Annotated in this window: 48 protein-coding genes and 1 pseudogene (1 of these 49 only partly in view); 14 read left to right on the plus strand and 35 right to left on the minus strand. The window is 39.4% G+C overall.

The features are described 5' to 3' along the window. The 12 genes from MUN88_RS03890 to MUN88_RS03945 all read right to left on the minus strand — a co-directional run. On the minus strand, positions 1-880 hold the 5' end (the start) of the coding sequence (locus tag MUN88_RS03890) for a cache domain-containing sensor histidine kinase (protein ID WP_244721083.1). It extends 935 nt beyond the left edge of the window; only the first 880 of its 1,815 coding nucleotides appear in the window; the start codon lies at positions 878-880; its stop codon lies off the left edge, out of view. A 30-nt stretch (positions 881-910) separates the two neighbouring features. Beyond that, on the minus strand, positions 911-1,909 hold the full coding sequence (locus MUN88_RS03895; protein ID WP_244721086.1) for a substrate-binding domain-containing protein: 999 nt from the start codon (positions 1,907-1,909) through the stop codon (positions 911-913). 192 nt (positions 1,910-2,101) lie between these two features. Beyond that, the gene (locus MUN88_RS03900) at positions 2,102-2,929 is read right to left on the minus strand and encodes a putative RNA methyltransferase (RefSeq protein ID WP_244721089.1); all 828 of its coding nucleotides are present in this window, start codon (positions 2,927-2,929) and stop codon (positions 2,102-2,104) included. 555 nt (positions 2,930-3,484) lie between these two features. Beyond that, on the minus strand, positions 3,485-4,291 hold the full coding sequence (gene phnE, locus MUN88_RS03905) for a phosphonate ABC transporter, permease protein PhnE (protein ID WP_244721092.1): 807 nt from the start codon (positions 4,289-4,291) through the stop codon (positions 3,485-3,487). Between the two features lie 15 nt (positions 4,292-4,306). Further along, entirely contained in the window at positions 4,307-5,122 is an 816-nt protein-coding gene (gene phnE / locus MUN88_RS03910; RefSeq protein WP_244721095.1) for a phosphonate ABC transporter, permease protein PhnE, read from the minus strand. After that, positions 5,115-5,897 (minus strand): phosphonate ABC transporter ATP-binding protein, encoded by a 783-nt coding sequence (gene phnC, locus MUN88_RS03915; RefSeq protein WP_244721099.1) that lies wholly within the window; start codon positions 5,895-5,897, stop codon positions 5,115-5,117. The genes phnE (MUN88_RS03910) and phnC overlap by 8 nt, the downstream gene beginning before the upstream one ends. Before the next feature lie 297 nt (positions 5,898-6,194). Next, complete coding sequence (locus MUN88_RS03920; RefSeq protein WP_369809937.1) at positions 6,195-7,295, minus strand: phosphate/phosphite/phosphonate ABC transporter substrate-binding protein; 1,101 nt, start codon at positions 7,293-7,295, stop codon at positions 6,195-6,197. A gap of 998 nt (positions 7,296-8,293) precedes the next feature. After that, positions 8,294-9,937 (minus strand): type 1 glutamine amidotransferase family protein, encoded by a 1,644-nt coding sequence (locus tag MUN88_RS03925; RefSeq protein ID WP_244721101.1) that lies wholly within the window; start codon positions 9,935-9,937, stop codon positions 8,294-8,296. Between the two features lie 157 nt (positions 9,938-10,094). Then, complete coding sequence (locus MUN88_RS03930; RefSeq protein WP_244721104.1) at positions 10,095-11,078, minus strand: ring-cleaving dioxygenase; 984 nt, start codon at positions 11,076-11,078, stop codon at positions 10,095-10,097. Positions 11,079-11,270: 192 nt separating this feature from the next. Continuing rightward, the gene (gene nadE, locus MUN88_RS03935) at positions 11,271-12,098 is read right to left on the minus strand and encodes an NAD(+) synthase (RefSeq protein WP_244721111.1); all 828 of its coding nucleotides are present in this window, start codon (positions 12,096-12,098) and stop codon (positions 11,271-11,273) included. 15 nt (positions 12,099-12,113) lie between these two features. Next, a complete protein-coding gene (locus MUN88_RS03940) occupies positions 12,114-13,571 on the minus strand; it encodes a nicotinate phosphoribosyltransferase (protein WP_369809938.1) in 1,458 nt (485 codons plus the stop codon). Next, entirely contained in the window at positions 13,568-14,137 is a 570-nt protein-coding gene (locus MUN88_RS03945; protein WP_244721113.1) for a cysteine hydrolase family protein, read from the minus strand. The genes MUN88_RS03940 and MUN88_RS03945 overlap by 4 nt, the downstream gene beginning before the upstream one ends. 158 nt (positions 14,138-14,295) lie before the next feature. On the opposite strand from MUN88_RS03945, the gene MUN88_RS03950 reads away from it, so the two are divergent. Further along, positions 14,296-15,180: a TIGR01777 family oxidoreductase gene (locus MUN88_RS03950; protein ID WP_244721116.1), complete on the plus strand. Its 885-nt coding sequence runs from the start codon at positions 14,296-14,298 to the stop codon at positions 15,178-15,180. Positions 15,181-15,297: 117 nt separating this feature from the next. Here MUN88_RS03950 and MUN88_RS21625 read toward each other — a convergent pair whose 3' ends face one another. Both MUN88_RS21625 and MUN88_RS03955 read right to left on the minus strand, forming a co-directional pair. Then, on the minus strand, positions 15,298-15,423 hold the full coding sequence (locus tag MUN88_RS21625; RefSeq protein WP_256463976.1) for a hypothetical protein: 126 nt from the start codon (positions 15,421-15,423) through the stop codon (positions 15,298-15,300). A gap of 112 nt (positions 15,424-15,535) precedes the next feature. Then, a complete protein-coding gene (locus tag MUN88_RS03955; RefSeq protein WP_244721122.1) occupies positions 15,536-16,705 on the minus strand; it encodes a TraB/GumN family protein in 1,170 nt (389 codons plus the stop codon). 344 nt (positions 16,706-17,049) lie between these two features. On the opposite strand from MUN88_RS03955, the gene MUN88_RS03960 reads away from it, so the two are divergent. After that, positions 17,050-17,826, plus strand: coding sequence for a CAP domain-containing protein (locus tag MUN88_RS03960; protein ID WP_244721125.1), 777 nt, complete (start codon positions 17,050-17,052; stop codon positions 17,824-17,826). Positions 17,827-17,986: 160 nt separating this feature from the next. Here MUN88_RS03960 and MUN88_RS03965 read toward each other — a convergent pair whose 3' ends face one another. After that, on the minus strand, positions 17,987-18,841 hold the full coding sequence (locus tag MUN88_RS03965) for a MurR/RpiR family transcriptional regulator (RefSeq protein WP_244721128.1): 855 nt from the start codon (positions 18,839-18,841) through the stop codon (positions 17,987-17,989). 146 nt (positions 18,842-18,987) lie between these two features. Between MUN88_RS03965 and gnd the strand changes: the two genes are divergently transcribed. Both gnd and MUN88_RS03975 read left to right on the plus strand, forming a co-directional pair. Beyond that, the gene (gene gnd, locus MUN88_RS03970) at positions 18,988-19,884 is read left to right on the plus strand and encodes a phosphogluconate dehydrogenase (NAD(+)-dependent, decarboxylating) (RefSeq protein WP_244721130.1); all 897 of its coding nucleotides are present in this window, start codon (positions 18,988-18,990) and stop codon (positions 19,882-19,884) included. A gap of 24 nt (positions 19,885-19,908) precedes the next feature. After that, complete coding sequence (locus MUN88_RS03975; RefSeq protein WP_244721133.1) at positions 19,909-21,255, plus strand: GntP family permease; 1,347 nt, start codon at positions 19,909-19,911, stop codon at positions 21,253-21,255. 522 nt (positions 21,256-21,777) lie between these two features. On the opposite strand, the gene MUN88_RS03980 is transcribed toward MUN88_RS03975, so the two are convergent. The 4 genes from MUN88_RS03980 to MUN88_RS03995 all read right to left on the minus strand — a co-directional run bounded on the left by MUN88_RS03980 (position 21,778) and on the right by MUN88_RS03995 (position 27,788). Beyond that, positions 21,778-23,181 (minus strand): sugar porter family MFS transporter, encoded by a 1,404-nt coding sequence (locus MUN88_RS03980; protein WP_244721136.1) that lies wholly within the window; start codon positions 23,179-23,181, stop codon positions 21,778-21,780. 684 nt (positions 23,182-23,865) lie between these two features. Next, positions 23,866-25,392, minus strand: a complete 1,527-nt coding sequence (locus MUN88_RS03985) for a response regulator (protein WP_244721139.1) — start codon at positions 25,390-25,392, stop codon at positions 23,866-23,868. 1 nt (position 25,393) lies between these two features. After that, positions 25,394-26,812: a sensor histidine kinase gene (locus tag MUN88_RS03990; RefSeq protein ID WP_244721155.1), complete on the minus strand. Its 1,419-nt coding sequence runs from the start codon at positions 26,810-26,812 to the stop codon at positions 25,394-25,396. After that, positions 26,805-27,788: a sugar-binding protein gene (locus tag MUN88_RS03995; protein WP_244721158.1), complete on the minus strand. Its 984-nt coding sequence runs from the start codon at positions 27,786-27,788 to the stop codon at positions 26,805-26,807. The genes MUN88_RS03990 and MUN88_RS03995 overlap by 8 nt, the downstream gene beginning before the upstream one ends. A gap of 139 nt (positions 27,789-27,927) precedes the next feature. Between MUN88_RS03995 and MUN88_RS04000 the strand changes: the two genes are divergently transcribed. Together MUN88_RS04000 and MUN88_RS04005 are read left to right on the plus strand one after the other, a co-directional pair. Continuing rightward, entirely contained in the window at positions 27,928-28,254 is a 327-nt protein-coding gene (locus tag MUN88_RS04000) for a four-helix bundle copper-binding protein (protein ID WP_244721160.1), read from the plus strand. A 26-nt stretch (positions 28,255-28,280) separates the two neighbouring features. Next, positions 28,281-28,730, plus strand: coding sequence for a DUF2188 domain-containing protein (locus tag MUN88_RS04005; RefSeq protein WP_244721162.1), 450 nt, complete (start codon positions 28,281-28,283; stop codon positions 28,728-28,730). A gap of 251 nt (positions 28,731-28,981) precedes the next feature. Here MUN88_RS04005 and MUN88_RS04010 read toward each other — a convergent pair whose 3' ends face one another. After that, positions 28,982-29,788 (minus strand): polysaccharide deacetylase family protein, encoded by an 807-nt coding sequence (locus MUN88_RS04010; RefSeq protein WP_244721164.1) that lies wholly within the window; start codon positions 29,786-29,788, stop codon positions 28,982-28,984. Between the two features lie 170 nt (positions 29,789-29,958). Here MUN88_RS04010 and MUN88_RS04015 point away from each other — a divergent pair, with 170 nt between their 5' ends. Together MUN88_RS04015 and MUN88_RS04020 are read left to right on the plus strand one after the other, a co-directional pair. After that, complete coding sequence (locus MUN88_RS04015) at positions 29,959-31,299, plus strand: PepSY-associated TM helix domain-containing protein (RefSeq protein ID WP_244721166.1); 1,341 nt, start codon at positions 29,959-29,961, stop codon at positions 31,297-31,299. Positions 31,300-31,312: 13 nt separating this feature from the next. After that, positions 31,313-31,783, plus strand: coding sequence for a FixH family protein (locus MUN88_RS04020; protein ID WP_244721168.1), 471 nt, complete (start codon positions 31,313-31,315; stop codon positions 31,781-31,783). Positions 31,784-31,851: 68 nt separating this feature from the next. Here MUN88_RS04020 and MUN88_RS04025 read toward each other — a convergent pair whose 3' ends face one another. Continuing rightward, positions 31,852-33,294 (minus strand): glycoside hydrolase family 1 protein, encoded by a 1,443-nt coding sequence (locus MUN88_RS04025; protein ID WP_244721171.1) that lies wholly within the window; start codon positions 33,292-33,294, stop codon positions 31,852-31,854. Positions 33,295-33,869: 575 nt separating this feature from the next. Between MUN88_RS04025 and MUN88_RS04030 the strand changes: the two genes are divergently transcribed. Beyond that, complete coding sequence (locus tag MUN88_RS04030; protein WP_244721177.1) at positions 33,870-34,592, plus strand: MurR/RpiR family transcriptional regulator; 723 nt, start codon at positions 33,870-33,872, stop codon at positions 34,590-34,592. Here MUN88_RS04030 and MUN88_RS04035 read toward each other — a convergent pair. From MUN88_RS04035 to MUN88_RS04065, 7 genes are all read right to left on the minus strand, one after another. Then, on the minus strand, positions 34,589-35,071 hold the full coding sequence (locus MUN88_RS04035) for a metal-dependent hydrolase (protein ID WP_244721178.1): 483 nt from the start codon (positions 35,069-35,071) through the stop codon (positions 34,589-34,591). The genes MUN88_RS04030 and MUN88_RS04035 overlap by 4 nt on opposite strands. A gap of 512 nt (positions 35,072-35,583) precedes the next feature. Beyond that, complete coding sequence (floT, locus tag MUN88_RS04040) at positions 35,584-37,035, minus strand: flotillin lipid rafts scaffold protein FloT (RefSeq protein ID WP_244721179.1); 1,452 nt, start codon at positions 37,033-37,035, stop codon at positions 35,584-35,586. 16 nt (positions 37,036-37,051) lie between these two features. After that, complete coding sequence (locus MUN88_RS04045; RefSeq protein ID WP_244721180.1) at positions 37,052-37,606, minus strand: NfeD family membrane protein; 555 nt, start codon at positions 37,604-37,606, stop codon at positions 37,052-37,054. Positions 37,607-37,800: 194 nt separating this feature from the next. Then, positions 37,801-38,244, minus strand: a complete 444-nt coding sequence (locus MUN88_RS04050; protein WP_244721181.1) for a DUF1801 domain-containing protein — start codon at positions 38,242-38,244, stop codon at positions 37,801-37,803. A 334-nt stretch (positions 38,245-38,578) separates the two neighbouring features. After that, entirely contained in the window at positions 38,579-39,523 is a 945-nt protein-coding gene (locus tag MUN88_RS04055; RefSeq protein ID WP_244721182.1) for a formylglycine-generating enzyme family protein, read from the minus strand. A gap of 47 nt (positions 39,524-39,570) precedes the next feature. Next, positions 39,571-40,107, minus strand: coding sequence for a chromate transporter (locus tag MUN88_RS04060; RefSeq protein ID WP_244721183.1), 537 nt, complete (start codon positions 40,105-40,107; stop codon positions 39,571-39,573). 14 nt (positions 40,108-40,121) lie between these two features. Next, complete coding sequence (locus MUN88_RS04065) at positions 40,122-40,709, minus strand: chromate transporter (RefSeq protein WP_244721184.1); 588 nt, start codon at positions 40,707-40,709, stop codon at positions 40,122-40,124. Between the two features lie 149 nt (positions 40,710-40,858). Between MUN88_RS04065 and MUN88_RS04070 the strand changes: the two genes are divergently transcribed. From MUN88_RS04070 to MUN88_RS04085, 4 genes are all read left to right on the plus strand, one after another. Beyond that, on the plus strand, positions 40,859-41,818 hold the full coding sequence (locus MUN88_RS04070) for an ABC transporter ATP-binding protein (RefSeq protein ID WP_244721186.1): 960 nt from the start codon (positions 40,859-40,861) through the stop codon (positions 41,816-41,818). After that, positions 41,811-43,334: an osmoprotectant update ABC transporter permease/substrate-binding subunit OpuFB gene (gene opuFB, locus MUN88_RS04075; protein ID WP_244721188.1), complete on the plus strand. Its 1,524-nt coding sequence runs from the start codon at positions 41,811-41,813 to the stop codon at positions 43,332-43,334. Before MUN88_RS04070 ends, opuFB begins: the two co-directional genes overlap by 8 nt. A 391-nt stretch (positions 43,335-43,725) precedes the next feature. Further along, entirely contained in the window at positions 43,726-44,145 is a 420-nt protein-coding gene (locus tag MUN88_RS04080; RefSeq protein ID WP_244721190.1) for a VOC family protein, read from the plus strand. A gap of 15 nt (positions 44,146-44,160) precedes the next feature. Continuing rightward, positions 44,161-45,576: an amidase gene (locus MUN88_RS04085; RefSeq protein WP_244721193.1), complete on the plus strand. Its 1,416-nt coding sequence runs from the start codon at positions 44,161-44,163 to the stop codon at positions 45,574-45,576. Here the strand turns inward: MUN88_RS04085 and MUN88_RS04090 are convergent. The 5 genes from MUN88_RS04090 to MUN88_RS04110 all read right to left on the minus strand — a co-directional run bounded on the left by MUN88_RS04090 (position 45,569) and on the right by MUN88_RS04110 (position 49,938). After that, positions 45,569-46,450, minus strand: a complete 882-nt coding sequence (locus tag MUN88_RS04090; RefSeq protein WP_244721195.1) for a glycerophosphodiester phosphodiesterase family protein — start codon at positions 46,448-46,450, stop codon at positions 45,569-45,571. The genes MUN88_RS04085 and MUN88_RS04090 overlap by 8 nt on opposite strands. Before the next feature lie 694 nt (positions 46,451-47,144). Next, positions 47,145-47,711 carry an LOG family protein gene (locus tag MUN88_RS04095; protein WP_244721199.1) on the minus strand — a complete coding sequence of 189 codons (567 nt, stop codon included), beginning with the start codon at positions 47,709-47,711 and terminating at the stop codon, positions 47,145-47,147. Between the two features lie 39 nt (positions 47,712-47,750). Continuing rightward, on the minus strand, positions 47,751-48,215 hold the full coding sequence (locus MUN88_RS04100) for a hypothetical protein (RefSeq protein WP_244721202.1): 465 nt from the start codon (positions 48,213-48,215) through the stop codon (positions 47,751-47,753). 267 nt (positions 48,216-48,482) lie between these two features. After that, on the minus strand, positions 48,483-49,250 hold the full coding sequence (locus tag MUN88_RS04105; protein ID WP_244721205.1) for a sporulation protein: 768 nt from the start codon (positions 49,248-49,250) through the stop codon (positions 48,483-48,485). Between the two features lie 247 nt (positions 49,251-49,497). Then, complete coding sequence (locus MUN88_RS04110; RefSeq protein ID WP_244721208.1) at positions 49,498-49,938, minus strand: SgcJ/EcaC family oxidoreductase; 441 nt, start codon at positions 49,936-49,938, stop codon at positions 49,498-49,500. A 451-nt stretch (positions 49,939-50,389) separates the two neighbouring features. Between MUN88_RS04110 and MUN88_RS04115 the strand changes: the two genes are divergently transcribed. Then, the gene (locus tag MUN88_RS04115; protein ID WP_244724323.1) at positions 50,390-50,521 is read left to right on the plus strand and encodes a TraX family protein; all 132 of its coding nucleotides are present in this window, start codon (positions 50,390-50,392) and stop codon (positions 50,519-50,521) included. A 91-nt stretch (positions 50,522-50,612) separates the two neighbouring features. Here MUN88_RS04115 and MUN88_RS21775 read toward each other — a convergent pair. Next, positions 50,613-50,660 (minus strand): annotated as a pseudogene (locus tag MUN88_RS21775) (hypothetical protein); the annotation flags it as partial. Positions 50,661-51,003: 343 nt separating this feature from the next. Continuing rightward, a complete protein-coding gene (locus MUN88_RS04125) occupies positions 51,004-56,970 on the minus strand; it encodes a SpaA isopeptide-forming pilin-related protein (protein ID WP_244721212.1) in 5,967 nt (1,988 codons plus the stop codon). Positions 56,971-57,671 lie beyond the last annotated feature (701 nt).

A 57,671-nucleotide genomic window follows, 5' to 3' on the forward strand; every position in this document is an offset into this window, starting at 1 on the left:
CTTTTAACCCAAATACCGTCTCTTCTGCTGGAAAAACCGCCATCGTAATCCAATTAACGAAAGGGGAACGCTGATAAATAAATTGTGTTTTTTCTCCATCAACCATCTTGGAAAAATCACCTGATTGCGATTCCTCAATCCAATCCAACGGGACATCCGATACGATCGGCTGATTCGGTTGAAAAATATTCTGACCATTGTCGTCCATGACCATTAAATAACCACTTTTGCCTAATGTAACATCTTGCACCTCTTCCGCAATAACACGAAGCTTCAAATCAATTAACACCACACCGTAGAGCTCATCTGTGAAAGGATCGACCACTGCTCTTACCACAGTCACGACATCATCATTGGTATAATCGACGATCGAATGCAATCGTCTGCCGTCTGGTCGACCAATCACCTTGAAAATCCCATTGTTCTCTACCGCGGCTGTATACCAGGAAGTCTTCGTCAGATCCATAATGGATGGGGCATATAATTCATTACTGACATATTCACCAGCACTATTGACTACCATAATACCCGCTACTTCCGGTGATACAGTTGTAAACGTTCGCAAAAATCGTTGAATATCATAACGAGCGTCTGCCGAATCAACCGGTCTATCGGAACTGCCGATGAATCCTGCCACATCCTCATTATTGGCTATCATGTACGAGTAGCTTTGCAGATTACTAATATAGAACTCAAATGACTCGTTGACTTTATCAATTAATTGCAAGGTATTGTCCGTAACCTGCTCTTCCATAACCCTTTCAACCGTCCAGCTGATAAATAGTCCAAGACAAATAATTGGCAAAATACTAATTAACAAAAAATGTGAAATTAATTTATACCGTATAGGAAAATTATTGATTTGCGTCCACCGTTTCACAAGCACCCATCCATTTCTATGCTGCAGCCGTTATTCTGCCGGGTAATAATCACTAACATTTTCCTTCGTTACGACTGTGACACCTGTATCCATATATCGAGGCAGCTTCATTTCGCTCTGCACATCCCCGGCTAAGTCATGCTGAAGGTGAAATAAGAACTGTAACGACCAATAGCCCATCTCCCAAGTACCTTGTGCCATCGTAGCAGATATCACCCCTTCTTCAATCATATCGAGCGTGCCTTTATCGGTGTCAAAACTGATAATATGCATTTGACCTTTTTTGTCTTGATCCAATACAGCCTTGCCGACTCCAACACCTCCGTTCGCTTCCGACGCAAATATTCCTTGCAGTCCCGGATATTCCCGCATCAAATCTTCAGAAACCTCTTTCGATATCATTTGGTCACCACGCCCATCTTTCACCGCTACTACAGTCATATTGGGATATTCTTTCGCAATCGTATCCCGAAAACCTTGCGTGCGTTCCTGGTGATTTAACTGATTCGGATGCGTAATAATACCGACATCACCTTCTTCTTGCAATAATTCCGCCATTTTGTGAGCAGCCGTTACACCCGCATAATAATTATCCGTTCCTAAGAAAGCATAGGCTTTACTCTCCGGTGCATCGGCATCAAACATAACAACAGGAATGCCCGTCTCTACCGCCTGATCAATCACTGGATTCAATGCCTCGGGATCCATCGTAGAAACAGCAATTCCGGAAGGATTCTTGGCAATAACCTGCTCTAAAACCGTAATCTCTTCGTTTACGTCATATTGCGTCGCCCCTCGGTATTCCACGGAGACATTTAAAGCTTCCGCTGAATCTTCAAATCCTTTTAAGGCTCTCTTCCAATAATCTATTCCTGCCTGAAAAGTAACCATGACATATGTTTCATCCATAGTCCCGCGCAATTCATGCTCCGACCAATCATTGCTTGTTGTTTCACTCGTCTGATATTGATAAACATACAAGACAAATAAACCAATTAATATAATGTAAACAACGAGTAGTTTCTTCAAATTGTAACCCCTTTCAAATTTGCACAACTATATTCCTTCAACAGATTGTCTGTTGAAGGAATAGAACGAAATGAATCTGTTTTTCTGATTCGTTTGTACCAAAATTGTATAGGAAGTAACAGGAAGATTCAATCTTTTTTTGTGACATAGATAACAACTCTTGTACTAATATATGAGGACTCAGAGCCTGTATTACGCTTTAGCAATGATTATATCGAAATCAATGGTGATAGATTGATACGACTTTTTCATCTTTTTGCCCCACGTTAAAGGAGTCATGTTCCAAAGTGCTGTATGTAAATCGCTCGGTACTTCCCATGTATACTGAATCGTTTCTACTTGAATGTGATCAAACTGTTTTCGACAATTATTGATTACTTCAGTATTGGAGTAATGCTGACTATCCTGTTGCATCACTTGTTCCCTGATTTCTTTTAAATAATCAGCGCGTGGGATGACTTTTATTAACATGCCATTATCCGCTAATAACCGCTTAAATTCCTGATAATTTGCAGGCGACAAAATATTTAATATGATATCAAATTTGCCACCTTGAAAAGGACTTTGCGCTAAATCCGCTACGGCCCAAATCATGTCTGGATGATATTTAGCAGCAGTCAGAATACCGTCTTTGGCAATATCGATACCCACAGCCACTAGGTCGCGATCTGATCGTTGCTGAATTTGCTGTAGATGTGATCCTTCTCCACAACCAACATCCAACATATTCGTTGATTTATCAGCACCTGAAGTAAGAATGTTGACGATTTTTTGGTGAAGCAAGTCATACATTCCGCTCTGAATAACCTGATAACGCGCTTCAAAAAGCTGTTTGTCATAATCCTTCGGAGAGGCCTTCGAAAAGAAATTGACATAGCCTTTTTTCGCTAAGTCAAATTGGTGATTAGAGGTACAAATTACAGAGGTATCCTTTATCGTAACTGCTTCTTTACAAATCGGGCATTGAAAAAGAGATCGGTGCTTACCTATTAAATGTGCTGCTCGTTCGATTTTCTTCATAGTCGTACTCCATTTTTTCTTATATCGTATCTTGAATCCGAAGGAAATGCAAATGCAGATAGATATGGTTAGGTAAAGCGCTTTGTAACTTCGTTTACCCGATTGACGAAGCGAGTGTGTGCTGCTAATATCTTTTATGTTCAATATTAACTTACTACAGAGGTGAAAGAGCGTTTTAACTTCTTTCATCATTTATAAAAGCGTATAATAATGTTTATATAACCGAGGAAGCATACTTTGAAGTGATAACATTTTTGGAGCCTTACAGATACCGTTCAATATGCTACCTCTTACATCTATTGTAGAGTCCAAACATTAGCGCATGCCAACCACATAGACTCCCGTGCACCGCAGGACGCGTAGTGGTTGGCCGGAGCAGTCTCCCAGAACATTTACAATTTCAAAATCACCACTAAGCTCGTTAACATAATACGTATTATAAGAACCTAAACTTTTATTTTCTTAATCTTAAGTTAAAATTTTGCTTTCTTAACTTATGAAAAATACGTAATTGTGTATAAAGTCCCATCCTAATAAAGAGACGGGGTGGACCATTCAGCCTCTGACTAACTTATTTCGTGTATAATTAGAATACAGTTCCACAATTAATATCAACACAACCAATCCGATTAAAATCGAACCTACTTCATTCCAGCGATAGGCGTTCATCGCAAATATTAATGGCGCACCAATACCGCCCGCTGCTACTAAACCGAGAATCGATGCTTCACGAAGGTTCATATCAAAACGATAAATGATGACCGATAAAAATATCGCAAACAGCTGTGGTACGATACCGAAACGAATCTTTTCAAAGGTTGTACATCCAATCGACGTCATCGATTCAAAAATACTCGTATCCAAATCTTCGATCGCATCGACGAATAATTTAGCAAGCATTCCCACCGAAATCAAGCCGATTGTTAATACACCTGCAAAAGGACCAGGCCCTGTCACACGAATAAACATCAGCCCATATACTAACGAAGGTACCGTCCGGATGCCAATAAGCAGCAGTCTTGTTAAGTATGCTAATGGTTTTGGTACGACATTCGATGCAGACAAAAATGCTAACGGTATCGCTAGAATAGCTCCAATAATCGTACCTAAAAAGGCAATCGCGATTGTTTCCACTAATAAATATAATACTCCTTGCTTGGTGAAATTAATAAGTAAATCCAAATCCGGTGTGACAATCCCAGTCAAAATGCTCTGCGCAATTGACCAGCCGCTTTCCTCCATATTCTCGATATTCACTGCAGTTAAAGACCATAGAAATAATGCTACGATCATTCCTGTTATCACAAACAGGTACGTTTTATTTCTTGGTGCTGCATATAATTGCTTCTCAATCACATTCATGATAAGTCAGGCCTTTCATATCAACTTTTTCCTAAAATGCTCACTAATGGTTTCAATAAAAAATACGGTAATGGCTAACATCAATAACACCATACCTACACTGGCATAATCACGCCATCCCAGTCCTTCATCCAACAACAATCCGATACCTCCGGCTCCAACATACCCAAGAATGGCTGCATAACGGACATTCCCTTCGAAACAAAACATCGAAGTTGACAAAAAGTTCGGGAGTACTTGTGGGAATATCGCATAGCGAAAAGCCTGTATCCGATTCATTCCTATGGACTCCATCGCTTCAAATGCATTCATACTAGCATTTTCAATTTGTTCATATAGTAACTTTCCGACATAAGAAAGGGTGAATAAAAAGATTGCTACCGTCCCTGCTAACGTTCCTAAACCAAAAATAAAGGTTGCAATAAGCGCCGTCACTAGTGTAGGCATTGTTCGTAAAACACTAAGAACGAACCTGGCAATCATCACTACCATTTTGGATTCGACGATGTTGGAAGCAGCTAAGTAGGCTGCTGGTACCGCAACAAGCGAACCAATCACAGATCCAAGCAGTGACATCTTAATTGTATCCATCAGTGGCTTCCAAATATTCGGGAGGTATTCCCATTTCGGCGGAATCATAGCTACCACAATATCAAAGAATTTGTCTCCACTTTGAAGCAAAACTAAAAATTCAAATCCGGTAAATTTTACAGATAGATAGGTTGATACGATAACAATTAGTACAGTGAGAGGTGTACGTGACCGCTTCTCCATAATGATCTTCCCATTAGGCAGTATGATTTCTTTCGGTGGAAAAACTTTATCAAACATAAGCACCTTCCTCATACGCTTCCGTTGTCACATCTTCCTTTCCGCCTTTATAAATATAATCTAATATGTCGTCCGTCACTTCCTGAGAAGGACCATCATAAACAATTTGACCTTCCCTGACACCAATAATCCGATCCGCATATTCCAATGCCACTTCAACATGGTGAATATTCATAATTACCGATAGATCCATCTGTTGATTGATCCGCTTAAAATCGTCCATAACTTGCTGTGACGTAACAGGGTCTAATGAAGCAATCGGTTCATCAGCCAACATTATATAAGGATTTTGCGCTAACGTTCTGGCCAAGGCCACCCGCTGTTGCTGACCACCAGAAAGCTGATCAACTCGCACATATGCTTTATCCAGTATGCCTACTTGATCAAGTGCTGTTAACGCCTTTAATTTCAATTCTTTCGAAAATATTCCGGTCAGCTTTCTCCACAAGGGTAATTCCGGTACAAAGGATACCAGTACGTTTTTTAAAACTGTTGCTCGCGTAACCAAATTGAAGGATTGAAAAATCATTCCGATTCGCCGACGGAACTTGCGAATCTCTTTACCACGCAAATGACCAACTTCGATTCCATCGACAACGAGTGAGCCAGAGGTAATATCGTGCATGCGATTAATACAACGAATCAGCGTCGATTTTCCTGCACCAGATAAGCCAATGACCGCAACAAATTCCCCTTTATCAATCTTCAAATTAACATTCTGTAATGCTTTCACGCCTTTACCATATGTCTTATCTACATCGATAAATTCTATCATTTTCTATCGCCATCCTTGTTAGAAAAACTCGGCATTCGCCTCGTCTTATAGCGAGTGCCGTAGTTTTTCTTATACTTGGTACACTTTAAATTTTCACTACGTCGAGCTGCTTTATTGCTAAAATTTTGTGCTTTCTTAACGTGTAAAAAATGGAGCTGTCCAAAAAGGTCAACCAAATTGATGATTAATCAACCTGCCTCCTGCAAGTCATTCGCATTTTCTCATTGCTCATCATTGGCTTCATCCCTTTTTGAAACAACCCCATTTAAGCTTATTCCTGATAAGTTGTATTGCAGCTTAATTTAAAGACTGCACCATTTCCTGCGCTTCCCGTTCTTTATCATAATCAGCATCAGAAGCTTTTTGGTAACCCTCGTGGTTATATATAGAGATAACTTCTTTACCTTCTTCTGTTTCAGCAATATTTAGAAAGGCTTGCTGGATTGCTGTTTTTAAGTCCTCATCCATAATCTCAGAGTTTTTGCTTACACTGATCGTGTCGTTATAAATACCAGAAGTAACACCGATGACATTCGTTTCATCCCAGATGGTACCTTCACGATTAAAATCTGATTGCCATGTATCTGCATTATCACGGCGAGCATCTGCATAGGTTACCATCACATCAATGTCTTTTTGAGCTAAACGAGCAAAGGCACTACCATATGAATCCACCTTTACTTTGTTCGATAAATCAGTAATCGTTTTATCAAAATTATCCTTCAGCCATAGTGCTGGATAAATATATCCTGCAGGAGAAGAAGTAGACATCACCGCCCATGATGCACTGTCAATATCTTCAAAGGTTAATTCTTCACCACTGTTTACCTTCTCTGCTAATTCCTGACCTTTCTCCGACGGACCTGCAATCATTAATGCACGATAATAGGTAACCTGTTCATCACTTGCTTCTGTTGGTTTATTATCATTCCAGTCCTTCGCATTGTCAGAATCATTGGTTAAACCAGCACGTGTAGAAGTCAGAAGTACCTCTGCACCATCATCATAAAGGACATATGTACCACCAGGGATAAATCCAATATCAGTAGTGCCTGCAGATAATGCCTCTCCAACTGCTTCATAGCTTGTCCCAACTGATATCTCAACATTTCCAATATCATAGCCTAAGTTTGCCATTTCTTCTTTTAGCAATTCTTTTAACGGCTCTGTAGCTGTTGTAATTTCGTCCGGTTCACGTGAAGGTACAAAGCTGATAGACAATTCATCAATGGCTTTATTGCTTTCTTCTTCTGATGCCGAAGATTCATTCTCTGTTTCACTTGCTTCTGCTTCGTTTTCTGTTGAACCATCTGTATTTCCTTCTTCCGATTCTCCACAAGCAATTAACATTACTGCTAATAGTGCCATAACTAATAACAACCATAATTTTTTCAACATAGTTGTCCCCTTTCAAAATATATAAGATGTAGAACCTATCTCTGAGTCTAGAGCATTACTGTTAAGACAGAATGAAAATAATGTAAATTTTCTTTAACTTTTGGAGTAATACGCATAAAAATGGAGACGAAACATAGCAAAATTTGCGTATACTTAGAAAAAAACGAGGAAGCTCACCCGGTCCTAACTAACATAAATAATATACAACTACCTATAATATGGATTATGTTAACTAGCGTTGAAGTCATTTTGAAATGTTTAGTGTGCTGGCATACCGCTTCGTCCAACCACTTCGCGTCCTGCGGGGCACGGCTGAAGCTAACTTTGTGAAGAAGAACGCTTCACAAAGTGGATCTTCAGCACCTGCATGTCCCGCGGGAGTCTACGTGGTTGGCCTACGCTCATGTATAGCTCCACAATGAATGCGACAGGTAGGATATGGAGCACTATCTGCTTTCATTTGATGATATACACAATGCCTAGCACGACTGCTTTTAGCTGTTCCATACGTTGTAGCACTTCTTTAAGCGTAGGAAATATGCGGAGACTCCCGTGGGATCAGCGCGAGCTGAAGATCCACTTAGGAAAGAAAAGAAATTTCTTTCCTAAGTTAGCTGAAGTCGTGCCCCACAGGACGCGGAGCATATTTCCGGAGCTTTACTAAGCAGATGAAATCTATCAAAATTACCACAATGTCAGAAAGTTCTACTTAACATAATCCATATTATAAGAAGCCAACTTATATTCGGCATTATTATTTCTATGACTGTACTTATATACTCTCTTATCTTTATGAAAAAACGACAGGCAAGATACAAATATATATTGTTCCAGTTACATGAAGCAGAGTGTTCTTCTATGCGTTAGGTTTGCAATTCAATAGTTGCTTCGGAGTATATATTTATATAAAAGAAAGCCGAACACACACGAATATTTGTGGAAAAATCGTGTGTGTTCGGCTTTTGTTACTACATTACTGATTAAGCAAGTTCCATGCTTCATTCATTAGTTATCGTGAAATCATCCATATTGATACGTTCTCCACTTGCTCCACTGACTACAATTCGAAAGCGTACCGTGTTTGTCTCATTTACTTGTAGCGCTGACACAGCTAAAGAGCTGCTACTACTGTAAGGACCCGCTACATGTGTCCAAGACGAGCCACCATTAGTCGATTTCTCTAATGACCATGTTGCTCCACTATCATTGTTAAAATTAGCATGTGATAAGCTGATGCTTTCTGCACCACTTACATCGAAGTTCATCGTGATGGAACCATTGGATCGTATACGGGCTGACTGTGCGCCGTTTTTCTTATCCGTTGATAATTTCCCTAACAAAGCATTATCAAAAGTCCATGATCCAGATTCCAACGAAACAGTTCCCTCTGCATAAGCAGCCTTATTACCAGAATCAAAGTTTTCTGTTGCACCATCAATTGGATCTCCCGGGTCCGTCGGTTCATCGTTTTCCGTATATCCATAGGAACCTTCTTCAAAGGTAGAGCGATCCCACCACTTATATCCCGGATCTGGCATATCCCATGGCTCTGACTGTGGTTCTGTGGAAGAAACGGGATTTTCCATACTTAACAAGCTTGTGGCTTGGTCAAGATTAAAATTAGATAATTGGTTGAAAGATGTATAATTTTCCTGAGTTGCTAACCAATTAATTAGATTGACGAGTAAGATATGGTTATCCTGATCATAAAATCCATCATAAGTTGTTTTCGTCCCACCAGTTTCTTCGCGCTTATATTTTGGCGTGATATCTTCGACCGGTGACGAATCACCAATTACGGCTATTTTTCCTAAACTATGCTTTCCAATTGCTACATATGGTCCTTCTGCTGTCCCACCACCATTATAGACACCTTGATCAACTGCATGGGACCAGGCTGCATTGGTATCTTCTATATAGACAATCCCTTTCGCTTTGGCAGGATCGGTAATGGCCACAGTAGAACCGGCATGCATCGTCATTGTGCCAACATTACTAGTAATATCAAATGACTGAGAAGGAGACACTATCATATCGGATTCCACGTTGCCCAGTGCATTATATCGGATCCGCATGCCGAAGTTCTCACTGAGCCAGTCAGAACTAGTTACATTTTGCATGTAAAAGGAATTCTCTTCTTCCTGACTCATCCCCAATGAAGGATCAGACCAGGCACCACGTCGGTATCCGTTAAATACTTCAGAGGAATCCCATCTATTTTTGTTTCGGTCTGCATTATAATGATCTGCTATAAAAAATATACTTCCACCTTGATCGACGTAATCTACCATTGCTTCTTGTTCCTGACTGGAAAATGGAATATTGGCTTCAGGAATAACAAAAACATCGTAATTAACTAAATCAGATAGGTCAAATCTTCCCGCTTTTCGCAATTCCTTAACATCATACCCTTCAGAAGCAATTGCATCAGCAAAATCTGAGAAAGCACCATCAATTACCCAATCAGCAGCACCTGCTGTTTGTCCATGCGTATTATCAAACAAGACAGACATTCCATTGGCTGGCCCAACTGCATCAATCTCCGGAGCAGGATCAGATGGACCTTCCGCATCGACTACCGGTGAATACACAAAGAGCAAACAAAAAACAGCAATCAACAAATGAGACAATTTTTTTAGCATTATTTTTCCTCCCATTAAACAGATTAGCTTTCACGTCTAACCTATCAAATAGATATTATGTCTATATATGGGAGTTGTTAAATTATAGTAAAGTTTATAATGTGCCTATCTATTTTAAATAATGTAAAAAGGCTAAGCATCCAACTTAGCCTTTTGGTTATTCATATTCTTTTCGAATATCCTTACTGCTTCTCACCGTATCAATATGCCGAACCATACTTTCAATTTCATTCCTTTTTCCCTCGAGAAACGGTGGTAACGAAAGCTTTTCACCTAGGGTTTCGTAAGGTTCATCTCCCATGAAGCCCGGTCCGTCTGTTGCCAATTCAAATAAAATTTGCGGCGCAACTCTGGTATATAACGATTTAAAGAAAAATCGGTCGACATATCCGGATGTCTGGAAACCGAAACGACGGTAATGCTGATCCCATTCGTGTAATGTTTCAAGATCGTCGATACGAAATGCAGCATGATGCACTGTGCCATAGCCCTGTCTTGCCAAAGGTAATTCCTTATTCTCTTCCACTATTACTTGGGCACCGTTTCCACCTTCACCAACTTCGAACAAATGGAAGCTGCCATCTTTGGCGATTTCCTTAAACAATAGCACCTTCTCCATCACTTGGCGAAAATATTTATAATCCTGGATTCGGACGGAAATTGGCCCTAATCCCGTGATTGCATATTCCAATGGTATAGGACCCTCCTGCCATGGCATTCCAGAAGCAACTCCTTCATTATTCTGATCAGAAATTAATTGATATTGCTGATCGTCAAAATCGACAAACGATAGTATTTTTTTGCCGAATTGTTCCTGAATCCCATCGTGCTCCACTTCTAAACGATCAAATCGTTTCACCCAATAGTCGAGCGCTTCATCTGATGGCACTCGAAAGGCTGTACGATAAATTTCATTAGTACCATGTGTCCCTTTTGGAATTCCAGGGAAATCGAAAAACGTCATATCGGTTCCAGGACTGCCCTGATCGTCTGCAAAAAATAAGTGATACGTTTGAATATCATCTTGATTAACGGTTTTTTTCACTAGACGCATGCCTAATACATAGGTGAAGAATTTATAATTTTCTTCCGCACTGCTCGTGATAGCTGTTACGTGATGCATGCCTTTTACGCCATTCATCCGCTCATCTCCTTCATAAAGTAAAATATATTTTGAATTCGAGACAAATTGATAATACTGACTAAATTATCCCACAAAAAAGCAATGATCAAATACGAATCATTATTGTGGTAAATATATCAGACAAAGGTAGTGAACTTCAAACAAAAAGAGCTGCCCCGCTTTTCATACATCAGACAGCTCCTATTCACTTTACTTCCACCAATCATCGAAAACAGTGATTGGTTCTTCCCGTTTATGACGGGTTTTCAAATACCAATTTTCAATCGTCTTCGCATCCTGTTCTGCTACTTCTTTTCCTTCTAGATAATCGTCAATCGCATCATACGTAACACCAAGTGCTTCTTCGTCCGGCAATTGTGGTTTGTCTGTTTCTAAGTCTGCTGTTGGTATTTTTTGATATAAATGCTCTGGACAGCCTAACATCTTCAGAATAGCTTTTCCTTGTCTTTTGTTTAAGCGGTAAAGAGGCAAAATATCTGCCGCTCCATCTCCATATTTAGTAAAAAATCCTGTGATTGCTTCTGCGGCATGATCGGTTCCAACCACAACTCCACTCATTGCAGCTGCAATATCATACTGCACTTTCATACGTTCACGTGCTTTCGTATTTCCTTTCACAAACTCGCTAATATCGCCAATCGCTTGTTCTACTGCTTTTTCACTCGCGTCGACAGCATCTTTAATGTTCACACGTACTACTCTACTTGGCTGAATGAATGCTATCGCATCTTTACAATCTTCTTCATCGGCTTGTTCACCGTATGGCAGTCTTACAGCAATAAATTCATATTTTGCGTCCTTGTTTTCTTCATTTAATTCGTTAATAGCTGTCTGACAAATATAACCCGCAAGCGTTGAATCCTGACCACCAGAAATACCTAATACAGCACTTCTTAAAAATGAATGCTTTTCTAAATATGCTTTAACAAAATCGACACTGCGGCGAAATTCTGCCTGTGGTTCAATGGTCGGCTGTACTTTTAGTGTTTTAATAATTTGTTCTTGTAATGTATGCATAACAATCTCCTTCCATTATTCAACCTTTTCTTTAACCTTCCGCTTAATATCACGAATTAATTTCATTTTATTTTCCCAGCAGGCTTCACTTAAATCCACAGGATATTCCTCTGGCTTCATCGTTCGTTTGTATTCTTCCCAGAGCAGGTTCATGTTTTGCGTTGTATAGTTTTGAATAGCCTCTAATGATGGACTTCCATATTTAATATCACCATCTACTACAACATCCTCATGCAAATTAACTGCCGTGAAATTAGTCACAAACTTACTAATATATGTATGCACCGGATGGAACATTTTCAAACGTTCTTCAGATTGTGGATCCTCCTGTTCCAGTGCAATATAATCGCCTTCCGAATAGCCTGTTTCATTATTGATAATTCGATACACACGCTTACTGCCTGGCGTGGTGACCTTCTCTGGATTGGCCGAAATCTTAATCGTATCAATCATGTTACCATCTTCTTCAATCGCCACCAGCTTATAAACACCACCTAATGCTGCCTGATCATAGGCGGTAATCAGCTTGGTGCCAATTCCATAAATATCAATAACTGCTCCCTGTGCTTGCAAGTTAAGAATCGTATATTCATCCAGGTCATTGGAAGCGATAATCTCTGCTTCGGTAAACCCAGCATCATCTAACATTTTGCGCGCTTTCTTTGATAAATATGCCATGTCTCCACTATCAAGGCGAATCCCTTTAAAATTGATTTTGTCACCGAATTCTTTGGCAACCTTAATCGCATTCGGCACACCTGAACGTAAGGTATCATACGTATCTACCAGAAAGACGCAATCCTTATGGGTACTGGCATATTTCTTGAACGCAATATAGTCATCCCGATAAGCCTGCACCATCGCATGGGCGTGTGTACCAGCAATTGGAATCCCGAACAGCTTACCTGCACGCACATTACTAGTCGCAGAAAAACCACCAATGTAGGCTGCTCTAGTTCCCCAGATAGCCGCATCCATTTCATGTGCCCTTCTCGTACCAAATTCCATTACCGTACTATCACCGACAACATACTTAATCCGTGCTGCCTTCGTCGCGATTAATGTTTGATAGTTCACAATATTAAGTAGGGGCGTTTCAATTAATTGTGCTTCTGCTAATGGTGCCTCAATTCGCATTAATGGCTCATTTGCAAATACAACTTCGCCTTCTTTCATGGATCTAATCGTGCCAGTAAATGTCAAGTTGCGTAAATAATCGAGAAAATCGTCTTCATATCCGCCAATTTCCTTCAGATACGTTAAATCACTTTCTGTAAAGCCAAAATTTTCGATAAAGTCCAATACACGATCTAAACCTGCGAATACAGCATAACCATTGTCAAAAGGAAGCTTGCGAAAATACAACTCAAATACTGCCTTCTGTCCAGCCTTGCCGTCACGCCAATAGGTTTCTGCCATATTGACTTGATACAGATCCGTATGGAGCATTAAACTATCGTCTTCATAAGTCATGATTGTCTTCCTCCAAATTCTATCACCTTTGCACCTAATGTTTGCTCAAAATGTCCAAGTGCCCATTCATGCCCTGCCTGATTAAATGATGCGACGGCATCTTTATAAACAACAATCTGAAATCCTTTGTTATAAGCATCAACTGCTGTGTGCAGGACACAGATATCTGTGCATACTCCGACAAGGTGCACCTCTTGTATTCCTCTTTCTATTAGTTTAATCTCTAAATCGGTTCCTGTAAAAGCAGAATACCTCGTTTTATCCATATAATATACATGTTTCTCATTTTCATACTTCTGATATACAGTCTTGAGACTTCCAAATAACTCCCGACCCTTACTCCCTTTTAGATTATGGGGAGGAAAAAGCTTTGCTTCCGGATGATAAGAATCTGCTTTATCATGCAAATCCACTGCAAATACAACGAATGTGTCATCCTTCACAAACTCCTCGGTAATAAGAGAAATCTGATCCTCAATCGCTTGACCCGGTGCACCACAAGTTAATGCACCGTCTTCTGCAACGAAATCATTGGTATAGTCAATATTGATTAACGCTTTTTTCAATTTGGTCATCTCCGTTCTATCGTACTGCTAATCGTTTCTTTCCTATACTTCGTTAATTAATAGTGTAACAAAAGTATGAACAAATGTCAGAAAAATTTAACAATGATTTACTTTTTGGTATGATAGAGTAAAAGTCTGGAAAAAAAGGAGTGATTTTGATGGCAAAAAAGATAGTGCTTGCAGGAGGAACAGGATTTATTGGCAATTATTTTCGAGATAAATTTGTGCAACTTGGTTATCAGGTGATTATGATCGCAAGGAAAGCTCCTGCTATCCCCTGGAACAAGCATCAAGCAATAGTCGATGCAGTAGAAGGTTCGGAAATGGTCATTAACCTAGCTGGTAAATCAGTCAATTGCCGTTATCACGAACAGAATAAGCAGGAAATCCTTCATTCACGTACTGGTACGACTAAATTATTAGGAGATGCAGTAAAAGCATGCGAAAAACCGCCAGCATTATGGATTAATGCCAGTACAGCCACTATCTATCGGCATGCAGAGGATCGTCCAATGACAGAAGCTGACGGTGAAATCGGAAAAGGCTTTTCAGTCGATGTCGCCACGAAATGGGAAAAATCCTTTTTTCAATATAAATTAACAAATACAAGACAAGTAGCCTTAAGAATTGCCATTGTCTTAGGAGCTAATGGAGGAGTCATGACTCCCTATAAGAATTTGGTCAAATTTGGTCTTGGTGGGGTACAAGGTAATGGGAAGCAGATGTTCAGCTTTATCCATGTAGAAGATTTATTCCAAATTGTGTTATTTATGAGGGATCATCCAGAGTTGGAGGGTATATTCAATTGCTCCGCTCCTCATCCGGTTAAAAATGAACACTTAATGAGGGTGCTTCGACACCGTCTCAATCGATCTTTTGGACTACCAGCACCTGCGCCATTGCTTGAATTAGGAGCATTATTCTTGAGAACAGAAACAGAATTAATACTAAAAAGTCGCTGGGTGCTGCCTGAACGTCTATTACAGGCTGGATATGCCTTCCGTTATCCAACAATCGAAGCGACGATTCAGGATGTTGTCTGACAACTTCTACATATTAACATAAAATTCGTTTACATTTCGCTCATAATTCTTGTATAATAAAAGTAGAATATGGAGTGAGTGCGAGGTCTCCCTCACACTCATGTGGTTTTACTCGGATCATCGCTTGGCAGAGCGATGATCCTTTTTTTTGTGTCGTTTGATGTTTAAGATCGCCGTAGTTAAGTTAATACAAGCAACGGCAACGCTTACTACTAAAGCAACAAAAGTTAGCACCACTTCCATATTCCCCACCCCCTTTCACTCGAGGGTTGTCTATAGTATATCACAAAACAGAACGTGTGTTCTAGTTCTAATTAAAAATTTGGACTTTTCTACTAGAAAAGCCCAATTTTCATTATGAGAAACTGTCGATAAACAACCGTATAATATCGGTACCTGCAATAATCGTTCCAAGCGAACTTCCTACATTAGCAAATACAACAATCAATAATATACGTGTCACCTTATTTTGCCAAAATCCTTTTACTGTATGCACATCATCTGCCAATGCTTCAAAATCTGATACGTGCGGCTTCTTCACAACTGCCTGCATGATTCCTGCAAACCAGCCAGCAGCTATTAATGGATTTAATGAAGTAATCGGCGCTGCAATTAATGCCGTTAAAATCGTTAACGGATGTCCTAATGCCAATAGAACACCTAGTGCAGAAAAACCTCCGTTCCAGACCAGCCAGCTAATAACTTGCTGCCAGCCTGCCATCGGATTGGTAATAAACGTAAAGGCAATGATTGCAACAATCAGCAACGGAATGGACCACCCGATAATTTTCGGTACTTTCGATTTTGGTGGTAATTGCGTTAATTTCTTCAGATCATGGTCTTTTTGAATTTCGTTTGTAATACCAGGAACGTGTGCTGCCCCAAGTACGGCAACAATCTTATTACCTGGTGCTTTTTTTATTTTTTGCGCTAAATATTGATCACGCTCATCGATTAACGGCTTTTTCAAGCGCGGAAATTGCTCAGAGAATTCACTTAAGACACTGTCAATTGCATCCTGTTTCTTCATTTTTTCCAAATCTTCTTCTGAAATCGATTCATTCGTAAAGACGCCAGCTAATACTTGTGTCAACAGCATCATCTTTCCTTTAAAACCAATGCTGCGCCAAATGCGGGAGAATGTAATCTGGATGTTACGATCTGCCAAGACAAGCTCGGCGCCAGTCTCCTCAGCTGACTCAATACCTTGGATCATTTCCTGACCTGGTTTAATGCCAAATTGTTTAGCCATTCTTTTTTGGAATGAAGAAATAGCAAGATTCATTAATAGCAGGGTTGCTTTCTTTTCTTTAATGACTTGAAAGATGTCCATATCCTGCCAGTTACTTCCGTTCATCACTGATTCATAGCGTTGTTTGTCTAACTCTACACAAACAGCATCTGGCTGCTCCGCTTCGATTACTTCCTTTACTTGCTCGGCACTGTGTTTCGAAACATGTGCAGTTCCAATCAATATGTATTCTTTACCCTCTAATTGTAACCTCGTTATATTTTCCTCAGACATGAGCGATTCCTACCTTTTGTAAAAATAACTGCTTCTCCTAGTATAAAGGATTGTTTCCAAAAAACCTAATGTTAATCTATATGGAATACTTCTTTTCAAAAAATGTTACAGTGGCAACAGCTTTGTAACATGTTGTTATAATTCTAGTGATTTTATATCCTGTCAAGTCTATTTTTCTATAATTTTTTACTAGTTTACTCATTTTTTACCAATTTAAAAATTTGAAAGTGAAGGAGTGATAATAGTATCCGGTTTCAGTAGTTGTTTTGCTAGAATTAACCAAAAATATTACAAAAAACACGTGCTATGATGGAGTAGAACAAAACAAAAGGAGTGAAACAACGATGATAAAAAAATTATCAATCACAGCTTTACTAGCAGGAGCGTTTCTACTAAATACAGGTTTTTCTCATGACACAAATATCGAAGTGAAAAACCAAGTTCAACATAAAGTGTACGAGATGATTTCTACCGGAGATATCTCTAAATCTAATATTCAGGATTTCTTAGATAAATGGATGGAGAATCATTCTATTAAAAACCCATCTAAAGAAGAAGAGTCAAATACAACAGACAATAACAAGCAAGAGAATGCAGAGAATGCCGATCAAGCAACAGAAACTCCAGAGAGCAACACAAATGAAACAGAACAAGCTCCTGAACAGAACACAAACAATTCTACAGAAACGAATGTAGAAGAAAATACAGAAGATCAAGCAACAGAAAGTAACGAAGCATCAGACATCAGTCAATTTGAACAAGAAGTAATCGACCTTACTAACGTAGAACGTGAAAAACAAGGTTTGTCACCATTAACACTTGATACAGAATTAAGTAAAGTGGCAAAAGCAAAATCACAAGATATGGCGTCTAAAGGTTATTTCAGCCACAATAGTCCAACTTACGGCTCTCCATTCGATATGATGGAACAATTTGGCATTAGCTATCAAACAGCCGGTGAAAACATTGCCAAAGGACAAACTACTCCAGAAGAAGTAGTGAAAGCTTGGATGAACAGTGAAGGTCACCGTGCCAACATCTTAAATGAAGACTTTACGCATATTGGCGTTGGCTATGTAGAAGACGGTAACTACTGGACACAACAATTTATTGGAAAATAAATAAGCGCAAGCTAGACAGCAATCCAAAGAAGGTGTAACACAGAGCATGTCTCAGGTTACACCTTCTTTATTATAATAAGAAACATATTTATTAACCGTTTTGAATGTGAATTTAGGCGAATTGTGCTCATTTAGCATACGACTTAAGTAATCACTATTCCTAAATCCGCTTCACTATCATCGCCTCACGCATATTCCTGATTGCCTCTTGACCTTCTTCACCTTTTTCCATCAGCACATTGACATAAAGTAAATCGAGCAGTGATAGCTGGGCAATTCTTGAAGAGAAAGCTTCTGCTCTGAAATCTGTTTCCACCGAACTCGTATATAAAGCAATATCAGCAGCGGCACTTAACGTTGATTTTGCAAAATTAGTGATGGCTATGGTCGTGACATTTTTTTCTTTTAACACATTTAAAATATGGATAATATCCTTCGACGAACCAGAATGCGAAATTAAAATCGCACAATCCCCCTTTTCCAGTTGAGAAGCGGCCATTAATTGCATATGCGTATCAGACACTGCCTGTACGGCAATTCCGGTTCGAACAAACTTATGATAAGCATCTATTGCCACTACGTTCGAGCCACCTGTACCGAAAAAATGGACAAATCTTGCAGTCGTCAATGATTTCACGGCCTTTCGGATTTCTTCCTCATCAATGATTTGCAAAGTTTCCTCCAACGCATTCATATTAGAACGGAACACTTTGGAAGCTACGGTTTCCACGCTATCCCCCTGGTCCACTTTTTCATGTATATCCTGCAAAGAAGATACTACCTCAGAAGCAAGGGCAATCTTCATAGCCTGGTAACCTTTATAACCTATCCGCTTACAAAAACGGAATACTGTCGAATCAGCTACATGCAGGTCCTCTGCTAATTGATTAATCGAGGAATGGATAATTTGGTTGGGGTTTTTCAATATATAGTCGGCTATTTTTCGCTCTGTAACACTGAATTTCGGATAGTTTCGACGTACTTGATCCAGACATGTCTGTCGTTTATTCTTCATGATCATTCTCCTGAGACAAAGTTTACCTAACATTATACTAAAAATATCAATAGAAAAAAATATTTTTTGTAAACGGTTGAAAAAAGAATTTTTTTTCGTATAATGTATGAAGAACGAATTTTTTTCGAACAAAGGATGGATTATACATGCAAATTGGCATGATAGGCTTAGGAAAAATGGGATATCAACTCACATTAAACCTGTTAGACCACAAATATCAAGTTGTTGCTCACGATACAAATCATGACGCAATGAAAAATATTTCGACAGCTGGTGCACAGGTAGCAGCTACTATCGACAAATTAGTAAAAAGCATCACACCACCGAGAACGATTTGGATGATGGTACCTGCTGGGGATGTTACAGAAAGCGTTTTTACATCGTTGCTTACATCAATGGACGCAGGTGACAGAATTATTGATGGTGGTAATGCACATTATAAGGATTCCCTCAGACGAGCAGAATTAAGTCAAGAGAAGGAGCTATTCTACTTTGACTGTGGGACAAGTGGTGGTATTGAAGGTGCTCGTACCGGAGCTTGCACGATGGTCGGAGGTGACCCTGACGAATTCAAGAAAATCGAACCATTATTTCGAGACGTTACCGTAGAGAATGGCTACCTGTATACCGGCAAAACCGGAAGCGGACACTTTCTAAAAATGGTCCATAACGGGGTAGAATACGGAATGATGCAGGCCATTGCAGAAGGATTTGAATTATTGGAAAAAAGCCCGTTTGATTATGATTATGAAAAGGTAGCCAAAGTCTGGAACAATGGCTCTGTTATCCGCTCATGGCTAATGGAACTTATGGAGAACGCATTCGCGAAAGATCCACGACTAGATGATATAAAAGGGGTTATGAATTCTTCGGGAGAGGGTAAATGGACGGTAGAAACAGCACTTGATTATGAAATGGCTGCCCCCGTCATTACGCTGGCATTAATGATGCGCTACCGGTCACAAGAAGATGATACCTTTACCGGAAAAGCAGTGGCAGCACTTCGCAATGAATTCGGAGGCCATGCCGTAAACCAGAGATAACTTCACAGAAAGGAATGGAACATCATGTCAGACCAAATGTTAATTTTAATTGCGTTAGCGGGTATTTTTCTTTTACTTTTCCTAGTCATTAAGACGAAATTACACGCATTTGTCGCTTTGTTAGTTGTCAGTTTAATCGTAGGAATTCTTGCAGGTATGCCACTCAGTGACGTCATTGATACGATGGAGAAAGGAATGGGTGGAACCTTAGGCTTCGTCGCTGTTGTCGTCGGTTTAGGTGCTATGTTCGGTCAAATGCTTGAGGTATCCGGAGGAGCAGACCGATTGGCAAAAACGATGATCAATAAATTCGGTGAAGATAAAGCACAATGGTCACTCGGTATTACCGGGTTCCTTGTTGCAATCCCCGTTTTCTTTGATGTCGGGTTTATTATTCTTGTACCTATCGTATATGGATTAGCGAAGAAAACTGGAAAATCACTGCTCTATTACGGTATTCCTTTACTTGCCGGGTTAGCGGTTACACATACATTCATTCCACCAACACCTGGACCAATTGCCGTCGCAGATTTAGTTGGAGCAGATCTAGGCTGGGTTATTCTGTTTGGTGCAATCGCAGGTGTACCGTCAATGATTATAGCCGGTCCGTTATTTGCTCGCTATATATCAAAACGCTTGCATGTTGTGGTACCGGAATACATGAATATGGAAGAAGTCGCTTATGATAATAAGGAACTACCTAGCTTCCTCTTAATTGCAACGATCATTTTAACACCTTTATTTTTAATTTTATGTAATACGTTTTCAGGATTTTTCTTAGAAGAAGGGCATATCGTCAGAGAGATCTTTACCTTCTTAGGTCATCCTTTTGTCGCGTTGACAATCGCTACGATTTTAACATTTGTTTTCTTAGGAACGAAACGCGGATTGAGCCGTCAAGAAGTACAAGATATTGCGAACAAAGGATTAGAACCAGCAGGGATTATTATCCTGGTAACTGGTGCTGGTGGTGTATTTAAGGAAATACTGATTCAGTCAGGTGTAGGTGATGTTATCGGAAATATGATGGCGGATTCAAGCCTGCCTCCTATTCTATTAGCCTTTCTGATTGCAGCATGTGTAAGGGTTGCCCAAGGTTCAGCTACCGTATCAATGGTTACAGCTGCAGGACTTGTCGCACCTTTGATTGATATTTTAGGTTTGGAAGGGCCTGTATTAGGATTAATCGTAATAGCAGTAGCTTCCGGTGCAACCGTATTATCTCACGTCAATGATTCAGGTTTCTGGTTAGTCGGCCGTTATTTCGGCTTAGATGTAAAAGATACATTGAAATCCTGGACCATTATGGAAACACTTATTGGACTGGTCGGTTTAATCGTTGCACTTGTTTTAGGGATCTTTATTTCATAGCGAAATAGCTGCATGGTGTCTCCCCTCCACGCAGCTATTTTTATAACAAAACGGTGAGCAATTTCGATTCGTTAGTATATTCGAGAACATATTTTAAAAGAATTATTGTTTTAGCACATGAATTACTTGCAAAAGATTTTTTCGTTCATAACGTTCCTCTTATACTGCTACTTTTGCCGAATACCACCCTCTTTCGATCATAATCCTCTCTCATACTACTGCTTTGGCCGAATATCGCCCTCTTTCGATCATAACTTCCCTCCAAATCAGTTCTTTTGAACGAAAGTCACTTCTTTCAATCATTACTCATCACTCTTCTTCTTAAGATCTTCATCATTATCAAATGTACGTTCTTGCCTTATCAAGAAAAACTCAGCTTATCACTATGTGCTGGCAAAGATCTTCGTTTTCCTATACTTTTCTTCTTTACATTTTTAGTACGTTGAATACTACTCCAAGTGAATTTTATGCTTTTCCAACATGTAAAAAAAAAGCCCGTGGTCACTACCACGGGCTTTCCTTTTATACTAATTCTTCCTGTATTTTCTCTTCTTTTTGCGTTTTGTCTTTTGACTTCCATAACTGTCCGATTTCTTCTAATGTTTTGTTTTTTGTTTCTGGAACGATCGTCATTACGAAGATAAAACAGATTACGTTAATGACAGCGAACATCCAGAATGTAAAGGTACTACCCATATTATTAATTAAGACGGGTGTGAACTGTCCAATCGCCCAGTTTGCTCCCCACAGGAATACGGTTGCAATACCTACCGCTTTGGCACGTAAATGGTTCGGGAAAATTTCCGGGATCATAATCCATGGAATTGGCCCCATTGATACACAGAACGCAGCCGTGAAACCAGCGATCATAATAATTAATAGTACACCTGCATTTGCCGGATCAAAGTAGAAGATACTACCGATTAGCAGCATGAACACTGCCATTAAGCTGGAACCAATTGCCATTAACTTCTTACGACCTAGTTTATCAATTAATAGAATCGCAACAATGGTAAAGACAACTTGTACACTTCCAATAATACTCGTTGCTAAGAACTCTGTATTATTTTCAAAACCAACACTGCGGAAAATATCCGGACCATAGTACGTTACCGCATTCATACCGATGACTTGGTTAAATAAAGCTAGGAAAACCCCTACACCCATCGCCATTCTCAAGCCTGGTCTTAATAATTCTTTCGCTGAACTACTTTTTTCTATCTCAATAGATGCTTTAATTTCTTTTAATTCTTTTTGAGCAACTTGTTCGCCATTAATCCGTTTTAAAATATGGAAAGCTTGCTCATCATCTTTCTTCTGCACTAAGTAACGCGGACTTTCCGGAATGAAGAATAGTAAAATCATAAACAAAATACCCGGAATTGTTCCGTAACCTAGCATCCAGCGCCAGCCGACATCTAACGCCCACTCATGGGTACCACTGTTGGCAACACCATAATTGATATAAAACGTCGCACAAATACCAAGGATGGTGAACAATTGATACATGGAGCCTAAGCGGCCACGAATTGCTGGGGGTGCACATTCACTGATGTATGTTACCGATAAAGCGGATGCAAAACCGATACCAAGTCCTCCTAAAATTCTTGCTAATACAAGCGTTGTCACACCTAGTGCAAACGCAGAACCTAACGCTGATATAATGAAAAAGATAGCCGACACCATTAACAACTTCTTACGACCCCAACGGTCACTTAGAAATCCTGACAATGCTACCCCTGTTACGCCACCGATCATAACACATGAGATGACCCAGCCTTCCATTGCTGGACTTAGATTATATAGTTCTTGTAAATATCCAATCGCTCCGGAAATAACTGCTGTATCAAAACCATACAATAGGCCAGCCATTCCTGCTGCAGATGCTATTAAAATAACATACCAAAGTGAGTGTTTCTTTTCCATGATGCTTCCTCCTATATAAATAGATTGATATCGTTTTCTTTTAACATAAACAGATCCAACTATTGATACGCTTTCATTAAGTTGAAAATTTCTTATGTTGCTAATTTATCATGTATCCACTTTCATAAAAGAAAGAACATCTTCACTTTTTTGTTATTTGCTAGATTTTTTTGTGATTGTTACAAAAACCGGGAAAGTCAACCGGTCCTAACTAACAAAATAACATACAACTACCTATAATAAGGATTATAAAATGGAGCTGCCTTACGTTGTGGTAATTTTGATATTTCATCTGCTTAGCAAAGCTCCGGAAATATGCCCCGCGTCCTGTGGGGGCGGGTTCAGCATCCTCGGAAAGAAAAACACTTTCCTGCGGGATCTTCACACACGACCTGATCCACTGGAGTCTCCGCATATTTCCTACGCTTAAGGAAGAGCTACAACTTATGGGACAGCTAAAAGTAGTGGTGCTAGACATAATGTTATTTAGAATTACTAATGAACAATTATGGATACGCTCAATATGCTAGCACTTGTAAAAGTTGTAGAGTACTTATCCCAGCGCAGGCCAACCACATAGACTCCCGTGGTATCCTTGGTACACTTTAAATTTTCACTACGTCGAGCTTCTTGATTGCTAAACATTTTATGCTTTCCTAACGTGCAAAAAAAACAGCACTTTTTTCAAGTACTGTTTTTCCGATGTTCACTAGGACTGATCCCGATTTCTTTCTTGAAAACGCGGCTGAAATAATTGGGATCGCGGTAACCAATGGTGAGGGCTATTTCTTTTAGTGGCATCTCATCATCCAGTAACAGGTCTTTTGCTTTTTCCAATCGAATATGGGTAACGTACTCGACAAATGTCAGATGGAAGTGCTCTTTGAACAGCTTGCTTAAATAATAGGAACTTAAGCCGACTTCTTCCGCTACCTCGTCTAACATGATATTTTCCTTGAAATGCTTGTGAATATAATCCTTTGCTTGCAAAAGTAAGCCCTGTACTCCGTCTGAACGCCATTCATTCATGAGTCTGATTGCTTTTTGTAAATGGGATTTTGCCACTTCTTTTATTTGCGAGGACGTATCAAAACGATCCAGGTTCAGCTGCATATCTTGATCCAATCCGATTTCTTCCATCGTCCGCGTTAATATAATAAAAAAGTGTTCAAGTGATTTCCGCATTGATGGCAGCTGGTGGTTGGCATGTTGTTGTATAGAAAGAAAATAACGGTCAAATAACTGTGCACCTGTTTGACTGTCACCTGTCTTAATCGCTTCTAGTAACTGTTTCTCTACTTCCATGCGTTTGTAACCCTTGCGTTTCTCTGTCATTTTCTCATGATAAACCTGATACTTAGCACTTGGATGGAAATGAACTTCTTCCAGCGCATACAATGCTTCCTCATATGACCGAGGAAATTCCGCTAATGTTTCGATCACCGCCCCCACACCGATAAACAGCTGACAATCATGAAGATGAGTTTGAAGCAATTGCAGCGTATCTCGTGCAAATTGAGCTAAATTCTGATCATCATAGATAACCAGTACCGGCAGCTGAAAACCTGTAAATGGCCCCATCAAAATCCGTGAATTCTGGCTCATCAAGTGATCCTTGACGATCCGATACCATTCACTTTTGATAGCACGATCTACATGCTTCCGATCTGATTTAAAAGACAAAACAGCAGCAAACACACGGGAATCCCCAATTTGCAGCCCTTTCATCCATTCATCTGTATCAAAATCATGAACATGGTCCATCATTAATGTCAAAATGAATTCCATTTCTACTAAAGAACTTGCCTGCTCCAGTTTAGTATCCATATCTTGACGTTCTACTAATTCATCAACCATACGATCATACGCTTCGAGCACCTCTAAAATTTTACTCGGCTTCAGCAAATATTCTTTAATACCAAAGCTCATCGCTTGTTTCGCATATTGAAATGTATCAAAAGCAGAGACCATGATACATTTTGTCGATGGCAATTCTGCTAATATTTTTTCGATCGCAGCAAGGCCATCCATCTCAGGCATCTTAATATCCATAAAAATGATGTCAGGCTGATGGAGCAATGCTTGTTCAACAGCTTGGTTTCCTGTTCTTGCTTCTGCAATAATCTCAGCATTGGAGCGATTTCGTTCTAAGATCATGCGGATGCCTTCTCTTTCCATGGCTTCATCATCTACGAGCATTACATTTACCATGCTATCCCCCCTTAGGCAGTTGTATTATGACGGTTGTTCCTTTTCCGACCTCCGACTGAACAGACAATTGACTATCTGGGTGGAACAGATGTAATCGGTCGATAACATTACGCATACCGATCCCAGTAGAATGACCTTTCCGTTTCTGTTCCGAGTCCTTTTTTTCCTCTTGATGGATTAACTGATCGACGGTTTCCTGATCCATTCCAATGCCATTATCCGTAATCTCTATTTGCACAACGGCTTCGACTGGATAAATCCGCAGCATAATCGTGGCCCCTTCTGCCATTTCCTCGATTCCGTGCATAAATGCATTCTCAATAATCGGCTGTAACGTAAGACAAGGTATCGGTGTCATTAAACAAGATTCGTCAATATCCTGATGAAAGGTGACCCTGTCCCTGAACCTGGTCTGTTGAATAAAAAAGTATTCATTGACGATGTTGACTTCATCCTTTAAATAGGTGTCGCGATCTAGGCTGCCAATATTATAGCGAAGCAAAGCAGAGACGGCAGTGATTAAGTCACTCGTACGCTCAGCACCTTCAATATAGGCTTGCTTTGAAACCGTATTTAGCGTATTAAACAAAAAGTGAGGATTAATTTGGTTTTGCAAGCTTTTTAATTCCATTTCCTTCAACAACTGACGAAGGCGCGCTTTTTCTTTCATTTCACGAAAAGCTTCCACAATATTACGTTTCATCTGGTTAAAGGTTTGCGTCAATAGATTCAACTCATCATTTTGTGCCACTTCGACATCTGCTACACTATAATTTCCACGAGAAATTTCTTTGGCAGCATTCGTCAGTTTATCAATCACTTTCGTAATACCATTCGAAAACCAGAGCGCGAACAACAGGCTTCCAATAATAATAGCAATAAACATAGAAGTTCCCATATTCTTCATGTATTTTACTCGCTGATCTTCCAATGCCAAAATGTTTTGGTAACGGCTTAATTCTTGATTGATTAATTCCAACGTTTTTTCATGAATATACGTGGCCGTATTATCCGCGTCATTCAAGTAAGCGGAATAGCGGTCAATATTCTCTTGTTGCACTCCCTCTACTGTTTTATCGGTTAATGCTAAAAAAGAAGATAGCATATGGTAATAGTTTTCCTTTGCTGTACTAGTCTCGGTAGCGCTATTAAATTGGGTTTGCAAGCTAGATAACGCTTGTTTATCTTTTTGATAAAAAGTAAGATTCTCCTCTGTCGGCTCGTGGACATAGATTTGCAAGGACTGGAATACCTGATTCGTCTGATTGGTTATTTCGTTTAACAAATAATTATGTTCCGAACTTTCATCCTGCAAAGTCACAATTCGTTGTGTACTTTTTTCCTGGACAAAAATGATGACAATAACTAAGGCAAGGATTACAAGAAAATAAATGAATAATTTTGTACGGATTCTAATCATTTTGTTCACCTACATCTTCCGGCCTAACTACGGATGTATCCGTATGATAGACATCCTCGATCGCTTCGCCTTCCATTAGCTTCATCATTAATTCGACACTGCGCGACCCCATTTCATACGGTTTTTGACCGATTAACACATCAATTTTCTCTTGTTTCAAGAGTTCGATATTTTCAGGTAAGGTATCGAAAGCAAGCATGTAAATGGATTCCTCCACCCCTAACGATGCAGCCGCCTCTACCATTCCAATACCATCTAATGCACTTGTACCATACAACGCATCAATATCAGGATGTTCTTTTAGCATATTGTAAGCTTTCTCTTCCGCTACCACTCTTGTGATGTTGGATTCCTCGATCGCAACTATCTCTACCTCTGGCGCTTGCGCTATCGCCTCCTTAAATCCTTCGACACGTAATTGATGATGAGCGTTATCAAAACTGCCTGTCACAATACCAACTGTAGCGTTTCCATCAAGATCCTCCACTAACGTATCGCCCGCTAGCTTCCCTGCTTCATAATTATCCGTCCCAACATATGCAAGGCGATCGCTTTTCGGTGCATCGGTATCAATCGTGATAACCGGGATCCCATTTGACATGGCTTGATTGATCACAGGTAAAAACTTTTCATTTATCGCTTGCACAATAATTCCATCCACCTTGGATTTAATAGCAATATCTAAAAGTTTCATTTGTTCATCTGGGTTAGATCTTCTCGGTCCCTCATATGCGACACTCACGTCGTAATCCTGCTCTACGTCTTTTGCCCCCTGACCAACTAATCGCCAATAGTCATGATCTAATTCTTCTCCAATTAAGGCAAATTGATAAGCAGGTAATAATTGTTCTGAGCTTGTCTCCGCTTCTATCCTCTCCTCCATTCGTTGAGACTGAATAAAAAAATAAAGGGAAAAACCACAGGAAACAACAAATATGGTAATGAAAATCAAATAGATTATCTTTCTCCTACTCATAGTAACCTCCACGTAATGATCTGGATACGATTTATATTAGCATATTGCTATTCTTTCTTAAAACACGACAAGAATGTTTACATCGAAAAATTATGGGAATGTTAACAAATAACTATATAAAAAGATGGAGGTATTTACAATGAGTTATCAGCAACACCAGCAATTACTGGAAACCCTACACGCGTGTATGGCGGCATGTAACCATTGTTATGATGCCTGTTTAAAAGAAGAAAATGTCAAGATGATGGCACCATGCATTCGTCTTGATCGTGAATGCGCAGATATCTGTCATTATTTAGAGTCTGCGATCACGAGAAATTCCCCATTCGTGTCGCAATTAGCATCAGTCTGTGCTGAGATTTGTACAGCATGCGGCGAAGAATGTAAAAAACATGAATATGATCATTGTCAAAAATGTGTCGACGCATGTTTTCAATGTGCGGAAGCATGCAAGTCCATCGCATAACTTTTTTATAGGAGAGGAGTTATCATATGCCTTGGGACACAAATGATTATCCAAGTTCTTTAAAAAATCTGGACACCGCAGTTAGAAAAAAAGCGATCGATATGGCCAATGCGATGCTGGATGAAGGGTACCCGGAAGATCGTGCTATTCCGATCGCAACGGAACAAGCAAAAGAATGGTACGAGAATGCAACGAGAGAAGAAATCAATAAAATGATCAACAGCAGCGATCAGCAACTTCGATCACATGATAATAAGACACAATCGAATCGCCCTGAGTTATTAGATAAAGGCCAACATGTTGTGCCACATGAAGATCAATGGGCTGTCATGACACAGGATGCAAAAGAACCAGCCAATGTATATCAATACAAACAAGATGCCATCGATCGAGCAAAAGAAATTGCAAAAAATAAAGACACACAAGTTACGATACATCGCCAGGACGGATCAATTCAAAATAAATTACAATATTAACTATTTTTTCAACATAATAGTTTTGTGAATTGAATAGCGGGTATGAAATAAATACAAGCAAAGAAAGGAGGCATATTCATATGGCTGACCATCAAGGAAAAAGCGGCGAAGAAAGAACAGAAAAAACAAACAAAGAATATGGCCGCCAAGGTAAATATGCGAAAGGCAATAAACAGCGTGACAATGAAGACAGTGAATAATCGGAAGGATGACCACAGGTACTTCCCCCTGTTGTGGTCATCCTTTCTTTCTTAATAAGCTGTTAACATTACGCGCTCTCCTCCTGGAACTTCTACGATTTGGCCGTTCACAATCAACCAGACGGATTGTGCAGAAGGATTACAAACAAATTGACTGTCAGCAGCAAATTGCAAGCGATGGAATGCATGATAATAGTCGACTATTTCGATATTTGTGGCGTACCAAATATCATCCTGTCCACCTACTTTTTCACAAAATTGCTCAATCAGCTCCCAATTGTCATCATCGGCAAATTCATAGCTGTGACCCCATACATAAAACATATAAATATATTGTTTCTTATGTAATGACAGGAATTGATCGGCTAGTGACAGTAACTGATGATTATGATGGCAAGTCGGATGCCATTCCAGGAAATCATCTGGTACGGCAAATTTCAACGTACTGTGCACCGTTCTGCTGTATTCGATCCCTATATGTGGCAGCAATTCTTTAATCAGAGAATTATAAGATCCATTTGGATACGACATTCCTCGCACTGTATAACCAGATATTGATTCCAGTGCCTTTCGATCTTCCATCACTTCTTCGATTAATTGTACTTTTGGGCTACGTTCAATGGTCGGATGTGTGACCGTATGGGCGGAAATTTCATGCCCTGCATACAAAGCCGCAACTTCATCCGCTGCGATGCGATCTCCTTCTCCTAAAAGCCCGGAATTCAAATGAAAACTACCCTTTATGCCATGTTGATTAAATAGCTGGACTAACCTTCTGTCGGCGGCTCTTCCGTCATCATAACTCATCGTCAGTACTTTATGCTTTCCCTCTGGAAAGGCCATCACTACTCTTGTCATTCGATACCCTCCTATAAAACAATAACCAGTAAGTCATTCAAATAAAACGCTTTCACTAAAGTATACAGGAACTTCACTTTTATTTCACATAATATTCATAATATGTCTATGTATTTTGATTCACTATTCTATTACAATACAATTTGTTAATACAACTAAAGGAGACAGCAATGAAAAACAATAAATCATTATATAAAACAATCTGGAGATGGCATTTTTACGCCGGAATATTTATTGCTCCTTTTCTCTTTATCTTAGCTGTAACTGGTGGGATTTATTTATTTAAGCCTCAAATCGAAGAAATCATGTATCAGGATTACTATCAAGTAGAAGTACAAGCAGACAAAACTACACCACAGCAACAAGTGGATACTGTTCTGTTAGAATATCCGGATGCGACTGTTACGAGCTATCGCCCTGGTGAGACAGATGATCGCTCTGCTGAAGTAGGTATATCACTTGATGGAGCATCTTATACGATATTCGTCGATCCGTACACAACAAATATTGTTGGTGAATTAAATGATCAGCATCGAATTTTTGACCGTGTCGAGGAATTCCATGGGGAGTTAATGCTTGGTACATGGGGAGATCGCATTGTCGAGCTAGCTGCCTGCTGGATTATCATCTTGCTCGTGACGGGCTTGTTCATTTGGTTCCCAAGAAAAAAGAAACGAGCAAAGGGCACAATTATCCCAAGACTAAATCAAAACAAACGTATTTTTTTCAGAGATATGCATGCAGTCACAGGATTTTGGCTATCACTAGCCATTTTGTTCCTCGTGTTTTCGGGCTTATTCTGGTCAGGTTTTCTTGGAACAAAGATTCAAAATACCGCAACCAATCTTGGTGTAGGCTATCCACCTTCAATATGGGTCGGCAATGCACCAGAATCTACAGTCTTAACTAAAGATATTGCCGATGTAGCCTGGCCCGCTGAATCGATGCCGGTACCAGAATCTACGCATCAACAGGGGTTTATTCCGGTCAGCATTAATGAAGTAGTCAGTACCGCCAATGAAACAGATGTATATCCAACCTATGAAGTGTTTTATCCAAGCACACCAACTGGCGTTTACACGATATCAGCATTTTCGCCAAAGGCTCAGGATGAAGCGACTATGCATATTGATCAGTATACCGGTGCTATATTAGCAGACTATCGGTATGAACACTATGAACCTATTGGAAAACTAATAGCAACAGGTATTACGATTCATAAAGGATTAGAATTCGGATTAGCCAATCAGATCATAGGTGCATTGGTCTGTTTAGGTATCATTGCCATTGTCGTCAGCGGCATTATCATGTGGTGGAAACGCAAGCCGGATCAACACTTAGGTGCACCGATCGCCCCAAGCGTATTGTCATCTAAAGTACTCATTGCGTTATTAATTATATTCAGCTTACTACTTCCGTTACTTGGGATTTCAGTTATTGTAATATTTTTACTAGACTGGCTCGTCATTCGCAGAGTTCCATCTCTCAAACGGATTTTTCAAGTACAGTAAAGGAAGGTACAGTATGAAAAAAATAGTTATGATCACATTCCTAACCGCACTGCTATCCGCATGCTCGGCTAACCAGCTTAACGAAGATGCAGCCGATCAATATCATACGGAGCAGCCATTTACAATAACGATAGATTTACCTAGCAACATAGAGGCAAATACGAATACACCTATTAATGTTACACTGCAACAGAACAACACCCCTGCAGATAATGTGCAAAACATTTCTGCAGAGTTATGGATGCCACTTCAGCCTGAAGTGAAAACAGAAGTAGCGCTGGAATTACAAGAGCCTGGCGTTTATCACACGGATTATACGTTTGCGGAGGATGGCATCTATTACTTACAGGTTCGTGCTGAATCGGAACATTCCGACATTATGCCGATAAAACGGATCATCGTCGGTGAATTGTCTGAAGAAGAACAAGCATTTCTAGACAGGCAGAAAAAAGAAAGCGAAGAAGACCACTCCTCCCATCATTAAAAAGAGGGGAAATCAGCGCGTCACAAAAAAAGTACAGATCATCAATCAAGATGATCTGTACTTTTTTATTATAATGTTTTTCCGTTGGACGAAATGACTTTTTGATACCAATAGAATGATTTTTTTCTGCTTCTTTCTAACGTTCCATTACCTTCATCGTCTTTGTCAACGTAAATAAAACCGTATCGTTTGGACATTTCACCTGTAGAGGCACTGACTAAGTCGATACAGCCCCAAGCGGTATATCCCATAAGGTCGACGCCGTCTTCGATCGCTTCCCCCATTGCTGCAATATGGTCATGAAGATATTCGATGCGATAATCATCGTTTATCGAACCATCTGCTTCTACTTCATCAACAGCTCCAAGTCCATTTTCTACAACAAATAGAGGTACACGATAGCGATCATATAGTTGATTCAACGCAATACGCAACCCTTCTGGGTCAATCTCCCAACCCCATTCACTCGCTTTTAGGAATGGATTCTTCACACCTTGCAGAATATTGCCCTGTGCTTTATCGTCATCAGTTTTCGTTATTTTTTCTGTACGTGACATATAGTAACTGAAGCCAATGTAATCGACCGTATGCTCTTTGATCAACTCTAAATCGCCTTCCTCCACATTTAACCGAATACTATTTTCTTTAAAATAACGGTTAATGAAAGCAGGGTATTCTCCTCGAATTTGTACATCCGCACAGAAATAATTGAATAACCGTTCCTCCGAAAGTGCATGCATCACATTTTTCGGATTGGCATCATATGCATAAACCGGTGCATAAAGAATCATACAGCCAATTTGTGCTTCTGGAATAATTTCATGACAAGCTTTTACTGCTAAACTGCTTGCCACGAATTGATGGTGATAAGCCTGGAACGTTTTCTGGTACTTGTCTTCCTCTTGTTGAATCGAGAAGCCAAGCCCCATTATTGGCATGATTAATCCACTGTTAATTTCATTAAACGTCATCCAATACTTCACTTTGTCTTTATATCGGTTAAAAATAGCATGTACATAGCGATCAAAGAAAGTGACTACTTCTCTACTGCTCCATCCACCATAGTTTTTCACTAAATTAACCGGCATCTCGTAATGAGAAATCGTAACAACCGGTTCAATCTGGTGCTTGAGTAGTTCATCAAAGACCCTGTCATAAAAAGCTAATCCTTCCTCATTCGGTTCTGTTTCATCACCATTTGGAAAGATTCTTGTCCAAGCAATCGACATGCGAAACACTTTAAAGCCCATTTCGGCAAACAATGCAATATCTTCTTTATATCGATGGTAAAAATCAATTGCTTCATGATTCGGATACGTATATTTATCAGTATCAATTTCAAAATGAAAGCCAGGTTCCTGCAGGATATTCAGACGACCTTTTCCACCTGGTAACACGTCTGCAATGTTCATGCCTTTGTTACCCTCATGAAAGCCGCCTTCGATTTGGTTAGCTGCCGTGGCTCCTCCCCATAAAAAACCTTTAGGAAATTGGTAGTTTTTAATTGCCATATTGTTACCTCCTCTTTTGCTGTTACTTGCATTATAGTTTGAAACAAATACCAGGTAAATATGAATTCATACTCTAGTAGTATTTCACAGCTTTCGTGATTTGTTTCATGATAGTTACAGCGTGTAACATCTTCTGTAGTATGCTACAATTTAAAAATCAGGCATAATCCTCAGTTAGCTATCTATAATACGGATTATGTAAAGTAGCTTAATGGTAATTTTGAAATGATTTATGTGCTAGGATATCGCTCCGGCCAACCACTTCGCGTCCTGCGGGGCACGGCTGAAGCTAGGCTACTACTCGAATTACTTCCTTGCTGCCTTGCACCGCGGGAGTCTACGTGGTTGGCCTACGCTGATGTATGGATTCTACAACTGGTGCAAGAGTTAACATGTTTTATTGCCGGAGCTTTGCTAAGCAAATACTACATATCAAAATAACCACATTGTCATGCAATCCCACTTTATAAAATCGGTATTACATTACTTTCGAACTATTACATTTTTAGGGTCAAATACCTTATTCATTACTGTGATTGTGATTATATGGCTTAGAGAAAAGGAGGCGGGCTAACATGTTTACGCACGAGATGATTTCATCTTTCAATGATTTAGAGATGAGTTTATATAATTATATTGTCAAATACAGTGAAAAAGTAGGATATATGAGGATTCGGGAGCTGGCAGATGAGACACATGTGTCGACTGCTACCATATTACGATTTTGTCGCAAAGTAGATTGTGATGGTTTTACCGAATTTAAAGTAAAGCTGAAAATGACTCTTGCTGAAGAAAAGAAAACAACCATCCGCAGTACACAGCATTCAATAACAGAGTTCTTTGAACGAACCCTGACCGGTGACCTTGAAGAGAAAATGGAAGAAGCCGCTGTACTAATTGAAAAAGCTGACAGTGTGATTTTCACTGGCATTGGAAGTTCCGGTATTCTCGCTGAATATGGTGCCAGATATTTTTCCAGCTTAGGGAAATTTTCTATGTACATTAAAGATCCGCACTATCCGATTCATGCTAAATTCCGCGATAACAGTGTTGCCGTTGTGCTGTCGGTTTCAGGAGAGACACCTTTTACCATTACTCAAGTTGATCAGCTGAAACAGGAAGGCAGTACAATTATAAGTATTACCAACCACAAACTGTCTACTATCGCAAAACTGTCCGATCTAAACCTTGCTTATTATGTCACTGAGGAAACCTTTCAAAGCTCGAACATTACGACCCAGATTCCTGTTGTTTATATACTAGAATCGATTGCAAGAAAAATTTCCACACCTTTTTAAAATAAGGGCGTGGAAATAATATCTTTCCCATAATAAATAGTGACAATTGTCAACACCAGTAAGACGACATGTTCTACCGTCCCGCCAGTTCTTGTTGTTACAGGAAAACGAACCGTGATATTAACTGGGTAGAATAACTTGATCCCATTTTTGGTCATTGCATCTAATACGAAATGACTGACCATTCCGGCCATCCCTCCCATGATTATCGATTGATTGGTAATAAACATGGTGAGAATAAAATGCATAACCACTAAAAATAGTAAACTGTGGGTAAACGTCCGGTGACCGAAGATGCTGTTAATGATTTTCGAGAGCAAAGGAAACCTTCTCCCTATTTTACTTCCACCATGGCATATGTCCGGAATCAGCCCACCAATGGCGCCAGCTGCGATAAACAGTCCAGGATCATATTCCGTATACGTCGCTAACACCGTCGCCGTCGCAATCCCTCCCATAAGATGTGTTTTCCCTGTCATCGCTGTCGTTTCTCCTTCTATCATTCAATATTTTTGCTTGTCTATCATAACATGAATAACATGATTAGAACATATGTTTCGACAAGAAAAAACGGGTAAGTCCCCTGGACCTAACTAACGTATATAATATACAACTACCTATAACACGGATTATGTAAAGTGGAACTGTATTATAAATTGGTCATTTGATAGGTAGTATGTGCTTAGCAAAGCTCCGGAAATATGCTCCGCGTCCTGTGGGGCACGGCTTCAGCTAGGCTACTACTTGAACTACTTCATTGCTGCCTTGTGCCGAGGAAGCCTGCTTCGAAGCAATACTTATAGACACAGGCACAGACTAAATGGATCTTCAGCTCGCGCTGATCCCACGGGAGTCTACGCATATTTCCTACGCTTAAGGAAGTGCTACAACGTTGTGAGTGCGATTCACTTCTTCTATTCGCCTTAACGACAGCAATTATATAAAAAGGAAACCGATTGGTCTGTTTTCGACCAATCGGTTTGTGAACCCTTCACTCGTCTGATTCGCTATATGCCGGTCTATCTTTTTGATTTGACAGTTGTTGCTTTATTTTGGACTCACTGCTGGACGCTACATTATCTAGCATCCCTTTCAAATCAACACCAGATACATCTTTTAACGTTTCTGGCAGCTGGCTCATCAATTTTGTAACGTATTGGCTCATACGTGTCGCCCCGTCACCTTCTCCATTTCCACTATCGACAACTGTTACCTTGTCAATAGAGCGTACTGGTTCTGCAATTTTCGCTGCGAAATCAGGCAACATCTTGATAATCATTTCGAGAATAGCTGCTTCTCCGTATTTATCCATTGCTTCGGCAAGTTTTTCTTTCGCTTCCGCTTCCGCCAGACCCTTCTCACGGATCGCATCTGCTTCCGCTAAACCATCCAGGCGAATTTGTTCTGATTCTGCTTCAGCATTTTTGACACGCGTAACTTTATCCGCTTCTGCTTTTTGTTCGGTTGCATAACGTTCTGCTTCTGCCTTCTTAGAAATTTCCGCTTCATATTGACGCTGTTTACGCAATACTTCTTTTTCATCGATCTCAATTTGTTTATTTTTCTCAACAAGCTGAATCTGCATTTCTTCTTGTTTGACTAATTGTTCTGATTTCGCACCTTGTAATTTATAGGCCATATCTGCTTCAGCTCGAGCCGTATCCTGATCACGCTTATATGAGGCTACTTTCAGTTCTTTCTCTTTTGTTGATTCCGCAATTTGTGTCTCACTTAACAGCTCCGCACCTTTACTCTCACGCTCAGCCTGCGCCTTTTGAATACGCGCATCACGCATTGCATTTGCTTCAGCAATCTGAGCATCACGCTTTACCTCCGCAATTCGCGGTTTACCTAACGCTTCAAGATAGCCATTTTCATCTTGAACATCTTTAATCGTAAACGAGACAATTTGCAACCCCATTTTCTTCAAATCGACGGCTGCCTGTGTCTGAACCTCTTGGGCAAAACGCTCCCGATTTTTGTAAATCTCTTCTACCGTCATCGTACCAAGAATCGCACGTAAATGTCCTTCTAATACTTCCTGTGCTTCCTTACGTAACTCAGAATTGTCTTTACCCAAAAATTGTTCCCCGGCAGTAGCTATACCCTCGGTTGTACTTTGAACTTTAATAATCGCCGTACCATCAGCCATCACGGGCACACCATTTTCGGTATAGACATTAGGAGTAGAAATATCTAAACTATGAGAGCGTAAACTAATATTCTCCTTCTGTTGGAAAATTGGTAAAATAAATGCACCGCCACCACGGACAATCTTAATACCTCCACCATCTTCGGTCTTATGTACATTTTTACTGCCAAGAAAACTACCGGTTACGATCATCGCGTCATCTGCACCAACTGTTTTATAACGTGCTGCAAAAAGAATAGCGAATGCTAAGATGATGGCGACAACTACACCAACTACAATTAATATATCCATCTGATTCTCTCCCTCCTTAAATTTCGTCTAACTCTGATACATAAAGAATCTGGTCTTTAACCTCTACAACCACAACTTGTTGCCCTTGTTTAATCACCTTGTTGTCAAAGCTGACCGCTGTTTCACTCCGGCTGCCATTTGACCTTGCGATAAAGATTTCACCCATTCCTTTCTCAGGAATCGATGTGATCACCTCACCGACTTCCCCTACTAAATCCTGTACGGAAATGGAAGCAGAAGATTCTGCATTGGACATAGGAATCACCAGAAAATAATAGATAAGCAGATATGCTCCAAATCCAATCAACAAGCTAATCAACAGAACAAGGACAGGAAGCAATGAGGAATATTTGGTTAACAGCACCCCCGCACCAGCAACGACGGACAAGGTACCAAATACTAATAATGGGTTGAAAAATTCACCTAAACTATCAAACACACTATCTAACAAGCCATCAAGGATATTTCCAAGAAACAAGGACAAGACAGCGAAGCCCAGACTTCCCCATAGCAACCACCAATAAATATCAATTACTCCAATCGGTACACCTCCTGTTGAATGTCTACTCATATATACGAATCAAATCGTTAAAAAGTTCCCAATTTTTACATTAATATTGAATACTTTGTCCTCATTAACAGCAGTTCCATCATTTTCTTATACCTAAGAATTTTTACCACGTCGAATTACTACTCTGATAACATTCAATACTTTGCTAACGCAAAAAACCCACACTCATTATGAGTATGGGTCCGTAATCTCCGTTATCTGATGGAAGTTGTATAACGATTAATCCATCCCTCTACCGTTACTTTTGATGCTAATTCACCTAACAATTCATACGGAATCTTTTTCGGATTGGTAAAACGAATACAACTTTTGCCCATATTTAACTTGGTGGACATATGCTTCGGATATTCAGCCTCAAACCAGGATAGCAAATCATCATCTGCATAAATCCCCATATGATAAACCGCGATATGACGCTTTTGTGCTGCAATACTTAAAAAAGGAAGTGGGGTGTCTTTTTCACAATGATAGCCATCTGGAAAAGTAGACAATGGTACAACATATGAAGGCATGCCATATTGAAGCTGAAATGCAAACCCATTTGGAATGTGTTCGTCAATGGTTTGATACAACTTGAGAAACGGTTGATGCCACTTCTCATCTTTATCTGCCAAGTATTCACTGATCATATCAGACATTGTTATCACCTCGTATTGGTATATCTCATACTATAACACAGACAGTTAAACATGGGCTTATACTAAGAGTAGCGCAAACGCCCGTTTAGAAAGTAGCGACTGGACGGCATCAACTGAGATAAAGGATTCAGGGTGATCAAGTGATTTCGATGATGACTTTCGTCAAAGGGCATAAGCGCGATTAGGCCCCTGGTTATCACCAATCGGCAAGTCTTGTATAACGGGCGATGAAGGAAGTCGCTTAGTTTGTGGGTGCTGTAGCTGTACATGGCCTCTAATCTTAAACATCGGTACAAAGCCTCTACTTTTTCTTTCTTATCTACGAACAAAAATCTTACCTGTCTTTCACACACCGAAAACCAATATTCCCTGATGAGCTATCAGCCGTGTTCGAACTTCTCGCTGCCACACGATACCTGTTACAGTAGGAATGATGACATAAATAAGAGCCACCTCTCATCACTTTTGATACATTACCATTGACATAATCCCTATCTAACTGCCCTGTTCGGTCCGTTGTAAATGTATCTGCACACCATTCCCACACATTCCCCGCCATATTGTACAATCCATAATTATTAGCTGGAAAGGATTGAGCGGGAGCTGTTCCTGTATATCCATCCTCTTTTGTGTTGTTCTGGGGGAAGTTTCCTTGCCAAATATTACAGTGGTGCTCTCCATTTGGATGTAATTCATCACCCCATGGATATCGTTTTTGGACCAGCCCACCTCTTGCTGCATATTCCCACTCTTTTTCGGTAGGCAACCGCTTACCAGCCCACTTACAATATGCATGTGCATCATTCCACGAAACATGAATTACCGGATGATCCATCCTATCCTCTACATTTGAATCTTTGCCAAACGGTTGATACCAATAGGCACCTTCTACTGCAAACCACCAGGGTGTCCCTGGTACCTGTTGCAGGTTTGCATTCGTGTTTTTATCAATAAATTGATAAAAAACAAACGACCAGCCATATTGCTCTGCCTCCGTTTGGTAACCGGTATCATTAATAAATGCTTTAAATTGTCTGTTGGTGACGGTATGAATATCTAGATAAAACGGGGCCACACTTACTTCTTGAACAGGTCCCTCACCATCTGCTTTAAAACCATCCTCATCATTGGTTCCCATTAAATAGGAGCCACCTTCTAGCAAAACCATGCCTGTATGCTTCTGCTCTTTCTCCTCGACCTGCTGATTGCTGGTTTGTTTATTCAAATCTATTGCTGCCCTGCTAACCTGACAGCAGCTTTTTGGCTTTTCATGTTCCACCTTATCACTCCTTTCCTTATAGTTAAGTATCCGTGTTCTATTGAAAGTTAGTATAACACCATTCCTGCTACACCTGACATTACAATAACCACAATAGGATGTACTTGCCACTTAATAAGTGATAGAAGCGCTAACACGAATATACAACATAAACTGAGGCTTTGCCATGATACCGTGCTTATTAGTTGATTACTTATCGCAAATTTCAAGGCTGCGTAGGCGATCAGGCCAGTAATGATCGGTCGCAAGCCGTAAAGTGCAGATTTTACGAGCTTATGGTGATGAATATGAAAGAAGAAGGCGGATAGCAGTAAAATTATTAAGAAAGATGGAATAACCATGCCTAAAGCAGCCATCATCGCCCCAGGGAAACTCGCTACATGATAACCAACAAAAATAGCACTGTTTGTTGCAATCGGTCCAGGTGACATACCGGCAACCGCGATAACATCAGTCAATTCCTGTGTCGACATCCAATGATGGCTTGTCACCTCTGTTTCAATTAATGGCAGCATCGCATACCCGCCCCCAAACGAAACAAAACCGATTAATAAAAAAGTCCAAAATATTGTAACTAATTCCAAACGAATTCCCCCAACTACCTCACAGATTTCTGAACCTTCTCTAAATGTGTAGTAAATCCTAAATGTTTTTTCAGTTCCACAATAAGTAACCCCACAATGATACCTCCAATAATAATCACGACAGGATGAACCGGAAGCAGGAATAATAAAACTACCGTTATTACGGCGATTCCGATTGTTGTTTTATCATAAAGTGCTGTAATTCCAATCCGATAGGCTGCAAAAGCAATTAAAGCGACAATAGCAGGTCTGATTCCCATGAATGCATCCGCAACCAGTGCATTGTCTTTAATTAAAACAAACACCATACTTAACGTCACGACGATTAAAAATGTAGGGAGTAAAATTCCAATCATTGCAACTAGCGCCCCCATAACTCCAGCCAGCCGATATCCGACAAATGTAGCAGCATTAATCGCAATCGCTCCCGGCACGGACTGTGCAAGCGCAAAAATTTCCGAAAGATCTTTTGCTTCTACCCATTTCTTTCGATCAACGATTTCTTTTTCAATCAACGGGATCATTGCATAGCCTCCACCGAATGTCATCGGGCTAATCTTAAGGAAGGTCATAAACAAAGAAACAAGCATTTTTCCATTCATCGACACCACTCCGTATACCTATGTTAATTCCATCATAACACACTTTTATCCTAATTGGTTAAAAGTATTTATTTCTTCTTATGATTGCGTTTATTCATTTAGGGTAAAAGTATGCATAGGAAATATTTAAATATAAAGGAGTTATGGAAATGATTACGTTTCATGATGTAAGCAAACAATTTCCCGATGGTACGATAGCTGTCAATCGGATTAATTTCACTATCACCAACGGAGAATTTTTTGTGTTAATCGGCCCGAGTGGCTGCGGCAAAACTACAACATTAAAAATGATGAACAGACTAATCCCCTTATCTGAAGGAACCATTCTCATTGATGATAAAAAAATTAGTGAATATAACATTCATGAACTAAGATGGAATATTGGCTATGTCTTACAGCAAATCGCCCTTTTTCCACATATGACAATTGCAGAAAATATCGCTGTTGTTCCCGAATTAAAACAGTGGTCTCAAGACGCCATCAGAAAGCGGGTGGATGAGTTGCTGGGAATGGTAGGGCTTCATCCTGATACATATCGAAATCGCAAGCCGCATGAACTCTCAGGTGGAGAGCAGCAACGCGTTGGGGTGATCCGTGCATTAGCAGCTGATCCTGACATTATTTTAATGGATGAACCGTTCAGCGCCTTAGACCCGATCAGTCGGGAAAAATTACAGGACGATATGATTGAATTACAAAAAAAGATAAACAAAACAATCGTATTCGTTACCCACGATATGCAAGAGGCGATTAAATTAGCGGATCAAGTCTGTTTAATGAAAGATGGCGAAATCGTGCAAATCGGAACACCTGAGCAATTACTGTCCAACCCTGCCAACGATTTCGTCAGCGATTTTGTCGGATCCAGCAACAAAATTGGCTCAAATTTTCAGTTACAAAAAATCATGCAGCCTCTGTCTTCGATGAAAAATGACACGACACATACCATTGATATTACTGCTAAGCTGGATCAGGTATTAGCCAAACTGAACAATCATTCTGAATTATATGTTACCTCTGACGGTAACATCAAAGGGAAGATAGACCGGCAGATGATGATCCACTATCTCTCGACTTCGCTAAAGGAAGGCGGGGGAGAATATGTCTAATTTCATCCATGTTTTCACTGAAAGACAAGATCAATTATGGCAAGCGCTATTTGAACATATCCAGATTTCTTTTATTGCATTATGTTTTGCCGTACTTGTTTCCATACCATTAGGAATCTATTTAACGAAGAAGGATAAAATTGCAGAGCCAATTATCGGTATTGCCGCCATTCTGCAAACGATTCCATCTCTGGCATTATTAGGTTTATTTATTCCTCTGTTTGGTATTGGAAAAATCCCGGCAATTATCGCCCTGATACTTTATGCACTGTTACCAATTTTACGGAACACTTATACCGGTATCCGAGAAGTCGATCCTTCTCTGATCGAAGCAGCGACAGCAATGGGGATGAATACTTCCAAACGTTTAGTAAAGGTAGAATTACCACTGGCAATGCCTGTCATGATGGCTGGGATTCGCACGTCGATGGTACTAATTGTGGGTACAGCCACACTCGCAGCACTTATTGGAGCTGGTGGTTTAGGGGATATTATTTTACTAGGAATTGATCGGAATAGCACGTCATTAATTGTGTTGGGGGCAATCCCTGCTGCATTATTGGCCATTTTATTCGATATTCTATTACGTAAAATGGAGACATTCTCCTTCAAACAATCCTTACTGACAATCACTATTATCTTGTTGATCTCGGTGCTCTTCATTATGACACCTTTATTACTGAAGTCCAATAATGACACGGTTGTGATTGGCGGTAAATTAGGGACCGAACCAGAAATACTTATCAATATGTATCGATTATTAATCGAGGAACAGTCGGATATAGAAGTGGAGCTAGAACCAGGCTTAGGGAAAACATCCTTCTTGTTTAATGCTTTACAGACAAGCTCGATTGATATTTACCCTGAGTTTACTGGCACCGCATTAACACAATTTCTGAAGGAGCAAGCCAACAGTAAGAAGAAAGAAGAAGTCTACCAACAAGCGAAACAAGGTCTAAAAGAGCAATTTAACCTAGTGATGCTTTCACCAATGGAATACAACAATACGTATGCATTAGCTGTTCCAGAAGAATTCGCAAGCAACTATAACCTGGATACGATCTCTGATCTTCACTCGGTGGAAGGCGAAATAAAAGCTGGTTTCACATTAGAGTTCTCAGATCGTAAAGATGGCTATCTTGGTATCCAGGATCTGTATAACCTCTCCTTTCCGAATTTAAAAACGATGGAACCGCAGCTCCGTTATGCTGCCGTCGAAGAAGGAGATATTAATTTAATTGACGCCTATTCAACCGATAGCGAATTAAAAAGATATAACTTAAAAGTATTAGAAGATGATAAGCAGCTATTTCCGCCATATCAAGGTGCACCTCTATTAAGACAGGAAACGTTAGATGAGCACCCTGAATTAGCGAGCATTCTCAACCAGCTAGCTGGAAAAATAACAGATGACCAAATGAGAGACATGAATTATCAGGTTGCTGTGGAAGGCAAAAGTGCACAAGAAGTTGCCCGAGAATATTTAGAGAATGAAGGATTATTACCTGCAGAATAACACAGTGAGAAAGACTTTTTCTTATTATCACACGTATAGACAACTTCAGGCGATTACTCTCATCGGGAGTAGTCTTCAACCTGAAGTTTTTCTTTCTCAAACGTTTGGCTTATTTCTGATTTCCCTTCCAATTGAAGCTGATCTGTTTTCATGCGTTTTACTCTTTTCCTAACCTTCTTACGCATGAAGTGAACATGTTTTCATGCATTTCACCCTTTTTCCAATCTCCTTACACATGAAGTTGACCTGCCTTCATGCGTTTCACTCTTTTCCCTATCAATTTCCGACCGAAGTTCACTTATTTTATTGACCCGATAAATACCAACTCCAGTTCCTTTTTCACCAAGCAGCCTATCCCATGTTACAATAACAAAAGAAAGAGGTGAACGTATTGAACAAAATTTTCGATCATATGGGAGTAGCTGTTAGAGACTTAGAAGGTTCGATTCATTTTTATTTACATACATTGGGCGGGAACTTGATTGATCGTTATCGAAGTGAAGCAAAAGGAGTCGAAAGTGAAATAGCTATTATCGAGATTAATGGTACACGAACAGAATTATTAATGCCGACCAACAACTCTACGTCCCCCATCGCCCGATTTATTAAGCAAAAAGGCAAAGGTGTTCATCATATTGCCTACAAGGTCGATGATCTGGACCAAGCGATCGCAGAATTGAAACAGCAAGGAATACGAGTAATGGAAGACACAAGAAGAATCAACAAACATGGAAGAAGACTGATTTACTTAAATCCCGCAGACACAGAGGGCACAATCATTGAGTATTGTGATTACCCACACAAACAATGAAAGGAGTATTCACGAATGATAAACACTGATGAAATACTCAGTTTAGATGCATTAGGTCAGAAAGCGTTACTCGATCGCAAACAGATTACACCGTCTGAACTGACCGATTTTTATATTAACCGCATTCAAGCAGATAACCCTTCATTAAATGCGATCGTAACAGAAACATTTGAGCAAGCCCGAAAGAATGCGCAAGAAGTAAATCTTACTGACAGTGCGGTTGCAGGGCTTCCCTTTCTGATCAAAGATTTAAATGCTGTAAAAGGGGTAAGATTTACGCATGGTTCCAGAATTTTAAAGGATTTTGCTGCTCCTGCAGATGACGAGTACACCCTGCGCTATCAACGAGCAGGACTGATTTCATTAGGTAAAACAAACACACCAGAATTTGGACTGTTGCCTACAACAGAGCCGGAACTTTTTGGTCCAACCAAAAATCCGTGGGACCATTCCCGGTCACCAGGGGGATCAAGCGGTGGTTCGGCAGCTGCAGTAGCGGCAGGACTTATTCCTTTCGCACATGCGAATGACGGTGGTGGATCGATTCGAATACCTGCTTCTTCTTGTGGACTTTTCGGATTAAAACCAAGTAGAGGAAGGTTGCCATATTCACCATATGTTAATCATTTGGCGATCAACCATGCATTGACACGATCCGTCCGAGACAGTGCAGCATTATTGGATGTAATCAAAGGAGGAGATAAGCAATCACTCTATCCAAGCTACTCTAATCAAACGTCCTTCTTAGAGAGCGTGAAGCGTTCGCCTCGCAAACTTAAAATAGCGGTAGGTTACCAAACAGAAGACATTGCATTTGATGAAGCTACCAAACAAAATATGGAGGAAACTACCCGATTGCTGGAAGACTTGGGGCATGAGGTACATCATGTGATGCCTACACTAGATTATGCACAATTAGCACATCACTTTATTAATATTTGGCTTGCAACAGGATCTGTCACTATTCAACATCTTGCCAATATGGCTCATCAAGAACCGACACAAGCTAACCTGGAGCCACTGTCTTATCAGATTCTGCAATTTGGCAAGCAGCTGACAGCATTTGAATACGAGGAATCACGGGTCTTCATGCAGATCGAAGCGCAAAAGCTTTTATCGTTCTTTGATACTTACGATATGTGGATGACACCAACATTAAATCAGCTGCCTGTCCAACTCGGAACCTTGTCTCAAGAGGGTACTGCCTATCAAATCATGCTTAAAAACATGACGGATTACAATCCATTTATGCCGCTGGCCAACGCAACCGGTCAGCCAGCTATGAGTGTACCTACAAGCTTTACCAAGGGAGAAATACCAATTGGCACGCATTTCATAGGAAGACCCGGTGAAGAAGCCGTTCTCTTACAGCTTGGTGCACAACTGGAAAAAGAAAATCCTTGGTTCCATCGCTACGCCAAATTTAATTGATTGAATGAAACACATTCAAACGATTTTCTTTTATGTCATATAACCGATCAGGATAGTCGGTAAAAATACCGTCTATCCCCCATTCAATTAACCGTTTCATATCTGCCTCATCATTCACTGTATATGTATGAACCAGTAAGCCATTTCGATGAAGATGTCTGATTAATCGCTGATTTAATTTCTGATATGGCAGCCCCACCCCAACCGCGTATTTTCGAATTTTCTTATAATTAGCAAACAGCATTTTATTTTTCCCCAGCAATTGAATCAAAGGCAGCGAAGGATATTGTTCATATATTTTTTGCAGCACTGCACTGTCAAAAGACTGAATGATAACTGCATTTTTCTCTATTAATTGATAATCCTCTAATGTCTGTAATAATAGATCTGCTGAAGCGGCATTTTTGATTTCAATATAGTATTTGGTGCTTGTCCCAAAATGATCAAAAATATCTGTTAACTTAGGAACTCTTACTTGTTCATAACGCTTATCCGCCTGATCAGGATAAGCTTGGTTGAACCATGAGCCTGCATCCAATTTATCGATTTCTGCATGTTTCATTTCCTGAATAAAACCTTCTCCATCAGTTGTTCTGGCAACATCCTCATCATGCATCGCTACTAATACATCATCTGAAGTCATATGCACATCAATTTCTAAAAAATCTGCTTCCATTTCACCTGCTATTTGATAGGCAATCATCGTATGCTCTGGAGCATAGCCTGACGCGCCACGATGCGCAATATTCAGAACACCTGACCCAAAGTTCTTCGGCTCCAGTGCTTCACTCGTCATACTTGACTCAACCATATAATACAAACAAAGTACGGCTAATGCTACAATTCCCATCAACCAGCCATTCTGTTTCTTCAAACCACATTCCTCCGTCTACTGTATATTAAAACAAATAAAGGTATAGCAACTATTTTTTCTCATGAATGATGAAAATATCTACATAAAACATATGAATATCGTACAGACTATATGCAGAAATTCAACAGAACCTTTAACTGGCGGGAGCACATGTAATAAAACGAAAATACAAAAATGATCCAATCACTAATGAACCATTACTACAAGAAGATCACACTCCGCTTTTCACAACATTAGATGAGAATGTATCCTATGTTTTAATATATTGGAGCAAAGTACAGATTTACTGACAAGACACTTTAAAATCGGATCATATCAACAGGTAGGTACGGTTTTAGGAACAATGCCTATTCTTACCATTACATACTTAGAACTAATTAATATGCTGGGGATTTCACATATTGAAAAATCAAAAAAGGGCCAAAAGTGGTATTATCAAGAGGGGGGGCTAGCAAGTTTTTAAGATTATGTACTCGCGTCCGGAATAGCAAAACTATTAAAATTAAAAAACGATAAAACCATTTCGATTCCATTAACGATGTTAATATTTTTTGGGAGAATGAATGCCACCCCAAATACATTTGAATCATACACCTTTATCGAAGGAGTTACTCGCGCTTTCTGTATCTGTCACTATTCTGATTCCGGGCAGCATTCTATTGCGTTTCTTCATACGAGGTAACTCCCGCTAATATCAGCTCCATCTGTTGATCGGGGCTGGGGGATTATTTTTTAGCCGATCAAGGAGTTGAGCTGCTTCTGATTCTAATATAATCAACTCTTTAAAAGCTGGTTTCACAAATCCTTGCTCTACCATATGATCAAACAATGTTAACAATGGATCATAATAACGATTAATATTCAAAAGGGCGCACGGCTTCTGATGATAGCCAATTTGCTGCCAAGTAAAAACTTCAAACCATTCTTCTAAAGTTCCCGTTCCACCAGGAAGAGCAATAAAACCGTCTGCAAGGTCTGCCATCATCGCTTTGCGTTCATGCATTGTTTTAACAATATGTAATTCTGTTAATTTCTCATGAGCTATTTCATAGTTCATTAACTTCTCTGGGAGGACACCAATTGCTATACCCCCTGCCTCTAACACACCATCTGCAACCGCTCCCATACAACCTACATTTGACCCTCCATACACTAAGCCAATACCATTCTTCGCTAATTGTTTCCCGAGATTTTTAGACTCTTTTATGTACATTGGATCCACTCCATTACTTGCGCCACAAAAAACTGCTACAGTCTTCATATCTTTTTCACTCACCTATTTCCAATTTGTTTACTTGTCCTAGAAGGTAATCCCTAACACATCTTTCATATCCTCTAATAACTCCTGGTGATGCGTCACTGAAATCAATGGATAACTATCCACACTCTTCGCATCATAACTAAACAATATTGTACCATCTTCTAAAAATTGAAAAGCATAGTCACCACGTTGATTATTTATTTTATCATCCATATAAAAACCGAACATATAATAGTTGTCCTGATTTTCCAGTATATTAATTAATTCTTCATTATTAATCTGCTCTGCTTTCATTCCTTCAATCATCGTTAAGATCTTTTTTATTTTTTCATCATCTTCAATTGGCTTGGAGAGTTTTTCGGAAGTGAAATTATTTTCCACTTTCTGGACAAATAAGGTATTTGCGAAATTTTTATTTTTAAATTCAACTGTTTGTTCGTTCCATGTACAGGCCGATAATATGCACAAAAGTATGATAATAAGTAAGACAAATACCTTTTTCAACCTTCCTTTCACTCCTTCCTTTATCCAACTGATCTTCTTGATAATAAGACTTTTCTACTGATCATTCAGTTACCAAATTAATAGAAAAAATCGCTCCTATTTTCATGACCTTCGAAGCAAATCATTGTGTTAATCAGAATAAAAACTTAGACTTTGGACCCAACATCAATTATACCTTTTATTGGGATAACATTCAAAATATTACATTACCCGTGTGAAAAGGTGAAGACATGCAACACATATCAACGAATGTCTTCACCTTTTGCATTATGAACTGTATTGGCTAATAATTGCTCTTAATCGGTCAGCTATAAAACCAGTACCTCGTTCAAGATCTTGTTTAGTAAACGGTACGCGTACTTTTGATTCATCTACATCTAATGCTTCTGCAAATAACCCACCTAGACCTTTCGCAGCTCGGTCTACTTCTATCACCAGTTCAACACCATTTTCTGATACAGAGGTAAAAACAACCTCTAGTTCATCTATATCTCCACGGAATTCTGTTACTGGTCTGAATTCGAATTCCTGTAAATAACCATAACGTTTGGAAAATTCCATATTCACTTTGCGTAATTCAAATTGCATCTCTTGGATAATAGCATCTAATACATGACTCATTCCTTGATGCGGAGATACATCTAAATAATCCCTATCCTCTGGGTCAATTGCTTGTGGTATATCTAAACCAGTTTGTACCCATACTCTTGTACGGTTAATAGTCGGAGGTGTTTTGACTGGTAAAGAAAAAGAAAAAGGCAATTCCATATATTCCTCTTCGTGAATGGTAAAGGAATCCTCAATCACATGACGGTGCAGTATAACATTTTCATAATACTTTTTATCATCACCACGCTCACGTAACGCTTCTGTCATTACAAACAGATTAATCCGGTCAATTTGCTGCTCAGTTCGACCACCTTTAATGACCACTTTCCCATACAGATCCTCTCCGGCTCCCAGACTATCATTCGTAATGATCGTATCCACTTCAGCACTTCCGATTCCAGCACTCGCTAATAATTTTTTGAACATCAACAAAACCCTCCGCCTTTACTTAATTTATTTCGCTTCCTAAATAAATACGAATATTATGATCCATTCGTTTCAGTTTTCATCGTTTTTTAAAATAAATGTAATATACTTTACAAGTTCACTTTAAAAAACATACTTTTACGCAAAAATATGAACAGACAATCAAAATATGTAAAAGAACAAGGATTTGCTATAATCCTTGTTCTTTCCTTTATCACACCATATTCCTAATTACTGCTAAAATGTTTTATAATTGACTTCTTAATTCATTCGTCATTTCCTCCACTAACTCTGGACGTCCATGGAATTGTGCAGGTGTATTTTGAAATAGTTTGACTTTCCACTGCTCTTTCTCTCTCACTGCTAATAAAGACTGATGCGCATTTAGATCTGGCTTAATATCTTCTTCTCCAACCGGAACCATACCAGCTATGGAGCGTAACAGAGCAGTATTAGCATCAAGTAGCTCTGTCGTTTTCACGATATAGACAAATGGGGCCGTCGGATGGTCTTTAAATATTGGAGCTACGTGATCATAAATTTGCTCTTTGCCATGCTCCTGGCTACCATCAAAGCCGATAATTTCACCCTTATCTGCAAATAAAGCAGCGAAATCAGCGGCGTTCTGTTTATTCCACGCTTGAATCAACTGATCATATAAAGACTCTACCTTCTTAATTTCTGTCATGAAAACCCTCCTATATCGTCTTTGATAAAAGCATAATCTATTTTTGTTTTGTCTACAATCGTAACCCCTTGCAGCTAAAAAACCGGGTATAAACCGGCTCGTTCCTACTTAACAGAAGTATATACAACTTCCTTTAATACGGATTATAAGAACCCATACTACATCTTGAGGGTGATGCCTTCTGCAATTTGCCTTTATGAAGATATACATATTCTCTTCCAGATACGACACCGATTTATATGTTTTTAGTTTCGTTTACAGGTATTATTTTGTTCATGGAGGAAGGTATCTTAATTCTTTTTTTAGGACTGATTTTTTACTTTCCATATGGAATAAAAAGATGATATCAACAGGATATATTTTGTTATGTTATTTTTTAATTTATCAATAGTGGGGGATCAGGAAAGGATTATTTCCTATTTTGTTTCCAATTTCAAGTTACCAATGGCTGATGGTTTTTGCTTTGCCATTAATCCTCTTATACAACGGTAATAGAGGTGCTGGTTTAAAGTATTTTTTTTACATATTCTACCCCCTGCACAGTATTTTACTTTATTTGATAGGTTTACTGTTAAATCAATAGTGAGTATAATAGCTTTTCTTACTATAGGTGGTAGCGTCATCAATGTATCTAGCTGATTCAACAATTCATCTAACTCTTGTGAGATCTTGACCAACTCATTATATTCCATAGCATTCTCGTAAGAGTTGTACATTTTCATTCTATTTTTTCTTCTAGGCAATTTACAGTAGGCAAATACAACCTCCTCTCAGAAGAAAATTGATAATTAAATATAACGTTTTAGCATGTTGCTGAACAGTGTTTAACAGTTGCTCATATAATACCTCAGATAACCTAAAATGTCGAATAGCATAAAAAAATGACGATAGAAAAAATATCGCACTGGAAACGAACAGCATAAAAACATCAACAGCCCCATCAATATGTTACGGTATCTTTATATAAGGCTTCCAATTGTATTTGTAATCATAAAAAAAGCATCACTTCCGTCGCTCAATCAACAGAAGTGATGCTTTGATATGTTTATAATATATACATTATACTTATTGTCTTCTACGACGATAGAACATGAAAGTGATCATACCACCAATCACCAAAAGACTTCCAAATAATGTATAGTTAAATATATTTGTTGCTGTTGCAGGAAGAGTGGATTGAGTAGTTTCTTCATCATTTTCTTCCATTTGATTCAGTACTTCGACTTTCGTTCGTTCAGATTGTCCTAATTCAATCGTAAATCGAATAGGTGATGAATCTAGCGTATAACCTTTAGGAGCTTTTGTTTCTGTAAAGTAATACTCTCCCGGCTTTAAATAATCAACAACAATCATACCATTTTCATCTGTGGTAAGATCTTGAGCAATAAGTTCGCCATCCTCGCTTTTCAAACTGAATTCTGCCCCTTGTAGTGTCTTTTCCTTATTCTTACTGTCTAGCTTTATAAGTTCTACACCTGAACGAATTTGCTTATTGGTTAATTCTATTTTTTTGGCTGCTAATTGTCCTCTATCAATTGTGAAGGATACCGGTAGATGTGAGCGATAACCTTCTAATGGCTTCACTTCTTTAAGTAAATATCTCCCAGGACGTAAATCTTCGATTAAAAGCTTCCCACCTTGTCCTGTCACCAGATCCTCTCTTAATATGTTCCCTTCTGCATCTTGCAATTCAAACTTCACACCTGCTAAAGATAACGATGGATTATCAAAATCTACCTTTGTTAACTCAAAATCACCTTTTACAATGGCATTATCGGTAGAGATCAATAAAGTTTCACTTTGACCTAAATCAATCGTAAAGGTGAGAGGCGCTGTATCTAGCTGATAGCCATCAGGAGCCTCCGTTTCGACAAATTGATAAGTACCTGGCGTTAAATCCTCTACCAAAAGTTTCCCATTTGCATCTGTTTTCAAATTTTCTTGTAAAACCTTTCCTTCTTGTTGAAGTTCAAAGGTCGCACCTGCTAATGTTTCTCCAGTTTCTTCATCTACTTTGGTTAATTCAACTGATCCAGTAGACATACTGTTCTCCATTGTTAGGTTCAATGTTTCTTCTTGATCAAAATCAATTTCAAATGGTATCGGAGTACTATCTAGCTCATAACCGAAAGGTGCTTCAGTTTCTACTAGTTGATAAGACCCTGGTTTCAAATCTTCGATGACTAACTTTCCATTTTCATCAGTAGCAAGACCCATTTGCAGCGTTTCTCCTTGCTCATTTTGCAATTCAAATATCGCTCCAGTTAACCCACTATCTGCTTCTCCTACTTTGGTTAAGGCGACGGAACCCGGCGTTAATGGATTTTCAAAGGATACTTCGGTGGTTTCCGTTTGTCCTAACCCAATATCAAACATAATCGGCGTCGCATCCAAATCATAGCCTGGAATGGTCTCTGTTTCGACTAGTTGGTAACTACCAGGATCGAGATCAGCTATCGTTATCTTTCCTTGCTCATCTGTCGTGAAACCTTCTTGTAATGTTTCGCCGTCGCTATCCTGCAATTCAAAGACGACACCTTCTAATAATCGGCCATCCTCCCCTTGTTTGGTTAACTCGAAGGTACTTGGAATATAGCTGTTTTCCATCGTCAATTGTAACGTTTCCTGTTGATCAAAGACGATTTCAAACGCGATAGGTGTCTCATCTAATTGGTAGCCGAAGGGTGCCTTCATCTCTACCAGTTCATAATTATCCGGCTTTAGGTCTTCGATAAGTAATTGGCCATTTTCATCCGTTGTAAGACCTGTTTGAAGCTCGTCCCCTGCCTCATTGCGTAACGTAAACTCTGCGCCTTCTAATGCCTCTCCTTCTTCTCCTACTTTGGTTAAGGCGACGGCACCCGGTGTTAATGGATTTTCAAAGGATACTTCGGTTGGTTCTGTTTGACCCAGTGCAATTTCAAATGGGATAGGCGTGTCATCGACATCGTATCCTGGAATAGTACTGATTTCGACAAATTGATAGTTTCCTGGCTTCAACTCTTGCACGACCAATTTCCCATCTGCATCCGTAGTCAAATTCTCTTGAAGGGTATTGCCTTCCTCATCTTGTAGTTCAAACTCCACGCCTTCTAATACGTTCCCATCTTCTCCGGTTTTTGTTAATTCTACAGCTCCTGTTGATTGTTCGTTTTCCATGGTTAGCTGTAACGTTTCCTGTTGATTAAAGACAATTTCAAAGGTAATAGGCGTTTCATCTAATTCATGACCAAACGGCGCTTTGGTTTCCACTAATTGATAATTACCTGGTTGTAGATCCTCAATCAATAATTGGCCATTTTGATCTGTCGTAAGTCCGGACTGCAACTCCTCATCGTTGTGATTGAGTAAAGTAAAAGTGGCGCCTTCTAATGGTTCTTCATCCTCACCCACTTTTAGTAATTCTACTGCACCTGGGACCGGCGTATTTTCTGAAACAACCTCAATGGGTTCTTGCTGTGTAGCCTCCACACTAAAAGGAATAGGTGTACTATCTAATTGATAGCCTGTTGGCGCTTTTGTTTCGATAAACTCATAATCGCCTAACAATAGATCTTCTACTATTATTTCACCATTCTCATCAGTAACTAAACCTGTTTCTATTTCGTTTCCTGCACCATCTAGAAGTTTAAACTCTGCTCCTTCTAATTCTGTGCCGTCACCTGCTTTTTTCAAGAGAGTAACGGAATTCGTATAATTCATATATACTCCGACTCGCAACGGCTCCACTGGTTGTCCATTATCTGTAGCTATAGCAAAGGAATTCCAAGCTGCACGAGACGTCGGCTCTATATTCCCATTTAAGACATCTTCCGATACTTCTTGTGCACTTGGAGCCACCATGGTAAATGAAATTGTGATACTTTCTCCTTCCAGCCAATCTGTATTCGATTTAGATTGAATTTTAAAGGAATGGATACTCGACCAATCACTAACCTCATTAGCTTCCATCCAGTTTGGATCTTGTGCACCTGGAGGGTTGTTAAGTTGTTCCGTTGTGTCCGGATAGTCTGTATTTCTTGTCAAATCATCCCGTTTTGGATTTTTCGCTGTACTATACATTACATCCACTCTATCTGTCCAAGAACTAGGTATCGTTATCTCGCCATTTAAAGTGGGTGTAAATTGACTACCACGATCTACATTGTCTGTTATACCCAAATCTCCAACGGAAGGTAAAACATCGATCAATGTCATAGATGAAATATCCTTCCCACTTACATTAGTAAATGATAGTTGATAGTCGATGTCACCATTAGGAACGGTTTGACCGAAAGATGAAAATGCTTCATCTAACTCCCCTTTCACTAATTTTTCCGACTCTATTTGGTACTCGCCTCGCATATAATAACTATTTCCAGACTTCAATCTTGGTTCATCGACGGTACTATCTTCATTTAAGTCCTCTGTATCTGACTCTAGCGTCGTATCCGTTATGGCACTTCCTTCCCCCTCAGGTACGACCAGTTTTTCATCGCCTGAAAAACCATATACTTGAAAAAGAAGATGATTGGGTGTGTTTTCGGAAATAGTAACATCTAATCGTGCTGCCAGATCGTTTCCTGGACGTAATAAACGATCATTCCACCTGATCCGAACTAACTGACGACCACTTTCATTAAAATTATTGCTTAATATCTCATAAGATCCACCTGCTGCTGATGTAGAATTTTTAGACGATTGACCGTCTTTATCAATATAATCCGGATTAGGGTTATCATTTATAGTTACTCCCGGCGGCATCAGTACAACTGTCTCGAGTCGTTCCTGCATTGCCAATGTAGAGCTATTGGAATTCGTTAATTTTACTTCCATACGATTGCTTCCAGTTACAACCTCACCACCGGATTGCTCCATTAGGCTTACACCTACATAGGCAATAGGTGGTTCATCATCAGGCTTCGGTGCAATAGTAGCACTACGTGGTCCTGCTATTGTATTTCTATCATTTTGATGGTATCTATAGTTAAAAGAATTTCCATTTGCATCAACACCATACACATTAAAGGTATTTACTACCTCACCCGTATACCCTTCTTCTACGGAGAAATAATAATTAGGTCTACCAGCATTCAACATTCCAGATGGAGCATACGTGAAGTCATACTTAATATAGTCAACACGATCGGATTGCGCCAAACCTAGGTCCATTCGTGTGTAGGTTTTTCCTTGCTCCACATTTTCTATAAGTAGTTGTTCTTCCCCATTAACAGATGCCACAATATTAAATCGCGGTTCTTCATCTAATGGAACTCCGGACGGATAGCTTGCATTTGGTCTATACACAAATCCCCCCGGTGTAGAAAGTTTATCTAATGTTAAATGAGGATCTATTCTGTAAATAGTCGTATATTCTTGAAAATCTCCTGGCTCACTCTCCGGCAAAGGAGCGATTCCGTGACTAAATCCTAATAAAGCATCATCATACACTATCGGGTTAGGGTTTTTATTATTAAATGGTGCAAAATCACCTTTGCCATTGGATGGCCCTAGATGTACAGGGACATACCAATTCCCCTCTATATCGCCATTTGCAGTTTCTGAATCCACGATTTCTACTTGATGTTCACCAGAAACTGTACTATTAGAATCATCTATATATGTCGTCTCAACCTCTACTTGATTGTTTTGTGTAGAACCTGCTGTCCCTTGATCAACGGTTAGCCACACTTGAATCGTTTGGGAAAACAAGGAAGTATTAGAAGACGTTTGATCATCAATCGTAGGTGCATCAAACTGCCATGTTAATTCATTTCCGTTCAGTGTTGGAGTGGGACCAGTTTCCATCGAATCAAATGACAAGCCATCTGGTAAAAGATCAGCTATCGTAATTTCTGATCCTTCCTTTAAAAACATTTGCCCCGTTTCCTTTTTAGGAATGTCTAACTTAATTTCCCATAATGTTTTTGATCCTGGTGTTGGAATATTTCTATCATTTCCTTCCACACTTCTAAATTCTTTAGAAACACTAGCCGAACCGGAGGATTCTATTGTTACAGTTGCACCATCCGATACCGGTAGTTGTTCATTTGCCTGAAAGGAGGCTTGAGCCACTAATTCATAACCATTTGGCGAAAAGCCATTTTCTGTATTGATTTTTAGTAACCGCTCATAAGAACGTCCTGTGTCGATGGAGTCAAAAGCATAGACTAATTGTTGATTAGATGTATCATATGTTGGCACTACGCCATCAATTGTTAAGTCGTTAACATCCTGAGTAAAACTTGTAAACGTTGTAATAGGAAGATCAATAGTAATTTTAGCGTCTGTATATTCTGTTCGTGAACCCGTGAATTTTAGGTTAAGGTCGTATGAAGCGGCATTTCCTGATAGAGTGATGGCATTTCTGGGTGAAAGATCCACATCAACATTTAAATTTCCTGAGAAAGGAGTAACCATATCCTCAGAGAGATTTGCACTCTCCGTAACTTTGGTATTGGTATCTTGAGTACTAGATTCACTGGAACTCACATCAGCTTCGGTCCCCTCATTCTTTTTAGTACTCTGAGAATCGGTATTACTTTCTTTTTGTAATGAGTTACTGCCTGAAGTATCTACGGTGTGTGAATCATTAGGGGGATTGGTTGAAGGATTACTAGGCTCCTGCTCTACAGAAAAAGCAAAGTCTTTACTAGCTACTAATTCATTATTTGTATATCCTTCTACGATTATCTTATTTTCTTCTAATACATCGTTTAGTACTAGTTTAATAGATAATGATTGTGTTTTCGGCCCTATTAATACAGTATTTGAATCAGGTTGGTAGGATAAATTCATATCTATTTCTGTTAAAGCCTTTGTTTTTTCTTCATTCAAATCTACGTCATTAGGTAATGTGATTTTCAAGCTATCATATATACTTTCGGAACCTATATTTATAATACTTTCTTTTAACGACGCGCCCTCCTCTAGGCTGATGTTAAAATCTTCTGATTGATTAGTATTACTTTCTGCAAAAATGGTCGAACTAGAATACGATAATTGAGAGAACATCATAATAGCGATCAACAAGATCGATGCATGCTTTTTCATAAATTTACCTCCTTTAGTATAAATAGCTAAAATAGACACCTTCATCTTACCATCTAATTAATAGAAGTGATACCAAATTTCTATGATTATAGACAAATTTCCCATAAATGATGTGATAGTCTCAGACCAAATATATCATTAAATAAAAAAGAAATGACTAGTGTCAAACTAATTTACTATTGTAGAATAAATAGCGTAATTATTTTTATTAATTATTATCTACTTATAGGGGCAGTGTCAGAAGTTTTAACAATATACAATAGTAAGAGAAGAACCATATATCAATAGAACTACTCTATTGGCAAATAAGGATTATGGTCCTGAACGTTAAAAAGGAAGGAAATATTTTCAGCCTTCCTTTTTGTTATCTGTTTAATAAATTTTAAAAATAATTTATGGATTGCTTGATGACAATAAAAACTATGTCGAAATACTCTATTGAGAGTACATACATGTTATAATAGGCATATCAATAGATCGACTTCATATGAGGGGTGGCGCACTGTTGTCCTTCCGTTAGTCTCATTGGGAGACTTCCCACGCCTATGGATATCGAGAACGTATTAACACTGATGATCTCCTTCGGAGCATTGGTGGCGTTTATCATGTCCGATAAAAACAATAAAAAAATAACCCCTCATATGCCGGCAAGCGTGTAGGGGTTATTTACTCTATATAGGCGTCGCCCCTCTTATCGGGGT

The sequence above is a fragment of the Gracilibacillus caseinilyticus genome (assembly GCF_022919115.1).
In the GTDB taxonomy this organism is placed as follows: Bacteria; Bacillota; Bacilli; order Bacillales; family Amphibacillaceae; genus Gracilibacillus; species Gracilibacillus caseinilyticus.

Excerpts from the sequence above, each read along its gene's own strand:
- MUN88_RS04020 (WP_244721168.1), top strand. The coding sequence starts at position 31,313 with ATGAAAAAAATAGTTATGATCACATTCCTAACCGCACTGCTATCCGCA.
- MUN88_RS04085 (WP_244721193.1), top strand. The coding sequence starts at position 44,161 with ATGATAAACACTGATGAAATACTCAGTTTAGATGCATTAGGTCAGAAA.
- opuFB (WP_244721188.1), top strand. The coding sequence starts at position 41,811 with ATGTCTAATTTCATCCATGTTTTCACTGAAAGACAAGATCAATTATGG.
- MUN88_RS03940 (WP_369809938.1), bottom strand. The coding sequence starts at position 13,571 with ATGACTTATGAAGACGATAGTTTAATGCTCCATACGGATCTGTATCAA.
- MUN88_RS03900 (WP_244721089.1), bottom strand. The coding sequence starts at position 2,929 with ATGAAGAAAATCGAACGAGCAGCACATTTAATAGGTAAGCACCGATCT.
- MUN88_RS04065 (WP_244721184.1), bottom strand. The coding sequence starts at position 40,709 with ATGAATGGAAAAATGCTTGTTTCTTTGTTTATGACCTTCCTTAAGATT.
- MUN88_RS03925 (WP_244721101.1), bottom strand. The coding sequence starts at position 9,937 with ATGCTAAAAAAATTGTCTCATTTGTTGATTGCTGTTTTTTGTTTGCTC.
- MUN88_RS04015 (WP_244721166.1), top strand. The coding sequence starts at position 29,959 with ATGAAAAACAATAAATCATTATATAAAACAATCTGGAGATGGCATTTT.
- MUN88_RS04095 (WP_244721199.1), bottom strand. The coding sequence starts at position 47,711 with ATGAAGACTGTAGCAGTTTTTTGTGGCGCAAGTAATGGAGTGGATCCA.
- MUN88_RS04005 (WP_244721162.1), top strand. The coding sequence starts at position 28,281 with ATGCCTTGGGACACAAATGATTATCCAAGTTCTTTAAAAAATCTGGAC.
- phnE (WP_244721092.1), bottom strand. The coding sequence starts at position 4,291 with ATGAATGTGATTGAGAAGCAATTATATGCAGCACCAAGAAATAAAACG.
- MUN88_RS03960 (WP_244721125.1), top strand. The coding sequence starts at position 17,050 with ATGATAAAAAAATTATCAATCACAGCTTTACTAGCAGGAGCGTTTCTA.
- MUN88_RS03920 (WP_369809937.1), bottom strand. The coding sequence starts at position 7,295 with ATGTTGAAAAAATTATGGTTGTTATTAGTTATGGCACTATTAGCAGTA.
- MUN88_RS03965 (WP_244721128.1), bottom strand. The coding sequence starts at position 18,841 with ATGAAGAATAAACGACAGACATGTCTGGATCAAGTACGTCGAAACTAT.
- gnd (WP_244721130.1), top strand. The coding sequence starts at position 18,988 with ATGCAAATTGGCATGATAGGCTTAGGAAAAATGGGATATCAACTCACA.
- MUN88_RS03980 (WP_244721136.1), bottom strand. The coding sequence starts at position 23,181 with ATGGAAAAGAAACACTCACTTTGGTATGTTATTTTAATAGCATCTGCA.
- phnE (WP_244721095.1), bottom strand. The coding sequence starts at position 5,122 with ATGTTTGATAAAGTTTTTCCACCGAAAGAAATCATACTGCCTAATGGG.
- MUN88_RS04030 (WP_244721177.1), top strand. The coding sequence starts at position 33,870 with ATGTTTACGCACGAGATGATTTCATCTTTCAATGATTTAGAGATGAGT.
- MUN88_RS04110 (WP_244721208.1), bottom strand. The coding sequence starts at position 49,938 with ATGACAGAAATTAAGAAGGTAGAGTCTTTATATGATCAGTTGATTCAA.
- MUN88_RS04105 (WP_244721205.1), bottom strand. The coding sequence starts at position 49,250 with ATGTTCAAAAAATTATTAGCGAGTGCTGGAATCGGAAGTGCTGAAGTG.
- MUN88_RS04115 (WP_244724323.1), top strand. The coding sequence starts at position 50,390 with ATGGTTTTTGCTTTGCCATTAATCCTCTTATACAACGGTAATAGAGGT.
- MUN88_RS03930 (WP_244721104.1), bottom strand. The coding sequence starts at position 11,078 with ATGAATGGCGTAAAAGGCATGCATCACGTAACAGCTATCACGAGCAGT.
- nadE (WP_244721111.1), bottom strand. The coding sequence starts at position 12,098 with ATGCATACATTACAAGAACAAATTATTAAAACACTAAAAGTACAGCCG.
- MUN88_RS03985 (WP_244721139.1), bottom strand. The coding sequence starts at position 25,392 with ATGGTAAATGTAATGCTCGTAGATGATGAAGCCATGGAAAGAGAAGGC.
- MUN88_RS04050 (WP_244721181.1), bottom strand. The coding sequence starts at position 38,244 with ATGTCTGATATGATCAGTGAATACTTGGCAGATAAAGATGAGAAGTGG.
- MUN88_RS21625 (WP_256463976.1), bottom strand. The coding sequence starts at position 15,423 with ATGGAAGTGGTGCTAACTTTTGTTGCTTTAGTAGTAAGCGTTGCCGTT.
- MUN88_RS03950 (WP_244721116.1), top strand. The coding sequence starts at position 14,296 with ATGGCAAAAAAGATAGTGCTTGCAGGAGGAACAGGATTTATTGGCAAT.
- MUN88_RS04010 (WP_244721164.1), bottom strand. The coding sequence starts at position 29,788 with ATGACAAGAGTAGTGATGGCCTTTCCAGAGGGAAAGCATAAAGTACTG.
- MUN88_RS04125 (WP_244721212.1), bottom strand. The coding sequence starts at position 56,970 with ATGAAAAAGCATGCATCGATCTTGTTGATCGCTATTATGATGTTCTCT.
- MUN88_RS04025 (WP_244721171.1), bottom strand. The coding sequence starts at position 33,294 with ATGGCAATTAAAAACTACCAATTTCCTAAAGGTTTTTTATGGGGAGGA.
- MUN88_RS04000 (WP_244721160.1), top strand. The coding sequence starts at position 27,928 with ATGAGTTATCAGCAACACCAGCAATTACTGGAAACCCTACACGCGTGT.
- floT (WP_244721179.1), bottom strand. The coding sequence starts at position 37,035 with ATGGATATATTAATTGTAGTTGGTGTAGTTGTCGCCATCATCTTAGCA.
- MUN88_RS03995 (WP_244721158.1), bottom strand. The coding sequence starts at position 27,788 with ATGAGTAGGAGAAAGATAATCTATTTGATTTTCATTACCATATTTGTT.
- phnC (WP_244721099.1), bottom strand. The coding sequence starts at position 5,897 with ATGATAGAATTTATCGATGTAGATAAGACATATGGTAAAGGCGTGAAA.
- MUN88_RS03990 (WP_244721155.1), bottom strand. The coding sequence starts at position 26,812 with ATGATTAGAATCCGTACAAAATTATTCATTTATTTTCTTGTAATCCTT.
- MUN88_RS04070 (WP_244721186.1), top strand. The coding sequence starts at position 40,859 with ATGATTACGTTTCATGATGTAAGCAAACAATTTCCCGATGGTACGATA.
- MUN88_RS04035 (WP_244721178.1), bottom strand. The coding sequence starts at position 35,071 with ATGACAGGGAAAACACATCTTATGGGAGGGATTGCGACGGCGACGGTG.
- MUN88_RS03955 (WP_244721122.1), bottom strand. The coding sequence starts at position 16,705 with ATGTCTGAGGAAAATATAACGAGGTTACAATTAGAGGGTAAAGAATAC.
- MUN88_RS04045 (WP_244721180.1), bottom strand. The coding sequence starts at position 37,606 with ATGAGTAGACATTCAACAGGAGGTGTACCGATTGGAGTAATTGATATT.
- MUN88_RS03975 (WP_244721133.1), top strand. The coding sequence starts at position 19,909 with ATGTCAGACCAAATGTTAATTTTAATTGCGTTAGCGGGTATTTTTCTT.